Annotated in this window: 58 protein-coding genes and 1 tRNA gene (2 of these 59 only partly in view); 26 read left to right on the top strand and 33 right to left on the bottom strand. The window is 68.6% G+C overall.

The features are described 5' to 3' along the window. From ABD355_RS24850 to ABD355_RS24865, 4 genes are all read left to right on the top strand, one after another. Positions 1-45 carry the final stretch of a glycoside hydrolase gene (locus ABD355_RS24850; protein ID WP_344402815.1) on the top strand. Its footprint begins 1,428 nt before the window's first position, so 45 of the gene's 1,473 nt are visible here — the last part of the coding sequence; its start codon lies beyond the left edge, outside the window; its stop codon occupies positions 43-45. Between the two features lie 32 nt (positions 46-77). Next, positions 78-1,235 (top strand): MFS transporter, encoded by a 1,158-nt coding sequence (locus tag ABD355_RS24855; RefSeq protein ID WP_344402816.1) that lies wholly within the window; start codon positions 78-80, stop codon positions 1,233-1,235. 62 nt (positions 1,236-1,297) lie between these two features. Then, entirely contained in the window at positions 1,298-2,308 is a 1,011-nt protein-coding gene (locus tag ABD355_RS24860) for an SEC-C domain-containing protein (protein ID WP_344402818.1), read from the top strand. Positions 2,309-2,416: 108 nt separating this feature from the next. Further along, a complete protein-coding gene (locus tag ABD355_RS24865) occupies positions 2,417-5,566 on the top strand; it encodes a DEAD/DEAH box helicase (RefSeq protein ID WP_344402819.1) in 3,150 nt (1,049 codons plus the stop codon). Between the two features lie 15 nt (positions 5,567-5,581). Here the strand turns inward: ABD355_RS24865 and ABD355_RS24870 are convergent, their stop codons facing one another. Continuing rightward, positions 5,582-6,253 (bottom strand): ATP-binding protein, encoded by a 672-nt coding sequence (locus ABD355_RS24870; protein WP_344402820.1) that lies wholly within the window; start codon positions 6,251-6,253, stop codon positions 5,582-5,584. Positions 6,254-6,433: 180 nt separating this feature from the next. On the opposite strand from ABD355_RS24870, the gene ABD355_RS24875 reads away from it, so the two are divergent. Beyond that, complete coding sequence (locus ABD355_RS24875; RefSeq protein ID WP_344402821.1) at positions 6,434-7,282, top strand: helix-turn-helix domain-containing protein; 849 nt, start codon at positions 6,434-6,436, stop codon at positions 7,280-7,282. Beyond that, on the top strand, positions 7,279-7,482 hold the full coding sequence (locus tag ABD355_RS24880) for a DUF397 domain-containing protein (protein WP_344402822.1): 204 nt from the start codon (positions 7,279-7,281) through the stop codon (positions 7,480-7,482). Before ABD355_RS24875 ends, ABD355_RS24880 begins: the two co-directional genes overlap by 4 nt. Here ABD355_RS24880 and ABD355_RS24885 read toward each other — a convergent pair. Further along, a complete protein-coding gene (locus ABD355_RS24885; RefSeq protein WP_344402823.1) occupies positions 7,475-8,050 on the bottom strand; it encodes a hypothetical protein in 576 nt (191 codons plus the stop codon). The two genes, ABD355_RS24880 and ABD355_RS24885, sit on opposite strands and share 8 nt — an antisense overlap. A gap of 99 nt (positions 8,051-8,149) precedes the next feature. Between ABD355_RS24885 and ABD355_RS24890 the strand changes: the two genes are divergently transcribed. The 5 genes from ABD355_RS24890 to ABD355_RS24910 all read left to right on the top strand — a co-directional run bounded on the left by ABD355_RS24890 (position 8,150) and on the right by ABD355_RS24910 (position 12,219). Next, complete coding sequence (locus tag ABD355_RS24890; protein WP_344402824.1) at positions 8,150-9,184, top strand: SRA domain-containing endonuclease; 1,035 nt, start codon at positions 8,150-8,152, stop codon at positions 9,182-9,184. Positions 9,185-9,382: 198 nt separating this feature from the next. Continuing rightward, positions 9,383-9,721, top strand: a complete 339-nt coding sequence (locus ABD355_RS24895; protein ID WP_344402827.1) for a hypothetical protein — start codon at positions 9,383-9,385, stop codon at positions 9,719-9,721. Between the two features lie 44 nt (positions 9,722-9,765). Next, positions 9,766-11,013, top strand: coding sequence for a WXG100 family type VII secretion target (locus tag ABD355_RS24900; protein WP_344402828.1), 1,248 nt, complete (start codon positions 9,766-9,768; stop codon positions 11,011-11,013). Continuing rightward, a complete protein-coding gene (locus ABD355_RS24905; protein WP_344402830.1) occupies positions 11,010-11,885 on the top strand; it encodes a hypothetical protein in 876 nt (291 codons plus the stop codon). The genes ABD355_RS24900 and ABD355_RS24905 overlap by 4 nt, the downstream gene beginning before the upstream one ends. Positions 11,886-12,048: 163 nt before the next feature. After that, a complete protein-coding gene (locus ABD355_RS24910; RefSeq protein ID WP_344402831.1) occupies positions 12,049-12,219 on the top strand; it encodes a hypothetical protein in 171 nt (56 codons plus the stop codon). Between the two features lie 39 nt (positions 12,220-12,258). Here ABD355_RS24910 and ABD355_RS24915 read toward each other — a convergent pair whose 3' ends face one another. Continuing rightward, positions 12,259-12,672, bottom strand: coding sequence for a winged helix-turn-helix transcriptional regulator (locus ABD355_RS24915; RefSeq protein ID WP_344402832.1), 414 nt, complete (start codon positions 12,670-12,672; stop codon positions 12,259-12,261). Between the two features lie 100 nt (positions 12,673-12,772). Here ABD355_RS24915 and ABD355_RS24920 point away from each other — a divergent pair, with 100 nt between their 5' ends. Beyond that, positions 12,773-13,714: an NADP-dependent oxidoreductase gene (locus tag ABD355_RS24920; protein WP_344402996.1), complete on the top strand. Its 942-nt coding sequence runs from the start codon at positions 12,773-12,775 to the stop codon at positions 13,712-13,714. A 253-nt stretch (positions 13,715-13,967) separates the two neighbouring features. Here ABD355_RS24920 and ABD355_RS24925 read toward each other — a convergent pair whose 3' ends face one another. The 4 genes from ABD355_RS24925 to ABD355_RS24940 all read right to left on the bottom strand — a co-directional run bounded on the left by ABD355_RS24925 (position 13,968) and on the right by ABD355_RS24940 (position 16,443). Next, the gene (locus ABD355_RS24925; RefSeq protein WP_344402833.1) at positions 13,968-14,669 is read right to left on the bottom strand and encodes a hypothetical protein; all 702 of its coding nucleotides are present in this window, start codon (positions 14,667-14,669) and stop codon (positions 13,968-13,970) included. A gap of 61 nt (positions 14,670-14,730) precedes the next feature. Continuing rightward, entirely contained in the window at positions 14,731-15,240 is a 510-nt protein-coding gene (locus ABD355_RS24930) for a SigE family RNA polymerase sigma factor (RefSeq protein ID WP_344402834.1), read from the bottom strand. Positions 15,241-15,370: 130 nt separating this feature from the next. Then, positions 15,371-16,135 (bottom strand): hypothetical protein, encoded by a 765-nt coding sequence (locus ABD355_RS24935; RefSeq protein ID WP_344402835.1) that lies wholly within the window; start codon positions 16,133-16,135, stop codon positions 15,371-15,373. Continuing rightward, positions 16,132-16,443 carry a helix-turn-helix transcriptional regulator gene (locus ABD355_RS24940; RefSeq protein WP_344402836.1) on the bottom strand — a complete coding sequence of 104 codons (312 nt, stop codon included), beginning with the start codon at positions 16,441-16,443 and terminating at the stop codon, positions 16,132-16,134. The genes ABD355_RS24935 and ABD355_RS24940 overlap by 4 nt, the downstream gene beginning before the upstream one ends. Before the next feature lie 81 nt (positions 16,444-16,524). Here ABD355_RS24940 and ABD355_RS24945 point away from each other — a divergent pair, with 81 nt between their 5' ends. Beyond that, on the top strand, positions 16,525-17,550 hold the full coding sequence (locus ABD355_RS24945; protein WP_344402837.1) for a hypothetical protein: 1,026 nt from the start codon (positions 16,525-16,527) through the stop codon (positions 17,548-17,550). Positions 17,551-17,893: 343 nt separating this feature from the next. Here the strand turns inward: ABD355_RS24945 and ABD355_RS24950 are convergent, their stop codons facing one another. Then, positions 17,894-18,316 carry a MarR family winged helix-turn-helix transcriptional regulator gene (locus ABD355_RS24950; RefSeq protein ID WP_344402838.1) on the bottom strand — a complete coding sequence of 141 codons (423 nt, stop codon included), beginning with the start codon at positions 18,314-18,316 and terminating at the stop codon, positions 17,894-17,896. A 62-nt stretch (positions 18,317-18,378) separates the two neighbouring features. Between ABD355_RS24950 and ABD355_RS24955 the strand changes: the two genes are divergently transcribed. Continuing rightward, the gene (locus ABD355_RS24955) at positions 18,379-19,119 is read left to right on the top strand and encodes an alpha/beta fold hydrolase (RefSeq protein WP_344402839.1); all 741 of its coding nucleotides are present in this window, start codon (positions 18,379-18,381) and stop codon (positions 19,117-19,119) included. Positions 19,120-19,269: 150 nt separating this feature from the next. Continuing rightward, positions 19,270-20,700: an alginate lyase family protein gene (locus tag ABD355_RS24960; protein ID WP_344402840.1), complete on the top strand. Its 1,431-nt coding sequence runs from the start codon at positions 19,270-19,272 to the stop codon at positions 20,698-20,700. Positions 20,701-20,712: 12 nt separating this feature from the next. Here the strand turns inward: ABD355_RS24960 and ABD355_RS24965 are convergent, their stop codons facing one another. Together ABD355_RS24965 and ABD355_RS24970 are read right to left on the bottom strand one after the other, a co-directional pair. After that, on the bottom strand, positions 20,713-22,251 hold the full coding sequence (locus tag ABD355_RS24965; RefSeq protein ID WP_344402841.1) for an MFS transporter: 1,539 nt from the start codon (positions 22,249-22,251) through the stop codon (positions 20,713-20,715). Positions 22,252-22,371: 120 nt separating this feature from the next. Beyond that, positions 22,372-23,679 (bottom strand): DUF445 domain-containing protein, encoded by a 1,308-nt coding sequence (locus ABD355_RS24970; RefSeq protein WP_344402842.1) that lies wholly within the window; start codon positions 23,677-23,679, stop codon positions 22,372-22,374. Positions 23,680-23,864: 185 nt separating this feature from the next. Here ABD355_RS24970 and ABD355_RS24975 point away from each other — a divergent pair, with 185 nt between their 5' ends. Then, positions 23,865-25,199, top strand: a complete 1,335-nt coding sequence (locus ABD355_RS24975) for an SGNH/GDSL hydrolase family protein (protein ID WP_344402843.1) — start codon at positions 23,865-23,867, stop codon at positions 25,197-25,199. A 51-nt stretch (positions 25,200-25,250) separates the two neighbouring features. On the opposite strand, the gene ABD355_RS24980 is transcribed toward ABD355_RS24975, so the two are convergent. From ABD355_RS24980 to ABD355_RS24995, 4 genes are read right to left on the bottom strand one after another with little or no spacing between them, the layout of a single operon-like run. Continuing rightward, positions 25,251-26,066, bottom strand: coding sequence for a DUF1707 SHOCT-like domain-containing protein (locus ABD355_RS24980; protein ID WP_344402845.1), 816 nt, complete (start codon positions 26,064-26,066; stop codon positions 25,251-25,253). A gap of 33 nt (positions 26,067-26,099) precedes the next feature. After that, positions 26,100-27,083 (bottom strand): ABC transporter ATP-binding protein, encoded by a 984-nt coding sequence (locus tag ABD355_RS24985; RefSeq protein ID WP_344402846.1) that lies wholly within the window; start codon positions 27,081-27,083, stop codon positions 26,100-26,102. 22 nt (positions 27,084-27,105) lie between these two features. Then, complete coding sequence (locus tag ABD355_RS24990) at positions 27,106-27,870, bottom strand: ABC transporter permease (protein WP_344402997.1); 765 nt, start codon at positions 27,868-27,870, stop codon at positions 27,106-27,108. A 49-nt stretch (positions 27,871-27,919) separates the two neighbouring features. Beyond that, positions 27,920-28,720, bottom strand: coding sequence for an ABC transporter permease (locus tag ABD355_RS24995; protein ID WP_344402847.1), 801 nt, complete (start codon positions 28,718-28,720; stop codon positions 27,920-27,922). 203 nt (positions 28,721-28,923) lie between these two features. On the opposite strand from ABD355_RS24995, the gene ABD355_RS25000 reads away from it, so the two are divergent. After that, on the top strand, positions 28,924-31,332 hold the full coding sequence (locus ABD355_RS25000; protein ID WP_344402850.1) for a transglycosylase domain-containing protein: 2,409 nt from the start codon (positions 28,924-28,926) through the stop codon (positions 31,330-31,332). Positions 31,333-31,399: 67 nt separating this feature from the next. On the opposite strand, the gene ABD355_RS25005 is transcribed toward ABD355_RS25000, so the two are convergent. Both ABD355_RS25005 and ABD355_RS25010 read right to left on the bottom strand, forming a co-directional pair. Further along, complete coding sequence (locus ABD355_RS25005; RefSeq protein WP_030943670.1) at positions 31,400-31,756, bottom strand: GroES family chaperonin; 357 nt, start codon at positions 31,754-31,756, stop codon at positions 31,400-31,402. Positions 31,757-31,810: 54 nt separating this feature from the next. Beyond that, a complete protein-coding gene (locus tag ABD355_RS25010; protein ID WP_344402852.1) occupies positions 31,811-32,140 on the bottom strand; it encodes a DUF3618 domain-containing protein in 330 nt (109 codons plus the stop codon). A gap of 98 nt (positions 32,141-32,238) precedes the next feature. Here ABD355_RS25010 and bcp point away from each other — a divergent pair, with 98 nt between their 5' ends. The 3 genes from bcp to ABD355_RS25025 all read left to right on the top strand — a co-directional run bounded on the left by bcp (position 32,239) and on the right by ABD355_RS25025 (position 33,994). Beyond that, positions 32,239-32,706 carry a thioredoxin-dependent thiol peroxidase gene (gene bcp, locus ABD355_RS25015; protein WP_115907926.1) on the top strand — a complete coding sequence of 156 codons (468 nt, stop codon included), beginning with the start codon at positions 32,239-32,241 and terminating at the stop codon, positions 32,704-32,706. 143 nt (positions 32,707-32,849) lie between these two features. After that, entirely contained in the window at positions 32,850-33,857 is a 1,008-nt protein-coding gene (locus ABD355_RS25020; protein ID WP_344402853.1) for an HNH endonuclease, read from the top strand. A gap of 53 nt (positions 33,858-33,910) precedes the next feature. Beyond that, a tRNA-Leu gene (locus ABD355_RS25025) sits at positions 33,911-33,994 on the top strand. Positions 33,995-34,047: 53 nt separating this feature from the next. Here ABD355_RS25025 and rdgB read toward each other — a convergent pair. The 4 genes from rdgB to ABD355_RS25045 form a co-directional block, all read right to left on the bottom strand. After that, entirely contained in the window at positions 34,048-34,653 is a 606-nt protein-coding gene (gene rdgB, locus ABD355_RS25030; RefSeq protein WP_344402854.1) for an RdgB/HAM1 family non-canonical purine NTP pyrophosphatase, read from the bottom strand. A gap of 33 nt (positions 34,654-34,686) precedes the next feature. Then, positions 34,687-35,088 carry a hypothetical protein gene (locus ABD355_RS25035; protein WP_344402856.1) on the bottom strand — a complete coding sequence of 134 codons (402 nt, stop codon included), beginning with the start codon at positions 35,086-35,088 and terminating at the stop codon, positions 34,687-34,689. 142 nt (positions 35,089-35,230) lie between these two features. Continuing rightward, complete coding sequence (gene rph, locus ABD355_RS25040; RefSeq protein ID WP_344402857.1) at positions 35,231-35,968, bottom strand: ribonuclease PH; 738 nt, start codon at positions 35,966-35,968, stop codon at positions 35,231-35,233. Positions 35,969-36,073: 105 nt separating this feature from the next. Then, positions 36,074-36,415 carry a PTS sugar transporter subunit IIB gene (locus ABD355_RS25045; protein ID WP_344402858.1) on the bottom strand — a complete coding sequence of 114 codons (342 nt, stop codon included), beginning with the start codon at positions 36,413-36,415 and terminating at the stop codon, positions 36,074-36,076. A gap of 154 nt (positions 36,416-36,569) precedes the next feature. On the opposite strand from ABD355_RS25045, the gene ABD355_RS25050 reads away from it, so the two are divergent. Next, positions 36,570-37,835 carry a PTS transporter subunit EIIC gene (locus tag ABD355_RS25050; protein WP_344402859.1) on the top strand — a complete coding sequence of 422 codons (1,266 nt, stop codon included), beginning with the start codon at positions 36,570-36,572 and terminating at the stop codon, positions 37,833-37,835. Positions 37,836-37,933: 98 nt separating this feature from the next. On the opposite strand, the gene ABD355_RS25055 is transcribed toward ABD355_RS25050, so the two are convergent. After that, entirely contained in the window at positions 37,934-38,686 is a 753-nt protein-coding gene (locus ABD355_RS25055) for an MBL fold metallo-hydrolase (protein WP_344402860.1), read from the bottom strand. Between the two features lie 234 nt (positions 38,687-38,920). On the opposite strand from ABD355_RS25055, the gene ABD355_RS25060 reads away from it, so the two are divergent. Next, a complete protein-coding gene (locus tag ABD355_RS25060) occupies positions 38,921-39,373 on the top strand; it encodes a type II toxin-antitoxin system PemK/MazF family toxin (protein WP_344402861.1) in 453 nt (150 codons plus the stop codon). A 25-nt stretch (positions 39,374-39,398) separates the two neighbouring features. Here ABD355_RS25060 and ABD355_RS25065 read toward each other — a convergent pair whose 3' ends face one another. The 7 genes from ABD355_RS25065 to clpS form a co-directional block, all read right to left on the bottom strand. Continuing rightward, on the bottom strand, positions 39,399-40,349 hold the full coding sequence (locus ABD355_RS25065; protein WP_115907919.1) for a cysteine synthase: 951 nt from the start codon (positions 40,347-40,349) through the stop codon (positions 39,399-39,401). Between the two features lie 5 nt (positions 40,350-40,354). After that, positions 40,355-40,633, bottom strand: coding sequence for a MoaD/ThiS family protein (locus ABD355_RS25070; RefSeq protein WP_115907918.1), 279 nt, complete (start codon positions 40,631-40,633; stop codon positions 40,355-40,357). A gap of 105 nt (positions 40,634-40,738) precedes the next feature. Then, the gene (locus ABD355_RS25075; protein WP_311736770.1) at positions 40,739-40,840 is read right to left on the bottom strand and encodes a putative leader peptide; all 102 of its coding nucleotides are present in this window, start codon (positions 40,838-40,840) and stop codon (positions 40,739-40,741) included. A 79-nt stretch (positions 40,841-40,919) separates the two neighbouring features. After that, positions 40,920-41,342: a M67 family metallopeptidase gene (locus ABD355_RS25080; protein ID WP_344402863.1), complete on the bottom strand. Its 423-nt coding sequence runs from the start codon at positions 41,340-41,342 to the stop codon at positions 40,920-40,922. Positions 41,343-41,420: 78 nt separating this feature from the next. Then, on the bottom strand, positions 41,421-42,854 hold the full coding sequence (locus tag ABD355_RS25085) for an amino acid permease (protein WP_344402865.1): 1,434 nt from the start codon (positions 42,852-42,854) through the stop codon (positions 41,421-41,423). A 343-nt stretch (positions 42,855-43,197) separates the two neighbouring features. After that, on the bottom strand, positions 43,198-43,800 hold the full coding sequence (locus ABD355_RS25090) for a DUF2017 domain-containing protein (protein WP_344402866.1): 603 nt from the start codon (positions 43,798-43,800) through the stop codon (positions 43,198-43,200). A gap of 12 nt (positions 43,801-43,812) precedes the next feature. After that, positions 43,813-44,130 (bottom strand): ATP-dependent Clp protease adapter ClpS, encoded by a 318-nt coding sequence (gene clpS, locus ABD355_RS25095; protein WP_030943626.1) that lies wholly within the window; start codon positions 44,128-44,130, stop codon positions 43,813-43,815. 139 nt (positions 44,131-44,269) lie between these two features. Here clpS and ABD355_RS25100 point away from each other — a divergent pair, with 139 nt between their 5' ends. Both ABD355_RS25100 and ABD355_RS25105 read left to right on the top strand, forming a co-directional pair. Next, positions 44,270-45,616 (top strand): nicotinate phosphoribosyltransferase, encoded by a 1,347-nt coding sequence (locus tag ABD355_RS25100; RefSeq protein ID WP_344402867.1) that lies wholly within the window; start codon positions 44,270-44,272, stop codon positions 45,614-45,616. 127 nt (positions 45,617-45,743) lie between these two features. Further along, entirely contained in the window at positions 45,744-46,334 is a 591-nt protein-coding gene (locus tag ABD355_RS25105) for an isochorismatase family protein (RefSeq protein ID WP_344402868.1), read from the top strand. A 40-nt stretch (positions 46,335-46,374) separates the two neighbouring features. Here ABD355_RS25105 and ABD355_RS25110 read toward each other — a convergent pair whose 3' ends face one another. Both ABD355_RS25110 and ABD355_RS25115 read right to left on the bottom strand, forming a co-directional pair. Further along, positions 46,375-46,743 carry a hypothetical protein gene (locus tag ABD355_RS25110; RefSeq protein WP_344402869.1) on the bottom strand — a complete coding sequence of 123 codons (369 nt, stop codon included), beginning with the start codon at positions 46,741-46,743 and terminating at the stop codon, positions 46,375-46,377. Positions 46,744-46,876: 133 nt separating this feature from the next. Next, positions 46,877-49,231, bottom strand: coding sequence for an immune inhibitor A domain-containing protein (locus ABD355_RS25115; RefSeq protein WP_344402870.1), 2,355 nt, complete (start codon positions 49,229-49,231; stop codon positions 46,877-46,879). Between the two features lie 333 nt (positions 49,232-49,564). Between ABD355_RS25115 and ABD355_RS25120 the strand changes: the two genes are divergently transcribed. Continuing rightward, the gene (locus ABD355_RS25120) at positions 49,565-49,840 is read left to right on the top strand and encodes a hypothetical protein (RefSeq protein ID WP_344402871.1); all 276 of its coding nucleotides are present in this window, start codon (positions 49,565-49,567) and stop codon (positions 49,838-49,840) included. A 135-nt stretch (positions 49,841-49,975) separates the two neighbouring features. Here the strand turns inward: ABD355_RS25120 and ABD355_RS25125 are convergent, their stop codons facing one another. Both ABD355_RS25125 and ABD355_RS25130 read right to left on the bottom strand, forming a co-directional pair. Next, on the bottom strand, positions 49,976-50,578 hold the full coding sequence (locus ABD355_RS25125; protein ID WP_344402872.1) for an RDD family protein: 603 nt from the start codon (positions 50,576-50,578) through the stop codon (positions 49,976-49,978). A gap of 89 nt (positions 50,579-50,667) precedes the next feature. After that, entirely contained in the window at positions 50,668-52,116 is a 1,449-nt protein-coding gene (locus ABD355_RS25130; RefSeq protein ID WP_344402873.1) for an RDD family protein, read from the bottom strand. A 339-nt stretch (positions 52,117-52,455) separates the two neighbouring features. Between ABD355_RS25130 and ABD355_RS25135 the strand changes: the two genes are divergently transcribed. Further along, positions 52,456-52,869: an SsgA family sporulation/cell division regulator gene (locus ABD355_RS25135; protein WP_344402875.1), complete on the top strand. Its 414-nt coding sequence runs from the start codon at positions 52,456-52,458 to the stop codon at positions 52,867-52,869. A gap of 13 nt (positions 52,870-52,882) precedes the next feature. Here the strand turns inward: ABD355_RS25135 and ABD355_RS25140 are convergent, their stop codons facing one another. After that, positions 52,883-53,984: the 3' portion of an FAD-binding oxidoreductase gene (locus tag ABD355_RS25140; RefSeq protein ID WP_344402876.1), read on the bottom strand. Its footprint extends 305 nt past the window's final position; 1,102 of the gene's 1,407 nt are visible here — the last part of the coding sequence; its start codon lies off the right edge, out of view; it ends in the stop codon at positions 52,883-52,885.

Below are 53,984 nucleotides of genomic sequence, written 5' to 3' on the forward strand. Positions count from 1 at the left end.
GGGAAGGCGGTGCAGACCTTGCAGATAGACGGGGTGACGATCTGACGTCCTCACCGCTGTCCGCTCCCTCTGGGAGGATGCCGACCGGGCTGGTCGCGCTCGCGCTCGGCGGTTTCGGGATCGGCCTCACGGAGTTCGTGATCGCGGGGCTCCTGCCACAGGTGGGCCGGAGCCTCGCGGTGTCGGAGGCCGCGGCGGGCTGGCTGATCTCCGGTTACGCCCTGACCGTCGCGGTGGGCGCGATAGCGCTGACGGCCGCGACGGCGAGGCTGTCCCGAAAGCCGGTCCTCACCGGCCTGGTCGCCCTCTTCGTCCTGGGCAACCTCCTCTCCGCCCTCGCACCGAACTACCCCGTGATGCTGCTCGGCCGCATCGTCGCCGCCCTGTGCCACGGCTCGTTCTTCGGCATCGGCTCCCTCGTCGCCCGCCGTCTGGTCCCACCGGAGCGCGCGTCGCGGGCGGTGGCGGTGATGTTCGCGGGCCTGACGGTGGCGAACGTGCTGGGCGTGCCCTTCGGCGCGTTGGTCGGCGAGCGCTGGGGCTGGCGGGCGACGTTCTGGGCGATCACGGGGATCGGGGTGGTCGCGGCGGTGGCGATCGCGGCGCTGGTGCCGGGCTGGGCGGGAAAGGCCGCCGGGCCGACGGGCGCCCTGACAGGGCAGCTACGGGCGATGCGCTCCCGCCAGGTCTGGCTCACCCTCACCGCGACCGCCCTCGGCTACGGCGGCATGTTCGGCGCCTTCAGCTACCTCGCCTACACCTTCACCGAGGTCACCGGCTTCTCGGACACGGACGTGGCCTGGCTCCTTGTCGTCTACGGCAGCGGCCTGGTCCTCGGCAACCTGGCGGGCGGCCGCGCCGCGGACCACAACCGCGACCGCACGCTGATCATCTCCCTGGCGGCGCTGGGGGCCACCCTCGCGCTGTTCGGCCTGCTGGCGGACAGCCCGGCCGCCTCCGTCGTGCTGGTCTTCCTCACGGGCGTGTTCGGCTTCGCCCAGGTCCCCGGCATGATCACCCGCGTCACGGACCACGCCGAGGGCGTCCCCCTGGCGGCGAGCGCGAACGTATCGGCGTCCAATGTGGGCAATGCGCTGGGGGCGTGGCTGGGCGGGGTCGCGATCAGTGCGGGCCTTGGCTATACGGCTCCGCTGTACGTCGGGGCGGGCATCGTGGCGGCGGCGCTGGCGACGATGATGTGGGCGGCAAGCGGGCGTCCCGAGCAGGTCACGTGATCCCCACCCTTTGACCAGCACATACCTCTTCTTCGCCACGGATGGGCAGTACGGTTTCCCTCATGCGCCCCGACACGCCTGCCGAGAACGTCGACCACACCGCCGAAGCGGCCCGCCTGGAGCGGACCGCCGGCCTGTATCCCGAGGACGCCGAGGCCCTGCTCCTCCAGGCCGCGGCCCATCTCGAACTGGCCGGCGACCGCCCCGCCGCGACCACGCTCTACGACCGCCTGCTGTCGTCCCAGTCGGGCCTGGAGAACCCCTACCTGGTACGGGCCCTCAAGGCCTCGAACCTGTGGGAGTACGGCCACGAGGCCGAGGCCCGAGCGATCATCGACGGCGTCCGGGCAGCGTCCCCGCGCGACCCGGCCCCCTGGGTCATCGTGGCGGAGTCCCTGGAGGCCCACGACGAGCTGGAAGCGGCCCAGGAGACGTTCACGGAGGCCGCCCGCCTGCTCCTGACGGACGTGGAGGAACCCCCGTACTCGACGCACCCGCTCCTCTTCGGACGCCACCGCGTACGCCGCATGCTGGGCGTGGCCCACGACGAATGGGACACGGTGGCGGACCTGCTCCACTCGTCCCCGGTCTCACTGGACGAACTGCACGACCCGAAGCGGGTGTGGTCCCTGGGCTCGGACAACCCGGCGGAACTGGCGGCGGAGATCTCACGCCTGCGGGCGGAGCTGGGGACGTACCGGGAGGCTTTGTCCCGCCCGTTCCCGGTGGCGGTGCTGCACTGGCCGGCGGACGAGCTGAGGGAACTGGTGGAGGCGTACCCGACGCTGGCGTCCGAGTACCCGTCCCATGAGGAGCACCTGGCGACGATAGAGGGATCGCTACGGGAGCTGGCGGCTTCCGGCACACCGAACCTGGGGATCGTGACGGGGACGGTGCCTTCTTACGAGGCCTTCGCAGCGTCGGAGATGGCTTCGCCGGGAGAGGCGGAGCTGCTGCCGCAGTACGCGACGACACTGGCGGCGCGTGGGCGGGCTGTGGAGTGGCCGCCGCAGCGGGGGGCTGGGTGTTGGTGTGGGTCGGGGCGGGGGTATGAGGGGTGCCACGGGGTGTGACGAAAACGATCACCTTTTAGCAGAAGAGCATCAATTGTCAGTGACTGCTGTTAGAACAGATCCCGTATCTACGCGAGAGATCAAGCGCGAGGGATCGAAGGAGCAGTCGTGGCGGAATCGGGGGGCTCGGCGCAGCCGGTCGCAGGTGTCTACGAGCAACTCATCACGAGGACTCTGCATGACCGGATGGAGCGGCTTGAAGCCGCGGGCTGGAAGGCGATCGACGAAGAGGTCAGCGAAGAGTCCGCGCCCCACGTGCTGGCACGCCACATCAGCGAGGCCGTGGGGCGCAGGCTCAGTCAATTGCCCCAGAGCAAGCAGGTGACGGTTGCCAACCAGATCCTTCAGTCACTGGCCACTCACGCACCGGACCCGGATGCGGATGAAGTCATAGGCACCATCGCCGATGGCCCCCGGCAGCTGCTGGCGCTCGCCGAGCGGGAGGCCCCCGGTGTCTACGCGGTACGGCCGCTCACACCCCTATCGGAAACTGCGCTCATCACCAACTCCCCCGAGGATCCAAGCCTCGGCAGCGAGCTGCGCGCTGAGCTGGCAACAGCAGACCGTATTGATCTCCTCTGCGCTTTCGTGAAGTGGTACGGCCTGCGCGTGCTCGAAGACTCTCTTCGTGCCGCCGCGGAACGCGGCGTACCCATCCGAGTCATCACAACCACCTACATCGGAGCAACCGACCGCCACGCACTCGACCGGCTCGTCCGCGACTTCGGCGCCGAGGTAAAGGTCAACTACGAGACTCGCTCGACCCGCCTCCACGCAAAGGCCTGGCTGTTCCGACGGAACAGCGGTTTCGACACGGCGTACGTAGGCAGTTCCAACCTCTCCAAAGCCGCACTGCTCGACGGCCTGGAGTGGAACGTACGCCTGTCATCCGTGGCCACTCCAGTCGTGCTCAATAAATTCGAGGCCACTTTCGACGCGTACTGGAACGACATCGCTTTTGAGTCGTACGACCCCGATCGCGATGCCCGCAAGTTGGACGAGGCTCTGATCGTGGCGGGCGGTTCGCCGTCCAGCCAAGACGCCAAGATCAGCCTCTCCGGCCTTGAGGTTCGCCCCCACCCGCACCAGGCCGACATGCTGGAACGACTGCGTGTCGAGCGCGAGGTGCGCGGTCACCACCACAACTTGCTTGTCGCTGCGACCGGTACCGGCAAGACGGTCATGGCCGCACTCGATTACCGCAACCTGCACAAGGAGTGGGGCGCCAAGGAGTACCCACGGCTGCTCTTCGTGGCACACCGCAAGGAGATCCTGCGGCAGTCACTTCGTATGTACCGCGAAGTCCTCGACGACGCGTCCTTCGGCGAAGAGCTCTACAGCGGCGAGCTGCCCCGTGACTGGAAGCACGTCTTCGCCAGCGTCCAGTCCCTCACCGATCAGCGACTCGACCAGTTCGACCCGGAACACTTCGACATCATCGTCATCGACGAGTTCCATCACGCTACGGCTACGACATATCGCCGCGTTCTCAATCACTTCAAGCCGAAACAACTCCTTGGCCTGACCGCCACTCCCGAGCGCGCAGACGGCCTGAATGTGCAGGACGAGTTCTTCGAAGGCCGAATCGCCGCCGAGATGCGGCTGTGGGAGGCCCTCGACAACGACCTCCTCTGCCCGTTCCACTACTTCGGCGTGCCCGATGGCACGGATCTGACCCGCCTCAACTGGCGCTCGGGAACCTACGACCAGAGCCAGCTCGGCAACTTGTTCTCCGGGGACCTCGCGCGCGCCCGTATCGTCATCAAGCAGGTCCGGGACAAAGTGTCCAACCCGATGCACATGCGAGCACTCGGGTTCTGCGTCAGCAGGAAGCATGCTCACTTCATGGCGAAGTGCTTCCAAGATGCAGGCTTCAAGGCTGAATCCTTGGACAGCTCGTCCAAGCCCGAGGTCCGTGACCACGTTCTGTCCCAACTCAAGACCGGGGAGATCCAAGTCATCTTCTCCGTAGACCTCTTCAACGAGGGCTTGGATATCCCCGACGTCGATACGATCCTCCTCCTGCGCCCCACGAACAGCGCCACCGTCTTCCTTCAGCAACTCGGTCGAGGTCTGCGCCGCACCCCGGACAAGCCGGTGCTCACTGTGCTCGACTTCATCGGCCAACATCGTGCCGAGTTCCGGTTTGAGGAGCAGTTCCGGGCGATGACCAACCTGTCGCGCAACCGGCTACTTGAGCACGCCGAGCACGACTTCCCTCTGCTACCGTCCGGCTGCCAGATCATCCTTGAGGGCAAGTCCAAGCAGCTGGTGCTGGACAACATTCGCACCCAGATCAAGGCGACCGTCCAGACCCTCGCGAAGGAAGTGAAAGTCTTCGACACACCGGTCCTCGCTGACTACCTCAAGGAAAGTCGCCGTGAAATCCGAGAGCTGTATAAGTCGAGCAACTCATGGACGACGGTCCTACGCCGCGCTGGCCTGGCCGACCTTCCTGAACAGGCCGGCGAAGAGGACCTCTTGAAGCGTGTGCACGCGTTCTTGCACGTCGACGACGGCGAACGCGCTGAGGCGTATCTGCGCTTGTTGAGCGATGACGCCCCGACGTACGACTCCCTGAGCGAGAAGTACCAGACCTACGCGCGCATGCTGTTCTTCAACCTCTGGGACAAGGCCGGAGGGTTCAACTCCTACGCGGAAGGACTTGAATCGCTCCGCGAGCAGCGAGCCTTCCGTAGCGAACTGCGCCAGGTACTCAACCACGTGATAGGGCAAGCCGACCACTTCCCCCTCCCGCTCCAGGGTCCGCACGCCCACATCCCTCTGAAGGTCCACAGCGCATACAACCGCTCAGAGATCCTGGCCGCGCTGGGTGTCGCCCGCCTGGGCGGCCAGATGCCGGGATCCTTTGCACAGGGTGTCCTGTGGGACGAGCAGAACCAGACGGACGCACTACTGATCACCCTCGAGAAGAACGAGAAGGACTTCTCCCCCACGGTCCGGTACAAGGACTACGCGTTGAGCCCCTCCCTCTTCCACTGGGAGTCACAGAGCACGACCGCAGCTACCTCTCCCACAGGTCTGCGCTACCAGCAGCACAAGCAACGCGGAAGCCACGTCCTGCTGTTCATGCGGCGCTACAAAGACACCGACATCGGCAAGGCCCACCCTTGGATGCTGCTCGGCCCTGCGACGTATGTCCGCCACGAGGGCAGCAAGCCCATGGCCATCACCTGGCAGTTGCATGAGGAACTGCCTGCAGATGCGTGGTCGTACTCGGGTATCACCGCGGGCTAGCAGGCTCGGCCACCTTCATACGGACTCGCCGAGTTCAGCCTCAAAGTGAGTTTGGGCTCGGTCGAGTACGTCATCGGGGTCATAGCCATGCGCACTCAGCCAGTGCAGCACGTCGGCCATGACCCCGATAGCAGCCTCTTCTCCCGCTGCGGTGCTCAGCAGACTGCCACCCTCTACCACCGCCCTACCCTGCGGGAGCGGCCAGGAGCCATACAGATCGAGGATCGCCTCAGCCCGTGTGACCCGGGGGCCATTTGCCCGACCACCGGTGACGGAGGCACCGGCAGCGAGCTCACACCACACCACCTTGGAATTGCTGCGAAGAATCACACCCCACCGGTGGTCGGTTACAGCATCGACGAGTGCCATCCCCCGCCCCGACTCCAGAGCAGTACCGGCGGCAAGCAAGGTGGGCAACGCCCGCGCATCGGGATCTTCGACTTCCAGGCGTAGACATGACTCACTCAGCGTCATACGGAGCGTCGTCGGCGTCCCCTCGCCGACATGCCGGATGACGTTGGTTACCAGCTCCGATACACAGATCTGCGCGGCATCTACGTGATCGGACAGCCCCCACAGGATGAGCCGAATCCTCAACATCCTTCTCAGCTGGGCGACTTCACTCGGTTGGGCGACGAACGCGTGCTGCCAGGGCTCTCGTCCGACGCGACCGCTCACGTAGATCACCTTCGTCCACCTTTCGCACGCGCCGTTGCGCACCGTGCATCACATGATGACTCCGAGTGACAGCGTCGCAGCGACTGTCCCCTCATGCAACATGCACGAAGGGATTCCCCCTTTAGGGTGATTGGCCTTTCTCGCCCCTTCCGATGGGATGGACCTTCCGCTAACCCACAAGGAGTTGACATGGCTGGATCTCCCACCGCTCGCCGTCGCCGACTTGCGATCGAGCTCAAGCGGCTACGCGAGGAGAGCAGCCTTACCTGTAGCCAGGTGGGCAAGGAGTTGGACTGGAGCAGCTCCAAGGTCAGCCGCATGGAGACGGGACAGGGGCGCGTCCAACCTTCAGACGTCGAAGCCCTATGCCGCCTCTACGGGACCGCCGAAGAACTACGCGATCTCCTGAAGTCGTTGGCCAAGGAGTCCAAGACAAAGGGGTGGTGGCACGCTCACGGTGACGCGATTCCCGCCTGGTTCTCCGTGTACGTCGGACTCGAGCAGGCGGCTTCCAACTTGCGTAGCTATCAAGCCGAGTTCATTCCCGGCCTGCTGCAAACGGCTGAGTACGCAGCCGAGCAGTGCCGCGCCTGGGTCGACCACACCGCTGAGGACATCCAGGGCATGGTCGACGTCCGCATGCGACGCCAGGAGCTGCTCACCAGCGAGAGCGCACCCGACCTGTGGGCCGTTGTGCACCAAAGCGCACTGCAGCACGTAGTCGGCAGCCGCCAGGTTATGACCCACCAGCTCGAACGTATGCTGGAAATTGGCAAGTTGAAGAACGTGACCGTCCAGGTCCTGCCGTTCGACGCGGGTGCCTACCCCACCACGGGGTCGTACACGATCCTCGGCTTCCCGGAGCAGGAGGACCCGGACTTGGTCTACCGAGAGGGCCTCACCGATTCGGTCTACCTCGAAGAGCCCAAGGACGTATCCCTCTACACGAAAGCGTTCGACCACCTCAGGGCCTTGGCGCTGAGCCCTCAGCGTTCGACCTTGCTGATCTCGAGACTCCTGGAGGAGCACTCCCGATGATGCCGTCGTCCAACAGCCAGTGGCGTAAGAGCAGCTACAGCAACGGTATGGGGGGTGAATGTTTGGAGATGGCCGCGCTGGCCGAAGGCATCGCAGTACGCGACTCGAAGGTCACCTCGGGGCCGCAACTCACTGTCAGCAGGGTCACATGGAAGAACTTCATAGGCACCATTGCGCAGGCAGCAAGCCGCGTCAACTGACGGTCTGCATAGGGTCGCGAATTATCTCTCCAGCTCTCTGGAGGAAAGCGGCATAGGCATCGGTCATGTCACTCCCCGCCTGTTCATAGCTCGCCCAGTCTGGACTCCGACCTTCGGAAACGGCTCTCTCTACTTGAAGAATGGAACTCACCGCCGCAACTGCCTTTCGTGTCAGGCCGTACGCCAGCACCCTCGCCTCATCCGGCCCCCACAACGCCAACAAGCTTGTCCTGTCTTGCAGCCCCAGTGCAGCCCGTCGTAGTTCGTCTCTCGTCGCTACATCAAGCGGGGCTCCACCCCTGACCCCAGGTGTGATGCGTGCGAGCACCTCATCAAGAGCCGTGTAGGCCGCGAGGAGAGCGGCGAAAGATTGATATCGCTGGCTACGCACCCACTGCCAGTGCTCTGCTGCCGCTTCCCCGTGGACCTGTGCGAGCGCGGCCTCAACGGCCTTGCGCCCACCCACCTTTGCTCCCCTTTCGGCATACCTCCCCGCGATCACAGCCCCGATGACTGCTGCTATGAGTCCGATGCCACCTGCTAAAACCGTCGCCGTCGAGTCACCCATGCCACCATCCTCACCTGGGTGGAGGACCATCACAACGCCATCACGAGCGACGTGTCAGATCTGCCACTCTGTGCCCACTGAGACCACTAGCCTCGGATCATGACGACCCACACATCCGGGTTTCGCCCGGGTCAGATCCTCACACGCGCAGAAATACATCCCGTACTCGGCGGGGCCGGCTACGCCGGAATCTGCCCAGCAGTCGAGAAGAGGAACGTCCTCATCTTCTCCGACAGCAAGGTCGGCGAAGGCTTCGGGTATCGCGACGGGTGGCTTGCCGAAAATGACGACATCGGCCCCATATTCACCTATACCGGCGTCGGGAAGCGTGGCGATCAGGCCCTGGCGGGCGGCAACAGATCGATCCTGGAGCACGCCGAAAAGGGTCGCACCCTGCACCTGTTCGTCGCCGTGGGCAAGGTTGCCGGAAGCGATACCCGGACACATATGTACATAGGTGAATTCAAGGTCGATGAACGCAAGCCATTCGAAATACGGGGAGCTAAGGATGAATTAAACGCAGATCGCAACGTAATCGTCTTCCGCTTACGCCCCACCGGCCTGTACATCCGCCGGGAAGAGGACACCCTCCCGCGCACCACCAATCCCCGCTCCCGATTCAACCGCACCGCTGCCAAGCTCCCCCGTGCTTATCGACGTCAGAAACGCCAGCGGGGACAGTTGTCCGACGCCGACCACGTGGCTGCTACTCGCGATGACCTGGCCGACGACTTCGAAGAGAGCTCTCTGGCTGCAGGAGAAACGATCGGCCAGCTAGAGGTGTCGATGCGCGACGCAACGGCTCAACTCATGCTCGAGCTCTACAACCCAGCCAGTAACACGGTCTATGAACCGACAGGGAGTGCGGCCAGCGAGTCGATGGCGGAAGCCATGGCTCAACTCTTGCTAGCACGCCATCACTTGCGAAGCATTGCCCACAGCCAGCCGCTCCACCTGATGGTTCTCACCCCAGAACTCCCTCGCGAGGACCTCCGCAACCTGCTGGCGGAACACGGGATTGGCGTGGTGTATCGCAACGAGAGCGGCGGCTTCTCCGAGTTCGAGGCAAGCACCACCACGTCGGGCAACACCCTTAGAGCTTTCCGCTGCTTGGATTGTCCCGTGCCCGCCTAGTGGGCGTGAGCATCGTCTCCGCGCCCAGGACGAGGCGTTCCGGGCTGAGCCCGCTCCCCCGGCACCCGCCCAGTGAGCCAACTCACGACCGCCGAAGCGATCTTTGCCTCACCTTTGCGTTACTCACAGTCGGGAATCGGAAACGGCCAACTAGGGTCGAACGCCCGTGCAGTTGACGGAGGGGGAGGACGCGAAGTCATGGGCGGCAAGGACGAGATACTCGACATCAAGGTCGACGACATCAAGACGGCGGCGCCCGCCTTCCACCGCGAAAGCGTTGCCCTCGCACACGCGCTGACCAAGCTGCAGCACGGCCTGGCCGCCGCGGGCGCCCCGTGGGGTAACGACGAGCAGGGCGCGAAGTTCCACACCGCGTACGGCCCGCACGTCAAGCAGATCGAGCACGCCGCGCAGATCCTCGTCGAAGGCCTGGCCAGCGTCCACGCGGGCCTGGCTGACATGGCGGACAAGCACATCGACAACGAAGAGCGCGTCCGGGGGATGTTCGGGCACAGCGGCACGGGTGACGGCAAGTGAGTGTTGCGGACAAGGCCCGCAAGGTCGTCCAGGACCTGACGGGCATGTGGTGGCCGGATGCTGACGAGGACGGGCTGCGGGAAGCCGCCCGGGCGTGGCGGGCCTTCGCCGAGGATGTCGAGGACATCCAGGCCGCCGCGAACAAGACCGCCCGTGCGCTGATCGAGGACAACAAGGGCGAGTCGATCGATGCCTTCGACAGGTTCTGGCGCCGGTACTACGACAACGGGCGTGGCTGGCTGAAGGACGTGCCGGATGCGGCCCGGGACATGGCCAAGGCGCTGGACGCGTACGCGGACGCCGTACACGGGGCGAAGAAGCATCTCGAACACGAGCTGGAGATCGTCGGCGCCACGCTCGTCGCAGGCACCGCCCTGGCCGTCTTCACCGCCGGCCTCTCCGAGGGCGCCGCAGCTGCCGCCGCGGTCACTGTCACCGAGCTCGCGGCCTCCTTGGGGGTGGCGGTGAGCGAGGAGATTGCCGCCATCGCCGGCACCACCTTGGTCACCGCCGCGTTCGGTGGCGTGGAGTCCGTCACGGTGGACCTGGCCGTCGCCCAGCCCACGGCCATCGCCCTGGGCGAGCAGAAGGGCGGCATCAACCTCGACGAGGCCCGGCAGGCCGGGGTATCCGGGGCACTCCTGGGCGGCTTGCTGGGTGGGGCCGGGGCCACTTACGGGGCTGCACGATCCGGGGGTTTGTCCGGCCTGTTCGACGGGATCAACCTTGATCTCGCCGGGCCGCGCATGGCATTGGCTGGCGTTCCCGGCGACCTTTCGGAAGACCTCGCAGCCGGTGACGCCTACGCGATGAGGGTGGGCGGTGCTGGTGCGGGTGCTGGGCCGGGCAAAGGGCCCTGGCCTGCGGGGAGTGGCATCGATGGGCCCGCGGCTGGCAAGGATCTCAAGCCCCCGCATCCCCGGCATACGATCTCCGGGGCAGGCAGCGGCGAGGTCAAGGAGGCGAACAGTGTCGTCCTCCGCGGTTACGAGCAGGACATTAACCAGGACGTCGCCGACATCGCGGCCGGCAGGGCCACCTGGGACGGCAACAGCAGCCGTTACGAGATCAACGGACGCACGTACGGCGTCGAGGACACGGGAAGGGTGTTCCCCGACAGCGGCAAGGGCATTGTCAAGCTCGACCGGAACGAATATGCCGCCCTCCAGCAGATCGTCAAGGCCAAGGGAGATCTCAGCGCCGCACCGCAGCTGACCCGGAACCCACGCTTCACCAACAACCCAGGTGTCGTACAGAAGGCCCTGGCTGTCTACAACGGGACCTATCCATGACGTACAACCTCCTTTCCGTGCAGCCGCTGGACGTCGCAACCGTCGCAGCGGCGCTCGCCCAGTGCCTGCAGGTGCGCGCACAGGAGGTGGACGTCGCCGACGAGACCACCGACCAGGACCTACGCAATTGGGATGCCCTGGTGCTGTGCGAGACGGCGAGGGTCCGCGGCGACGTTGCCACCTCTTTGGACATCTACATCCAGGATTCCGTGCAGCCGCAGCCCGCTGAGCGCGAGCTGGCATCTGCCTTCGCACAGGCAGCAGGCACGGCGGTCCTCTTTCCCGCCGAGGAAACGCCGCCAAGCGCTTACTGGCTGGCCACCGCAGAAGGGCTCGTCACACGAGCACGGCTGTACGGATCCGACGACGAAGAGCCCCGCCTCACGATCGACAGGGTCGAGACTCCCGTCGGCCAGCTTCCGCACGTCACCGTTGCCCGCATCCCCGAAATCGTCCGAGAGCTGAAGATCGCCACCCCACTGGCCGATGCCTTCGCGGCGCACCTGCAGCGCCTACAGCCGGAGGAGACCAGCACCCCGGGTGCACCAGCCTGGACGGCAAGGACTTGTCTGGGCGCCTGGGAGAAACTCGTCCGACAGCTTGAAGCCGCATGGGCGCCCTCCGGCTGGTATCCGCAGGACCTCTACCGCGAACGTCTGGAAGCCCGCGACAAACTGGAGCAGGTATGTACCCAGCTGCCGGAAAACATCACCGTCTTGCTCCACAACTCACTCGATCCGCTGGACGCTCTTTTCGCCGAGCTGACCGTCGAGGACACCGATCTGCTTCGCAAGGAGCTGGGGAGGCTCGAGGACGCCGCCGCGGAACACGGCTGGTGGTGGAACCGCCGCCCGGAGCCTCTGCCCTGGTGACGCTCACCCTGGAACCGGTGGGCCTCACTTACGGAGCATGACGTCCTGATGAGGTCTGAGGTCCGGGCTCATCCCATCCCGCGGCGGAGCACCAACGCGTCGTACAACGGCGCATCGGAGAACGGCAGTACTGGATCTGTCGTGCAGTACGCAACTGGCTCTCATGGATCTCGGCGTAGACGTCGAGAACCTGCTGGCGAATGCCGCCCCGACCTCCTGCGTCCCTGAGTTCGACAAGGACTGCGCGAAGATCGTCCAGAGCCGGCCCACCTCGTCCTCGTCGACGAGCGTCTTCACCCGCAGGAATGCCAGCAAGCGGGCTGGGTCTGGATGACGAATCCGAGGGCAGCGAGGCGCTGCCGAGCGGAGGCTGTCAGGCCGTGACGGGCTGTACCTCCTGGGCGGCCCGCGCGTCGTAGGCGTCGCGGGCGTCCAGCACGGCATTGATGTTTTCCTCGGACCAGGCGCGGATTGCATGCATCAGCGCGGTGACGCTCTCGCCCAGCTCCGTGGCCGCGTATTCAACCTTCGGCGGAATGGTCGGGTAGACCGTGCGGGTGACGAGGCCGTCCCGCTCCAGGGTACGTAGGGTCTGAGTGAGCATCTTCTGAGTGATGCCGTCCAGGCGGCGGCGCAGCTCGCCAAAGCGCATCGGGCCGCCGGACAGTGCGCCCATGACCAGCATGGTCCACTTGTTGGCGAGTACGTCCAGGATCTGGCGGGAGGGGCAGGCAGCCAGATAGGCGTCCGCGCCGCCGTAGAAGCGCAGGTTGTCAGTAGTACCCATGAGGTACCTATATACCTTTGAAGTGCCTTCTGTTCAACGGGTACCGCCCTGCCGAGGATAGGGGCATCCCGAACGACTTTCCGAACAGGAGTGCATGACGATGCGTGCGATCACCCAGAAGTCCTTCGGCGGCCCCGAAGTGCTGGAGCTCGTCGACGACGCGCCCAAGCCGGCACCTGGACCGACGCAGGTGCTGGTCCGCGTCAGGGCGACCAGCGTCAACCCCGTGGAACTGTTCGTCCGCTCCGGCGCCTTCCCGTTGCTGGGCGAGCCACCTTTCGTCCTGGGCTGGGACGTCTCTGGGGTGGTGGAGCAGGTCGATCCGGGTGTGCACCGGTTCAAGGCCGGCGACGAGGTGTACGGGATGCCGTACTTCCCGGCCGCGGCCGGGGCGAACGCCGAGTACCTCGTCGCCCCCGCACGGCAGTTGGCTCGCAAGCCCGCAGGGATCAGCCACGAGGAGGCCGCGGCGCTGCCGCTGGTCGGCCTGACCGCCTGGCATGCGCTGGTGGAAATCGCGCAGCTGCGGCCTGGGCAACGGGTACTGATCCACGGTGCGGGTGGCGGGCTCGGGCACATCGCGGTGCAGCTGGCCAAGCACCTCGGCGCAGAGGTGATCGGCACGGCGAGCGCGGCCAAGCACGACTTCCTGCGCGAGTTGGGTGCGGACCAGCTGGTCGACTACCGGACCCAGGACTACACAGAGGTGCTTCGCAACGCGCCAGTTGACGTGGTGCTGGAGACCCTGGGCGGCGGGAACGCCGAGCGTTCCTTCGGCGTGCTGCGTCAGGGCGGCGTGCTGGTGACGGCGGTGGAGCGGCTCAGCACCACCCTGCCGCAGCTGGCGAAGCAGTCCGGCGTGCGCTTCGCGGCGGTGGGCGTCGAGCCGGACCCGGCCGGTCTGGAGGCACTGGCCCAGCTGGTCGAGGAGGGAAGGCTTCGGGTGCACCTGCAGCAGGTGTTCCCGCTGGAGAGCTTGTCCAAGGCTCACGAGGTGCTGGCGGCCGGTGGCGTGCAGGGCAAGCTTGCGATCACGGTCTGAGAGCCGGATTCGGTGGAGCTCTCGCCGGTGACCACGCTGAGCACGGGCGAGCCTTCCCGGCCCGCGCTGCGAACGCGGGCCTGCTCGGTGACCATCACAGGATCATTCGGGAAGGTATGGCTTCCGCGTTCGTCCCGGAACCGATCCACAGGTCTTGAGCACTGCTCCCCTATGGGTCCTCTCAGCACTTTGCCCTGCGCTCGCTGAAGGTACGGCTACGGGCCGGGTTTGTCCCGCACGCCCGCGGCGGCCGTCACCGCCACCGCGAGCTGGTAGCGATGGCCCGCAGTTGCCCCAGTGTCAGGATCGGCGTGGAGCGGGTCGAGGGGCCGTTCTGGGTCGGGGCCTGCCACTCCATGAGGGTGACGTAGAGGCCGTCCGGGTGCAGTACGTTCACCGTCTGGTGGCCGGGGCTCGTGCCGGGGGGTGACTGCCGGGACTGGATCAGGGTGCCGTCGGGCAAGGGGGTCGTGCCGGCGAAGACGTGGTTGCGGATCTCGGTGGTGGAGGTCTGCCGGGAGACGTGCACTTCGAGCAGCGACTTGCCGTGGCCGTCGTCCACCCACAGCTGCCCGGACCGTCGGCCGCCGGGCGGGGTCGAGTGGGTCAGGCCGGTCGGCAGCAGCGGGGTGAGGGTGGCGAGGGCGCGGTCGGCGGGCAGTGTGCCGGTGAAGGTCGGCTTCGGGGCGGCGGATGCCGTGGCCGAGACCGCCGGATCGGCGAGCGTGCGGTCGGCGTTCGTACGCCCGTGGGACAGCTGTCCGGGAACGACCAGCGCGCCGAGGCCGACGAGCGCGAGTACCGCCGCCCCGCTCACGCCGAGGGCCGTCGCGCGGCGGCGGCGCCTGCGCCGGCCGTTGCGGAGGCCCGCTTGCAGAAGTGACGGGGTGTTGGGCGGCTCGAAGGGCTGGAAGGTGGTGCGGAGGGCTTCGGTGAAGTCTTCTTCGATGGGCATGGTGGGGCACCGCGTTTCGGGAGTCGGTGAAGAGGGTGAGGCAGGCGCCGCGGCACAGGGGTCAGGGGCTGACGAGCTCGGACAGGTCGTGGCCCAGGAGGTCCCGGATGCGGGCCAGTGCGCGCATGCTCTGGTTGCGTACCGCGCCCGGCCGCACCTGGAGGATCGCGGCGGTCTGCTCGACGCTGCGGTCCTCCCAGTAGCGCAGGAGCAGCACGGCCCGGTCCCGCGCCGAGAGCCGACCGAGAGCGTCGAGCAACGTGACCCGCAGCGGGGCGTCGTGCTCGGTGGCGGCACCGGAGTCCGGCAGGGTGTCGGTGGGCTGCTCAGAGCTGCTGCGTCGGCGGCGGTAGGACAGGTAGGTCCGTACGAGGACGGTGTGGGTGTAGGCCGCCGGGTCGTCAACCTGCGCGATCTTGCGCCAGTTGGCATACGTCCGGCCCAGCGTGTCCTGCACCAGGTCCTCCGCGAGGTGCACATCACCGCTGGTGAGCACACACGCAGAGCGGAACAGAGGTGCGGATCGCGCAGCGGCGAACACCATGAATTCCTCTTCGTACCGGCGCTTCATCCGAGATCCTGTTCGTCGTCCACACTCTGTAGACGCTGTGGCCGCCGGGTTACGTCCCACCCGGAGCAGCAGAAATCTGGGCCGCCCTGGATTCCGCACCTTGACCTGCACGTACTCCGACAGCTGGGGCCTACGCCCTCTTCCGCCGTAGGTCGTGGCCGGCGCTGATGGCCGTGGCGGCCAGGAGGCCCAGCGTCAGAGTTTCGACGAGGGAGCCCGGTCGAGGGGCGGTCCGGACGATGGCGAGGAGGCTCTGCCCTGCTGCGAGGGCCAGTCCCGTCCCGATGTGCAGAAGGGCGGTGGACAGTCGGCGCGTGGTCGGCAGGGCGGCGGTCCGGGTGATGCGGGCGACGAAGACGCACAGGCGCAGTGCGACGAATCCGAGCGTGAGCCAGTAGCAGAGGACCACGGCGGCGTCGGCGAAGCCCGTGAGGTGTTCGGCCGCGCCGCTCCAGGCCGTCAGGCACAGGGCCACGACCGCGGCGGCCGGGGCGGTCAGGGTACGGACCGCCGAGGCCGTCAGGGAGCGCAGTGCCGCGCCGCTCGGCCGGGGAAGCGGCGCTGCGAGGACGATGCCGAGCAGGAGCGGGGCGATCCACAGGCTGGTGGCGGGGTGGTGGACGTCGGCCGTGAGGGTGGTGGAGGGTGCGGCCGAGCGCAGCAGCAGTCCGGTGACCGCCGTAAGCGCGAACAGGGCGACGGTCAGGACGCGGCGGGTCTGGCCGGTGGACGTCTCGGGCCAGTCGCCGGGGTGCAGCCACAGTCGCGCCGCCCCCGCGAGGGTGTCGGGCCAGGAGCGGATTCCCGCCGCGGACACCTCGTGACGGATGTCCTCGCCCCATCGCTCGCACACGGCCGGCGGGTAGAGCCGGGTCAGGAGCGTGGCCGCGTTCATGCCGGGGTGATCCCGAGGGCGCGCAGGCCGGCGGCGGAGATGCGGGCCATCTGCTGGAGTTCGGCGCGCAGTTGATCGCGGCCCGCGTCGGTGATCTGCATGGTGCGGTGGCGTTCCTGGGTTTCTGACGCCTGGTCCGCAGGCTGGATCAGCTCGCGCCCCTCCAGCCGGGACAGCGCTCCGTAGAGGCTGCCCGGGCCGAGTTTGCGGCCGGTGAGTTCTTCGATCGCGGTGTTGATGGCGTATCCGTGCAGCGGGCCGTCCGCGAGGACGGTGAGCACGAGCATCTGGGCGTCGTTGCTGTGCATGGGTTTCCTTGCCTCCCGGCCACATGGTACGAGCCGCGATGCTACTTGTCACGTAGTACGAGGTGCGTACTATAGCGGGCCATGGAACACGTGAAGGAGAACCGCCGGGCCTGTCCGGCAGCGGTCTGGACGAGCCTCGGCACGGCCGGTGTGTTCGAGGCGTTGACGGTGCTGGAGACCCAGGACAAGACGGTCAGGGCGGCCAGTCCGTGGCAGGACGACCCGTACGACGTGGTGGTGTCCCTGGCTCAGTTCGCGGTGCCGGTGCTCGCCCTGGTGATCGCGTTACGGCTGCTCGTGTGGCGGGCGCCGGGGGGCGCGGACCGGGCGCGGCAGACGGTGCGTGCGGCGGGCGCGTTGCTCACGCTGGTCGGGCTCACGGTGGTGTCCGAGTGGGCCGCGGTCATCGCCGGGGCGCCTGCCTCGCCCTCGGGGACATGGGCATCGGTGCTGATCGGCGGGCTGGTCGTCAGCTCCGTACTCACCCTGGTGGCGGCAGTGTCGCTTGCGCGATGTCGCCGCCGGCGCCGCTCGGCCGGCGGCCCGGGCAGCGACTGGCTCGGCGACGCCGTCCTCCTCTGCCGACGGATTCCCGTGCTGCGGCGCTGGGCCGGTCCTGACGCGGCGGTCTGGGTGCGCCGGCGCGCGATGACGGTGTTCGTCACGCTGAGCACGCTGACCGCGGCGACCCTCACCGGTGCGCAGGCCATCGGCGAACGCTGGACGGACCCGCTGCTGATCGCCTGGTTTCTGGTCGTCGCAGCGACCTCCCACCTCGCGTTCTGCGTGATCAGCAACGCGGTCGCGGGCTTCATCGCCCGGCCGCCGCGCACCCGGCCCCGCCGTATCGCCGAGGCATCGGCCGTCGCCGGGTGCGTCGCGATCAGTGTCGCGACGGCGTTCCGTGACGCGCTGTGGCCGCTGTTCGGGACGGGCTCGTTGACGTCCGTACCGGCCCTGGCCGCCCTCACGCTCGGCGCCGGTCTGGCCACGTCCCTGGTCACCGCCGCTCTGCTGCTCGCGTGCTCGCCGTATGACCCCGCCGGCTTGCGCCGTCGCTTCGGCGCGGCCGCCACCCACCTTCGACGACCCGGTGCGCACCGGTGAAAGGCGTGACGAGGGGACCGTCCACGGCGCAGGAACAGGCGATACCGACGATCTGCGACCGGCAGCGCGAGCATCGTGGGCGAACCGGTCGGGCCCGTGGCCGTCGACCATCCGGACAGTCACCTGACCGGGGCCGCCGACCACAGCAGCCGCAGGTGGGCCCGGCCGGGCAGGTGCGGCACGCACGCGGGTCCGTCGATGAGCACGCCGACTGCGTGCAGCACGTCCGCGGCCCGCGAGCTGCCCAGACGGTACGGACGCAGGCAGGCCGTCGGTTTCCCCGTTGTGCGGCGGTGGCGCGCCCCGGCGCTTTGTCGACTGAACCGGCAGGGGTACCGCTCGGTCAGGGCTTCGCGACCGTTCCGTTCAGGCGTTGCAGCAGGTCCAGCAGCGTTGCCCGGTCCGGCTCGGGCAGCGGTGCGAAGGTCTCGGCCAGCACCTCGTCGGCCACCTTGTGTCCGGCCTTCAGAAGCCGTTCGCCCGCCGGTGTCAGGTGGTGTTCGATACGGCGGCCGTGTCCCGGGCGGCGCTCGACCAGATCCTGTGCGGTCAGCCGGCCCACCAGGGTGCCGAAGGCCTGCTCGGTCTGGAAGGTGGCGGCGGCCAGTTCGCGGGCCGATGCGCCGGGGGTGCGGGCGATCGCACGGAGCGCGTCCCACTGGGCGAGGGTCGAGCCGACCGTCGCCAAGGCGCTGTCCAGTGCGCGGTGTTGGCGGTACTGGGCTTGTTTGACCGCCCGGCCGAGGAGTTGCAGGTCAGCGTGCATGGACGCAGTTTAGCCGAAAGCTAAGCTAGCTTATATAAACATCTTTAGTTATGCTCTCGGGCATGACTCCTTCAGATCACAGCTCCGGCCGTCCTGTCCTTGTCCTGCACGGCGGCGGAGGTCCCGCCACCGTCGCCGGGATCGTCCGGCATCTGTCCGGTGCCGGTCCTGTGCTGGCTCCCGTACACCCCGGGTGGGACGGGACTCCTCGCCCCGACTGGTGCACGGGGGTCGACGACCTCGCGCTCTCCTACCTCCACCTCCTCCAGGACCGTGACCTGGACGACGTCCTGGTCGTCGGATCCTCCCTCGGGGGGTGGATCGCCGCGGAGATGGCGGTGCGGGACGCCGGGCAGCGGATCAGCGGGCTGGTGCTGATCGATGCGGTCGGTGTGTACGTCGAGTCCGAGCCGATCGCGGACTACTTCGCCCTCGATGCCCGTGCCGCGGCGGAGCTCTCCTGGCACGAACCGGACCGCTATTACGTCGACCCGGCCTTGCTGCCCGCCGAGCAACTTGCCATGCGGCAGGGCAACATGGCCACCATGCGCCTGCTCGCGGGCGAGCCGTACATGCATGATCCGAAGCTGCTGCGACGGCTGAGGCGTGTGCGGACGCCCGCGCTGCTGGTGTGGGGCGAGAGCGACCGGATCGTGACGCCCGGTTATGGCGCCGCGTATGCCGCCGCCTTCGGGGACGGGCGGCTCGAAGTCGTGCCCAAGGCCGGGCACCTGCCGCAGATCGAGCAGCCGGAGGCCACGCTCGGCCTCATTGAGGAGCATCTCCGGCGGACGGGGCGGTAGGCAGCCACAAGACCGGACACAGCCCCGCGTCCGTGAAATGCCGGCGGCGCCCGGTGGTCGGGCCCCGCCGCGCAGCCGCACAACAGAGACCGCCTGGTGCGGCCCCGCCCGGTTTTCGTTATCGGGGACCGCCCCGCCCGTCTCCGTGGCATGCATGTGACACGACAGATCAGCCGGCGCACCATGCTCAAGGCCACGGGCGCCGGAGCCGTCGGCCTCACCACTGTCACCACCCCCGCGGTGGCCGCGGGCGGGACCTTCGCGCATCCCGGACTCCTCCACACCCGCGCCGACCTCGCCCGTATGGCCGCCAAAGTGAAGGCGGGCGCCTCCCCCTACACCGCCGGGTACGCGAAGCTGACCGCCAACCGGCATGCGCAGAGCGACTGGACGCCCAATCCGCAGACCATCGTGTACCGGGGCGTGGAACTGCGCCCCCGCAGCACATGGCCGCAGAACTACGGAATCCTCTACAACGACATCCACGCCGCGTACCAGAACGCCCTGCGCTACCACGTCAGCGGCGACAGCGCCCACGCCGACACCGCCGTCGCGATCCTCAACGCCTGGTCGGCGAAGCTCACGAAAGTCAGCGGCAGCGCCGACCGGTGGCTGGCCGCCGGGATATACGGGTACCAGGCCGCCAACGCGGCCGAGCTCGTCCGCGACCACAAGGACTTCCAACTCGAGAGATTCCAGAAGATGCTGGTCGACGTCTTCTACTCGCTGAGTGAGGACTTCCTCCTCCGCCACAACGGCACTCCCGCCCCCCACTACTGGCCCAACTGGGACCTGTGCAACATGGCCTGCGCGCTGGCCACGGGCATCTTCTGCGACGACCAGGCCAAGGTCGAGCAGGCCGTCGAGTACTTCAAGCACGGCGTCGGCATGGGCTCGATCAAGCACGCCATCCCGGTCGTGCTCGACGACGGGCTCGCCCAGTGGATGGAGGCCGGGCGCGACCAGGGGCACTCGCTGCTGGGCGTCGGCCTGATGGGCACCGTCTGCGAGATGGCCTGGAACCAGGGCATCGACCTGTACGGCTACGACGACAACCGCTTCCTCAAAGGCGCTCAGTACGTGGCCAAGTGGAGCCTGGGCGGGAATGTGCCGTACACGCCCTACGCGCTCGTGGACCGTCGGCCGGGGATCCAGCAGCCCACCAAGGCCGCCCCCGCCGACCCGGCGCAGATACGGCCGGTCTGGGCCATGATCGCCAACCACTACACCAAGCGGCGCGGGCTGTCCGCCACCTACCTCACGCAGATCGCCGCCAAGTCCGCGCCCGAGGGCGGCGGCGGGGACTACGGACCGAACAGCGGCGGGTACGACCAACTCGGCTTCGGCACGCTGGCGTTCACCCGGGACCAGCAGGTGACCACCGCCACGTCCACGCCGTCGGCCTCGCCCTCGCCCTCGCCCTCGCCCTCGCCCTCCGCATCCCCCGCCGGTGGCGACCTCGCCGCCACCGGTTCCGGGGACGTCGTCGGATGGGCGGCCGCCGCGGGGGTCACCGCCGTCGCCGGCGGGCTGCTGTTCCTGCGGCGCCGTGACCGGGTGCGGCAGGGCGACACCCGGTGACGCGTCGTAGTCCTACGCCGTGGCCGGTCGCGACCTCCCCGTCCCCTCCTTCGCCGACCGGGCCTTCCCGGTCACCGTCGATGCCGCCGCCGTGAGCGGCTTCGCGATGTCCTCCAGGGAGCGGCGTTCGGCTCGTACCGCCAGGAACGCCGCGACCAGGCCCGCCGCACACATCAGGGCCGCACCGATCTGGAAGGCGAGGACCGTGTCGCCGACCTTGCCCGTGCCGGTGAGGTCGGCGAACAGCAGCGGGCCGCTGATGCCGCCGGCCGCGGTGCCGAGGGCGTAGAAGAAGGCGATGGACATCGCGCGGGTCTCCATCGGGAAGACCTCGGAGACCGTCAGGTACGCGCTGGACGCTCCCGCGGACGCGAAGAACAGGACCGCGCACCAGCAGGCCGTCAGTGTGCCCGCGCTCAGCGAGCCCCGGTCGAACAGCCAGGCCGTGCCGAACAGCAGCAGGCCCGAGATCAGGTACGTCGACGAGATCATCACCCGGCGGCCGACCGTGTCGAAGAGCTTGCCGAGCAGCAGCGGGCCGCAGAAGTTGCCGATCGCGATCACCGCGAAGTAGTAGCCGGTGTCGTCGGTCGGGACGTTGAAGAACTTCGTCAGGATCGCGCCGAAGCCGAAGGTGATCGCGTTGTAGAGGAAGGCCTGGCCGATGAAGAGCGAGAAGCCGAGGATCGAGCGCCGACGGTAGTCGGAGAACACCGTGCGGGCGATCTCCACGAAGGTCACGCTGCGACGCTGGTGGATGGTGATCTCGCCCTCGGGGCGGTCCAGCGGCCGGCCCTTCTCCGCCTCCACCTGTTCCTCGATCGACGTCACGATCTCTTCCGCCTCACGGTCCCTGCCGTGGATCAGCAGCCACCGTGGACTCTCCGGGACATGCCGTCGTACGAGAAGGATCACGAACGCCAGGAGCGCGCCGAGGGCGAACGTCAGCCGCCAGCCCACGTCCTTCGGCAGGACGGCGGTGTTCAGCGCGACGATCGACAGCAGCGAGCCGCCCACCGCGCCGAGCCAGAAGCTGCCGTTGATGATCAGGTCGACGCGGCCGCGGTAGAAGGCCGGGATGAGCTCGTCGATCGCCGAGTTGATCGCCGCGTACTCGCCGCCGATGCCGAAGCCGGTCAGGAAGCGGAAGGCGAAGAACCACCAGCTCGAGAAGGAGACGGCGGTCAGGGCGGTGGCCGCGAGATACACGGCCAGGGTGATCATGAAGAGCTTCTTCCGGCCCCATTTGTCGGTCAGCCGGCCCCAGAACAGGGCACCGGCACACGCTCCCGCCACATACAGGGCGGCCGCGATGCCGGTGACCTGGCCCGAGGAGATCGCCAGGCCGCTGCCGGACTCGGACAGCCGGCTGGCGATGTTGCCGACGACCGTGACCTCCAGGCCGTCGAGGATCCAGACGGTGCCGAGGCCGATGACGATCGTCCAGTGCCAGCGCGACCATGGGAGACGGTCGAGACGGGCGGGGATGTTGGTGGTCACGGTGTGGCCGGTTGCAGCGGCGGCGCTGCCGCTGGGCTGGGCGCTGGGCATGGGCTCCCTCCTCATCGAGCGAACCGGGCCCGGGTATCCCGGACCGGCGGCACTACGCCCGGTGGTCGGTGAGTCCCCCGGCTTGGATCAGCGGACCCAGGCCGCTGGGTGGCCCCGCCCCTACGCCCCCAGCGCCCGCGACACCGTATAGATCAACAACCCGGCCAGTGAGCCGACCACCGTGCCGTTGATCCGGATGAACTGCAGGTCGCGGCCGATGTGGGCCTCGATCTTGCGGGTGGTGTGCTCGGCGTCCCAGCCGGCCACGGTGTCGGTGATCAGGGAGGTGATCTCCTTGCGGTAGGTGGTGACCACGTAGACCGCCGCGCCCTCCACCCAGCCGTCCACCTTGGCCTGCACCTTCGGCTCGGACGCCATCCGCGCGCCGAGCGACAGCAGTGAGGCCCGCACACGCAGGCGCAGCTCGCTGCGCTCGTCCTCCGCCGCCGAGACGATCATGGATCGTACGGCGGTCCAGGCGGAGGCGATCAGGTCCTGGACCTCGCCACGGCCGAGGACCTCGCCCTTGAGCCGCTCGACACGCGCGCGCGTGTCGGTGTCGGACTGCAGGTCGGAGGCGAAGTCCGACAGGAAGCGGTCCAGCGCTCCCCGCGCGGGATGGGACGGCATGTCGCGCATCTCACCGGCGAAGCGGAGCAGTTCCTTGTAGACGCGCTCGCCGACCCTCTTGTCGACGAAACGGGGCGTCCAGCCGGGGGCACCGCCCTGGACGGCCTCCATGATCTCCGTGTCGTGCCAGACCAGCCAGTCGTGCGCCCGTGTCACGATCAGGTCGACGACCCGTTTGTGGCCGCCGTCCGCGACGATCTTCTCCAGCATCTTTCCGATGCCGGGTGCGATCTCCTGGGCGTCCGCACGCCGCGTGATCGCCTCGCCCACCACCGCCTGCACGTCCGAGTCGCGCAGCACGGTCAGCGCGCCCCGCAGGGCCGCCGACAGCTCGGCCGTCACCCGGTCCGCGTGTTCGGGGTCGGCGAGCCACGCGCCGAGCCGGCTGCCGATGCCGACGGCGCGCAGACGCTGTCGTACGACGTCCTCGGAGAGGAAGTTCTCGCCGACGAACTCGCCCAGGGACACCCCGAGCTGGTCCTTCTTGGTCGGGATGATCGCCGTGTGCGGGATCGGCAGGCCCAGCGGGTGGCGGAAGAGGGCGGTGACCGCGAACCAGTCGGCGAGCGCGCCCACCATGCCCGCCTCGGAGGCCGCCGCGACATAGCCCGCCCAGGGGCCGGCCCCGGAGTTCTCCGCCCACTTGGCGAGGGCGTACACCAGCGCCACGAAGAGCAGCAGCCCGGCCGCGGTGAGCTTCATGCGGCGCACCCCGCGCTGCTTCTCCTCGTCGGCGGCGCTGAACGTCGTCATCGTGCGGGCGGTGACACCCTTCCCCACCGGATTCGTGCGCTCCATACGCTCCACCCGTTCGTGATCGCCTGCACACATTGTCCCTTCCTGACCGACTCCCGGAACGGAACAAGAGTTCCCGGCGTTCGTGGGACAGGGGCCCTGTCCCACGAACCCTCACCCCATGCCGCATCATTGGGGTGATCACTTCGGAGCCTCGGGCTCCACTCGCCCGAGGAGAACCGCACCGCATGACCAAGCGTCACGGTTATGCCTTGCTGGCCGCGATCATCGCCGTGATCGTGGGCCTTTCCACCGCCATATACGTCGGGGTCGCAGCCGACGACGGCAGCGCCGGCACCAGCGCTCTCGGCAGGGCGGGCGCCCCGCGCGACCCCGCCGCCCCCGCCTCGGCCGGCATCTGGGTCGGCTCCTGGTCGGCCTCCCCGGCCGGCGCCGAGCCCGGCACCGAGGCGTTCGGCATGGCGGGCCGCTCCGTCCGCAACCTCGTGCACACGAGCGTGGGCGGTACGAGTGCCCGTATCACCCTCTCCAATCTCTACGGCCGGACGGCGCTGACCGTCACCCACGCCTCGATCGCCGTGGCCCTCGCCTCCGACACCGCGGCGGCCTCCGCGGACACCATGCGGCGGCTGACCTTCGGCGGCAGCACCACGGTCGTCGTCCCGGCCGGACAGCAGGTCCTCAGCGACGCCGTCCGCATCGTGATCCCGCAGGGCGGCGACGTACTGGTCACCACGTACTCGCCCACCCCGTCCGGCCCGGTCACCTACCACCCGCACGCACGCCAGATCTCCTACGTCGCCGAGGGCGACCTCACCGAGGAAGTGACCGGCACCGGCTACACCGAGCAGACGCCGTTCTGGCGCTATCTCACCGCGCTGGACGTGCTGAGCAACGAGTCGGACGGCACCGTCGTCGCCTTCGGCGACTCCCTCACCGACGGCATAACGTCCACGCAGAACGCCAACCACCGCTGGACGGACGTCCTTTCGGAGCGGCTGCGCTCGGCGATCAGGTCCGGCCAGGACCTGCCCCGCTACAGCGTCGTCAACGAGGGCATCAGCGGCAACCAGGTCCTCGCGAGCGGCCCGGGCCGCCCCGCCGACAACCAGAGCGGGCTCAGCCGGTTCTCCCGTGACGCCCTCGCCCGTACGAACGTCAAGGTCGTCGTCATCGACCTCGGCGTCAACGACATCCTGCGCAACCCGCGCCTCGCCGACCCGGACAAGATCCTCGACGGTCTGCGCACCCTGGTCCGCGCGGCCCACTCCCACGGCATCAAGGTCATCGGCGCCACCCTGATGCCGTTCCAGGGCCACCGCGGCTACACCCCGGCCCGCGAGGCGGTCCGGCAACAGATCAACGCCGAAATCCGCTCGGGCCGCATCTACGACGCGGTGGTCGACTTCGACAAGGCGCTCCGGGACCCGTACAACCCGCGCCGCCTCCGCTCCGACTACGACTCGGGCGACCATCTCCACCCGACGGACAGGGGCTTCGAGAAGATGGCCCAGGCCTTCGACCTGAACGAGTTCAAGGGTTCGGCCCCGGCACAGCTGTAACAGGCGGCACCCGGCAAGCGCTCCCGCCGTCACCCCAGCGCAACCGCCGGCTCAGTACTCCCCGCCCCGTCGCCGATCCCGCCGCTCTTCATGCCGGGCCCGGCGCTCGTCACGCATCTCCCGCCGCCACTCCCGATGCTCCTCCAGCATCCGCCGGTGATCCGCGAACCCCTCCCCCAGCTGACGCGCGCCCCCGCGCTCCAGCTTCTCCTGCCGCCGCTCCTCCTTGAGCCGCCGCCGCTCCTCCCGGGTCAGCTTGCGCTCGACCCCCACCCCACCCCAGAAGGCGAACCCGTTCACGATCACCCGAGGCGCCCCGGGCTCCCCCGGCACACCTTCCTCGCTGTGGTCGAACCCGCCCATGATGCCGATGCCCCGCACCACGACCTCGACCCCCGGCGGCACGATGATGTTCATCCCGCCCATGATCGCAATGCAGTTGATCTCGACCTCGTGGTCCGCGAAGTTCGCCTCGCGCAGATCGATCTCCCCGCCGCCCCAGAAGGCGAAGCAGTTGAACACCTTCGGCACGGTCCAGCGCCCCTTGCGCTGGAACCCCGACATCACGGCGACGGCCCATGAGGAGGACCCCTCACCGCCGACGACCCGCCCGGCCCAACTCCCGCTCGGCACAGGCTCCTTGACCAGGGACACGGGAGGCGGCGGGGTCACCCCGGCAGCCGGCAGATCACGGGTGATCGGCGTCAGTTCGCCGTACGTCCGCGCCTTGTAGGTGGCTTCCAGCCGCTCCTCGAACTCCTCCATGTCGAGACGCCCCTCCGCGAGGGCGTCCCGCAGGACCTCGGCGACTCGTTCACGATCGGCGTCGGATGCGCGAAGCTCCGGGACTGCGGCGTCGTCGGTCATACAAGGCAGCCTACGAGTTCGCCCGCCCCGCGGCTACGAGACCGCTTTCTCGGCCTGTCCCGGGGCCGAACCGGCATACATCTTGGCGATCACGTCCTCGATGTCCGGCTCCCGTACCGACAGATCCGCCAGCGGGTACTCCGCCGCGATCCGCGCCACCAGCGCCGCCGCCGACTCCCCCGCCGGGAACGCCAGCCACTGCCGCGGCCCCTCCACCTTCACCACCCGCGCGGGCGCCGCGTCGATCGGCGCCGTCTCCCGCTCCAGATCCACCACCAGGGTGCGTTCACTCTCGCCCACCTCGTGCAGCCCGGCGAGCGCACCGTCGTACATGAGCCGTCCGTGGTCGATGACCATCACCCGCGAGCACAGCTGTTCGATGTCCTGGAGGTCGTGGGTGGTCAGCAGCACGGTGGTGCCCCGCTCCGCGTTCAACTCCCGCAGGAATCCCCGCACCTTGGCCTTGGAGATGACGTCAAGCCCGATCGTCGGCTCGTCCAGGTACAGCACCTCCGGGTCGTGCAGCAGCGCCGCCGCGATGTCCCCGCGCATCCGCTGCCCGAGCGACAGCTGCCGTACCGGAACGTCCAACAGCTCGCCGAGTTCCAGGAGTTCGACGCAGCGGTCGAGGTTCTCGCGGTAACGGGCGTCCGGGATCCGGTACATGCGGTGCATCAGCTTGTAGGAGTCGATCAGCGGCAGGTCCCACCACAGCGTCGTACGCTGCCCGAACACCACGCCGATGCGGTGCGCCAGCCGCGTCCGCTCGCGTGAGGGATCGATGCCGGCGACGCGCAGCCGCCCGCCGGACGGGGTGAGGATCCCCGTCAGCATCTTGATCGTCGTCGACTTCCCGGCGCCGTTGGGGCCGATGTAGCCGACCATCTCGCCGCGCGCCACCGTGAAGGAGATGCCGTCGACGGCCCGCACCTGCCGCCGCTCGCGCTTGAGGAAGCCGGTCTTCTTGCGTACGTCGAAGACCTTCTCGACGCGGTCCAGTTCAATGAAGGCGTCCATCGTCACCCTGCCACCCACCCTGCTAACTCCCCGTACTCCGATACGACCTGAGCCCGGCCCGCCACGCCAGACCGGACAGCGCAAGACATGCCACCGCCACCAGCGGCGGGGCGAAGGCCACCCACTGCGGCAGCCCGAGCGGCATCGACCGCCCCAGCACATAGGCGGCGGGCAGCCAGGTGACGAAGGCCAGCGGCAGCAGGAACGTCACCCCGCGCACCAGCTCCCTGCCGAACACCGTCGGCGGATACTGCAGCAGCGTCGCGCCGCCGTACGTGAACGCGTTCTGCACCTCGGACGCGTCCTGCGCCACGAACTGGAAGGCGGCGCCCGCCACGAACACCGCGCAGAAGATCCCCGCACCGCTCACCACCATCACCGGCATCAACAGCACCTTCAGCGGCGTCCAGTCGATGTGGACGGCGGCCAGCGCATACCCGAGGACCAGCGCGCCCTGCATGATCCGCCCGAGCCGGCGCAGCGCGAAACGGTCGGCCGCGACCTGCGCCAGCACCGGCGCCGGACGTACGAGGAGCGTGTCCAGCGTGCCGTCGCGCACCCGCTGCCCCAGCCGCTCCATCGAGCCGATCGCGAGGTCCGCGAACCCGAAGGCGACGCTCGACAGGCCGTACAGGAAGGCGACTTCGGGCAGCGGCCAGCCGCCCAGCACCTTCACCCGCGAGAACATCAGCAGGATCCCCACGAAGTCCAGTGCGGTCACCGCGAAGTTCGCGAACGTGGTCATCGCGAAGGACGCCCGGTACGCCATCGTGGAGCGGATCCACATCCCGCCGATCAGGCGATAGGCCCGCAGCCCGTCCACCACCCGGCTCACCTCAGCCACCCTGAACGACCACCCTCCGTGTCGCCACCGCCTGCAGCAGCCGCCCGGCCCCCAGCAGCACCACCGCCCACGCGCCCTGGAAGGCGAACGTCGCCCATGGATCGGCCTCCCCGAGCAGCACGTCCGCCGGCTTCTGCAGCAGCGCCGACCACGGCAACTCCCGTACGACATCGCCGAGTGCGCCCGGGAACACGTTGAGCGGCAGCATCATCCCCGAGCAGAAGAACCCGGCGAGCATGGTCATGTGCGTCATGCCGGTGCCGTCCATCAGCCAGAACGTCAACAGGGCGATCAGGTACCGGATACCGAATCCGACCATCATCGCCAGCACCAGGGTCACCAGGAATGCAGCCCAGGTCGCCACGTCCCCCGGCAGCGCCACCGGAAAGACCAGCGCACCGAACGCGAACGGGATCACCCCCCGGCCCAGCAGTTGGAACAGCGCGCGCCCCACGTCGGCCGCCAGCCACCACAGTTGAAGATCGGCGGGCCGGTACAGGTCGATCGCGACGTCCCCCGTCCGGATCCGTTCCATCAACTCGCCCTCGACGCCGCTGCCCCCGATCGCCAGCGCCGCGAAGATCGCCTGGCCCAGCCAGACATAGGTGACGGCCTGCGCCTGGTCGTACCCTCCGAGGTGCGGCTTCTCGTCCCACAGCGCCAGATACGTGTAGACGAGGATCAGCCCGAAGACGGTGTTGGTGAACACCCCTGCCGCAGTGGCCGCCCGATACGTCGCGTAACGTCTGAAACCGCCCGCTACGACGGCCGCGTACAACCGTCCCGAGCCCACGTCAGTCAACCTCCCGGACCGCCCGACACCGAAGCGCAGGAGCCTAGTCCGCTGGTAGTGACGTACGCCACGCATTTTCCCGAGGGGACGCGTGCCGTGATCCGGGAACGGAACGCATGGTGCGAGAGTCTTCAAGAGGGGGCGCAGATGGCGTACGAGGGCGTACGGGAACGTACGACGCGAAACAGGAGTCCGTGCACGAGATGAGCGACGAGCCGCAGCCGCAGCAGCCGAACCAGGGCTGGGCACCAAGAGAGCCGCACGGCGCTGCCGAGCCGGGCGCTCCCGAGCCGGGCGGGGCGAAACCGAAGCGGCCCAGGCGCACCGGCTGGCGCCGGCTCATCCCGACCTGGCGGATGGTGCTGGGCACCTTCGTCGTCGGCGTGCTGCTGCTGATCGGCCTGTTCTTCCTCGGCTACTCGCTGGTGAAGATCCCGCCGGCCAACGCCCTCGCCACCAAGCAGGCCAACGTCTACCTCTACGCGGACGGCTCCCAGATCGCCCGGGACGGCGACATCAACCGGGAGAACGTGACGCTCGCCCAGGTCTCCAAGGACGCCCAGCACGCCGTCCTGGCCGCCGAGGACCGCGACTTCTACTCCGAGTCCGCCATCGACCCCAAGGCGATGCTGCGCGCCGCCTGGAACACCGCCACCGGCAAGGGCAAGCAGTCCGGCTCGACGATCACCCAGCAGTACGTCAAGAACTACTACCTGGCGCAGGAGCAGACCCTCACCCGCAAGGCCAGGGAGTTCTTCATCTCGATCAAGCTGGACCGGGAGCAGCCCAAGGACAAGATCCTCGAGGGCTATCTCAACACCAGCTACTTCGGCCGCAACGCCTACGGCATCCAGGCCGCCGCCCAGGCCTACTACGGCCAGAACGCCACCAACCTCGACCCGGCCCACGCCGCCTACCTCGCCGCGCTCGTCAACGCCCCCAGCGAGTACGACGTGATCGCGCACCCCGAGAACAAGGCGGCGGCCGTGGCCCGCTGGAACTACGTCCTGGACGGCATGGTCAAGAAGGGCTGGCTGAGCGAGGCCAAGCGGACCGGCCTGAAGTTCCCGATGCCGAAGGAACAGACCGTCTCCACCGGCATGTCCGGGCAGCGCGGCTACATCGTCACCGCCATCAGGGACTACCTCACCAAGAACAAGATCGTCACCACGGACGACCTCGAGGCCGGCGGCTACCGCATCACCACGACCCTGCAGAAGAGCAAGCAGAACGCCTTCGTGAAGGCCGTCAACGACAAGTTGATCTCCAAGCTGGACAAGAAGAACAACAAGGTCGACAACTACGTCCGCGCGGGCGGCGCCTCCGTCGACCCGAAGACCGGCAAGGTCGTCGCGATGTACGGCGGCATCGACTACGTCAAGCAGTACACGAACGGTGCGACCCGCGGCGACTTCCAGGTCGGCTCCACCTTCAAGCCCTTCGTCTTCACCTCTGCCGTCCAGAACCACTCCACGACGCAGGACGGCGAGACCATCACCCCGAACACCTACTACGACGGCACCGACAAGCGCCCCGTGCAGGGCTGGTCCGGCGGCAGCTACTCCCCCGCGAACGAGGACGACGTCTCCTACGGCAACATCACCGTGCGCACCGCCACCGACAAGTCCGTCAACTCGGTGTACGCGCAGATGGCCGTGGACGTGGGCCCCGACAAGGTGAAGGACACGGCGGTCGCCCTCGGCATCCCCTCCGACACCCCCGACCTGACCGCGACGCCCTCCATCGCGCTCGGCGTGAACACCGCCAGCGTCCTCGACATGGCGGAGGCCTATGCGACCCTCGCCAACCACGGCCGGCACAGCGCGTTCACGATGATCGACTCGATCACCAAGGACGGCAAGGACGTCGTCGAGCTGCCGAAGGACACCACCACGAAGGCCGTCAGCCGTGAGGCCGCCGACACCACCACCTCCATCCTGCAGAGCGTCGTCGACAACGGCACCGCGACCGCGGCCCAGGGTGCGGGCCGCCCCGCCGCCGCCAAGACCGGCACCGCGGAGGAGGACACGGCAGCCTGGTTCGCCGGCTACACACCCGATCTCGCGACCGTCGTCTCCGTCATGGGCCAGGACCCCGTCACGGCCGCCCACAAGTCGCTGTACGGCGCGCTGGGCCTGGCCCGCGTCAACGGCGGCGGCCCGCCCGGGGACATCTGGGCGCAGTACACGAAGGACGCCCTGAAGGGGAAGCCGGCGACGGACTTCGACCTCCAGCTCCAGGCGGGCGCCGACGAGACCCAGCCGCCCGCCACCAGCGAGCCCCCGCAGCAGCCGGGCACGGGCGGCACCACCGGCCCCACGCCCACCACGAACGGCCAGAGCAACCAGGGCCAGACCCAGGGCCAGAACAACGGCGGCACGACGAACGGCGGGACCAACACCACGGGCAACACCACGACCGGCGGCACCACGGGCGGCAACACCACCGGCGGCACTACGGACGGCGGGAACACCACGACGGGCGGGACGACCGGCGGCACGACGGACGGCGGGACCACGGCGGGCACGGACACCGGGGGCACGACCGACGGCGGCACGACCGCCGGCACGGACGTGGGAACGTCGGCGGGCACGGGCGGCCCGCCGACCTGACACGACGAAGAGGGCTGGTGACGACGGTCACCAGCCCTCTTCGCAGCTGTCCTGCGAGTACGGGGTCCTACAGGTACAGACCCGTCGTGTCCTCGGACCCCTCGAACCGGTCCGCGGCCACGGCATGCAGGTCACGCTCACGCATGAGCACATAGGCGACGCCCCGGACCTCCACCTCGGCACGGTCCTCCGGGTCGTACAGGACCCGGTCACCCGGCTCCACGGTCCGTACGTTCTGGCCCACCGCTACGACCTCGGCCCAGGCCAGCCGACGCCCGACCGCCGCCGTGGCGGGGATCAGGATGCCCCCGCCCGACCGCCGCTCGCCCTCGCCGCTCTCCTGCTTGACCAGAACCCGGTCGTGCAGCATCCGGATGGGCAGCTTGTCGTGCTGGGTGCTGTGCTCGTTTCTCTTGGCGCTCACGCCTTGAACCTACCTGCCTTTGCCCCGTCCGTCCGCCGCCGGGTCCGCGCTTGCTCAGCCCCGGCGCCGCCGCGTCCCGAGCGCGAGCAGCCCGACCAGTCCCACGGCGACGACCGCGACCGGCACGATCCGCTCGAGCCGGGGCGCGCCCTCCTCGTCCACGAACTGCGCCTTCACATCGCTCACGGCCTTGTTGACCCCGACGTAGGCCCGCCCGAGGGTCTGGTCGATGTTCGACACGACCTTGGCCTTGGCGTCGCCGACGATCGTCTTCGGATGCACCCGCACCCCGATCTCGTCGAGCGTCTCGGCCAGCACTTCGCGGCGGCGCCTGATGTCCGCCTCGATCTGCGCCGGGGTTCTGGTGTCCGACGTGTCCGCCACCGTGGGGCCTCCGAAGTCGCCTGGTGCCTGCTTGTTCCGGACAGTCTGTCAGTTCCGGCCGCCGCTGTACTGTCAGGACCCCCGGTTACGCTGGTCCGATGAGCGAGCGACTCCAGCCGGGGGACGTGGCCCCCGACTTCACCCTCCCCGACGCCGACGGCAACGACGTGTCCCTCTCGGCCCACAAGGGCCGCAAGGTCATCGTCTACTTCTACCCCGCGGCCCTGACGCCCGGCTGCACCAAGCAGGCCTGCGACTTCACCGACAACCTGGAACTCCTGGCCGGTGCCGGCTACGACGTCATCGGCATCTCCCCGGACAAGCCGGAGAAGCTGGCGAAGTTCCGCGAGAAGGAGTCCCTGAAGATCACGCTGGCGGCCGACCCGGAGAAGACGGTCACCGAGGCCTACGGCGCGTACGGCGAGAAGAAGAACTACGGCAAGACGTACATGGGTGTCATCCGCTCCACGGTGATCGTGGACGAGGAGGGCAAGGTGGAGCGGGCGCTGTACAACGTCCGCGCGACGGGCCACGTGGCAAAGATCATCAAGGATCTGGGGATCTGAGGGCCCGGTTCCGCTGAGCGAGCGGCTCGCACTGGGGTGCCCCGGTGCGGGCCGCTTTGCGTTTCGGGCGTGACTGTCCGATAAGCGATTCGTTACTCCGTGCGAGGCTGCGAACGTGTGGTCGGAACGGAGGGGTGAAGAGCATGGCGCACACGTCGGATCCGTACGACAAAGAACGGCTCACACAAGCAGTGGCCGAGGCCCGCAATTGGGCTGACCTGATGCGACGACTCGGGCTCAGGAGGAGCGGCGGTCAGCGACGTGTCCTGCAGGAGAAGGTCGCAGAGCACGGGCTGGACACGAGCCACTTCGTCAAGCGCAGCCCGTGGCGCAAGTACCCCGACGCGGCCATCGCCGAGGCCGCGGTCTCGTCGTCCTCGCTGCGCGAATTAGCACTGAAGCTGGGTGCGGCCCCAGCCACGGGAACTCTGTCCCACCTCCGGCGCCGCATCGACGCGGCAGGCATCGACATCAGCCACTTCCCCGGCATCGATCGCCCCGAATTGGATCTCCCCTTCACGCCGGAAGAACTCCGGGCGGCTGCAGTCTCAGCCACGAGCGTGCGGGGTGTAGCCCGAGCTCTGGGTGTGCCCGATGACAGTCGGCCCAGGGCCACGCTGAGCCGCATGCTTGCAGCTCAGCACATCGACACGAGCCACTTCTCGCACCGGAGAGCAACAATCCCCGAGGACAAGCTGCGGAGTTTGGTGCAGACCTCGACCAGTTACGCCGACGTCATGCGCGGGCTCGGCATGGACGTCAACGACACCAATCACCGGCGTGTCCGGCGCGCAGCCGCCCGACTCAGTCTCGACACCAGCCACTTCAAGCGGCGGTCCTGGAGTCGGCCGGAGTGCCCCGCACCCCCTCCAACTGCGCATCGGGTGCTGGTGGTCGTCCCAGATCAAGCCGGGCGGACGAACAGGACCCGACTTCACCAGGCCCTGACCGAAATCGGGGTGCCATATGCCTGTGCGGAGTGCGGCAACACCGGCGAGTGGCGGGGGCACCCCATCACCTTGCAGATCGACCACGTCAACGGAAACTGGCGGGACAACCGCCGGGAAAACCTGCGATATCTATGCCCCAACTGCCATGCGCTGACAGAGACGTGGTGTCGTCAGAAGGGCAGAGTCCCCCTCACCGGGTGAGCCGACGGCCCCGTACACTGAAGGCCGCCGCTCAGGAGATTGATCGGCGGAATGCGGCGGTGGCGCAACGGCGACGCAGCAGGTTTAGGTCCTGTGGCCCCTGACCGGGCTTGAGGGTTCGAATCCCTTCCGCCGCACATAGACGGCCTGCGAATCGAAGGATCGACGCGCAGGCCGTTCTTGTGCAAGCTCAGCCCAACAGCTCCCGCACCACCGGCACAAGTGCCCGAAACGCCTTCCCCCGGTGACTGATCGCGTTCTTCTCCTCCGCGGTCAGCTCGGCGCACGTCCGCGACTCGCCCTCCGGCTGCAAGATCGGGTCGTAGCCGAAGCCGTTCGTGCCCACCGGGGTGTGCCGCAGAACGCCCCGCAGCTGCCCCTCGACCACGCGCTCCCGGCCGTCGGGCAGCGCCAGTGCCGCCGCGCACGCGAAGTGGGCGCCCCGGTGTTCGTCCGCGATGTCGCCGAGCTGGGCCAGCAGCAGCTCAAGGTTGGCCTTGTCGTCGCCATGCCGACCCGCCCAGCGGGCGGAGAAGATGCCCGGGGCGCCGTTCAGGACGTCCACGCAGAGGCCCGAGTCGTCGGCCACGGCGGGCAGGCCCGTCGCCTGCGCCAGCGCGTGGGCCTTGAGCAGGGCGTTCTCGGCGAACGTCACGCCTGTTTCCTTGACGTCGGGGACATCCGGATACTCCTCCGCCCCGACCAGCTCATGAGGGAGTCCTGCTTCGGCGAGGATCGCCCTGAGCTCGGTGATCTTTCCGGCGTTGCGGGTGGCGAGGATCAAGCGCGTCGTCATGGGGCAACAGTACGGCGCGGCCCATACGGGGTCTTACGAGGAGGTGCAGACCTTTGTGAGTTCGCCCGCTGCGTCCGTGACGGGGCTGACGTCCGGGGTCTTGTCGCCGTTCTTGATGGCGGTGCGGACGTTCGAGACGGCCTTGTTCAGGTCGTCGACGGCCTTGTTGACGTCGGCGTTGTCGGTCTTGTCGCCGATCTTGTCGAGGTTCTTGTCGATGGAGGCGAGCGACTCGTCGAGCTGGGTCGGGTCGTTCGAGGCGTTCTCCACGGCCTGCTGGAGGTTGGTGACGCTGTCGGCGATGGTGTCGGCGGTCTGGACGCAGTCCAGGGCCTTGTCGACGGCGTCGCAGCCGGTGGTGAGGCCCGCGGTCAGCACCGTGGCTGCCAGCGCTGCGATGGTGACGGTGATGCGGCGGCCTCGGCTCACGGCCATGACTGTGGTCCCTCCGTTGTCCAGGCCCGTGGGCCCCCCGTACTGGTCGGGCGCACGGTGGTGTGCCGTGCGCCCGCATTCGTAGGGACGCGGGGACGGGCGCCGGGGTTGCCCCCGGCCGCCGTTCCGCTTGGTGCGTCCTTTACTTTTCGAGGACCGTATCAAGCGCCTTGCGCTGCAGGGCAGCGAGTTCCGAGCAGCCGGAAACCGCCAGGTCCAGAAGGGAGTTGAGCTCCTCGCGGGCGAACGGCTCGGCCTCCGCGGTGCCCTGGACCTCGACGAAGCGGCCGTCGCCGGTGCAGACGACGTTCATGTCGGTGTCGGCGCGTACGTCCTCCTCGTAGCAGAGGTCGAGGAGCGGGATGCCGCCGACGATGCCGACCGAGACCGCCGAGACGGTGCCGGTGAGCGGCTGGCGGCCGGCCTTGATCAGCTTCTTGCCCTGGGCCCAGGCGACCGCGTCGGCCAGGGCCACGTACGCGCCGGTGATCGCGGCCGTGCGCGTGCCGCCGTCGGCCTGGAGGACGTCGCAGTCGAGGACGATGGTGTTCTCGCCGAGTGCCTTGTAGTCGATGACCGCGCGCAGGGAGCGGCCGATGAGGCGGCTGATCTCGTGGGTGCGGCCGCCGATCTTGCCGCGTACGGACTCGCGGTCGCCGCGGGTGTTGGTGGCGCGGGGCAGCATGGAGTACTCGGCGGTGACCCAGCCCTCGCCGCTGCCCTTGCGCCAGCGGGGGACGCCTTCGGTGACGGAGGCGGTGCAGAAGACCTTGGTGTCGCCGAAGGCGATGAGGACGGAGCCCTCGGCGTGCTTGCTCCAGCCGCGTTCGATGGTGATCGGGCGGAGTTGTTCGGGGGTGCGGCCGTCGATTCGAGACATGGCGATGAGCCTAGCCGTACAAGCGGAAAGGGCCCCTCCCGCGGCGGGAAGGGGCCCCGACGAGTGAGTGCCGGCCGGGGCGGCCGTGGCTCATCTCACGTGCGTTCACATCATGTCTTCGATCTCCGCGGCGATGGGGTCGGCGTCGGTGCCGATGACGACCTGGATCGCGGTGCCCATCTTGACGACGCCATGGGCGCCGGCGGCCTTCAGGGCGGTCTCGTCGACCAGCGAGGCGTCGCTGACCTCGGTGCGCAGCCGAGTGATGCAGCCCTCGATCTCCTCGATGTTGTCGATGCCGCCGAGCCCGGCAACGATCTTCTCAGCCTTGCTGGCCATGTCAGTCTCCTCACGCGCAGTTGCTGTCGCCCGTAGCTGGTCTACACCACCGGGGAGGCGGTCGCCAACCTGGGGCCGCACTTGGACCGCCGGGGCCTGACAGGCCACCAGAAAACAGCGGGTTCCTTATCCGGCCTTCACCGTGCTACAACAGGTCTACACCACAGGTCTAAACCACTGAGTGCTCCACAATGGTTCGGACCAGCGACGCCGCCGTCCCCATTCCTGTCCCCGGGCGGCGCTCTGCCCCCTGGAGGAAGTTGTGACCACGGCCAGCGCCGCTCCCGCGGCCGAGAAGAAGAAGGGCCCCGGCGCGATGGCTGTGCTGCAGCGTATCGGCCGCAGCCTGATGCTGCCGGTGGCCGTCCTGCCCGCCGCCGCTCTTCTGGTGCGGCTGGGCAACACGGACATGCTGGGACGCCCGTCCTTCCCCACGTTCCTCACGAAGATCGCGGGGTTCATGGCGGCGGGCGGCAACGCGATCCTCGACAACATGGCGCTGCTGTTCGCCGTGGGCATCGCGATCGGCTTCGCCAAGAAGTCGGACGGCTCGACGGCGCTCGCCGCGGTCGTCGGCTACCTGGTCTTCAAGAACGTGCTGGGCACGTTCACGGACAAGAACCTGCCGAAGGTGGCGACGGCCGTCGACGGCAAGGTCGTCATGGTGAACGCGCCGGTCGACGCCAAGGTGCTCGGCGGTGTGGTGATGGGCCTCGTGGTCGCGCTGCTCTACCAGCGCTTCTACCGCACCAAGCTGCCCGACTGGGCGGGCTTCTTCGGCGGCCGGCGCCTGGTGCCGATCCTGTCGGCCTTCGCGGGCCTGGTCATCGGCATCGTCTTCGGCTACATCTGGCCGGTCCTCGGCACGGGTCTGCACAACTTCGGCGAGTGGCTGGTCAAGTCGGGCGCGGTCGGCGCGGGCATCTTCGGTGTGGCCAACCGTGCGCTGATCCCGATCGGCATGCATCACCTGCTGAACTCCTTCCCGTGGTTCCAGGCGGGCGACTACCACGGAAAGAGCGGTGACATCGCGCGCTTCCTGGCGGGCGACCCGACCGCGGGCCAGTTCATGACCGGCTTCTTCCCGATCATGATGTTCGGTCTGCCGGCGGCCTGTCTCGCGATCGTGCACTGCGCCCGTCCCGAACGCCGCGCGGTCGTCGGCGGCATGATGTTCTCGATCGCCCTGACGTCGTTCGTGACGGGTGTGACCGAGCCCATCGAGTTCACGTTCATGTTCATCGCGCCGGTCCTGTACGCCATCCATGCGGTCCTCACCGGTGTCTCCCTGGCGCTGACCTGGGCGCTCGGCATGAAGGACGGCTTCGGCTTCTCGGCGGGCGTGGTGGACTTCGGTCTGAACTGGGGCATCGCGACCAACCCGCTGGGTCTGATCCTGGTGGGTCTGTGCTTCGGTGTCCTCTACTACGTGATCTTCCGCTTCGCGATCATCAGGTTCAACCTGCCGACGCCGGGCCGCGAGTCCGACGAGGAACTGGCGGAACTGCAGAAGGCGGAGGCCAAGTAGCCTCACGCCACCGCGCACGAAGGCTCCCGGAACCCCTGGTTCCGGGAGCCTTCCGCATGTTCGCTGCGCTGGATCTCGTAGCTCTGGATCTCGTAGCTCTAGATCTCGTACGTCTGCCTCGGCGCCGCCAGGGCCACGGGGCCGTCGAACACCGCCTGGGCGTCCGCCAGGTTGACCTGCGGGTCGGTCCACGGCGGGATGTGCGTCAGGACCAGGCGCCGGGCGCCGGCCCGGGCCGCCGTCTCGCCCGCCTCGCGGCCGTTGAGGTGCAGGTCGGGGATGCTCTCCTTGCCGTGCGTGAAGGCGGCCTCGCACAGGAACAGGTCGGTGTCTCGGGCGAGTTCGTCCAGGACGGAGGTCGTGCCCGTGTCGCCGGAGTACGTCAGGGACTTCCCGCCGTGCTCGATGCGGATGCCGTACGCCTCCACGGGATGGGCCACGCGTTCCGTGTGCACCGTGAACGGGCCGATCTCGAACGTGGACGGCTTGACCGTGTGGAAGTCGAAGACCTCGCTCATGGAGGAGGCGGTGGGGGTGTCGGCGTAGGCGGTGGTCAGCCGGTGTTCCGTTCCCTCGGGTCCGTAGACCGGAATCGGGTCGCAGCGGCCGCCGTCGTGCCGGTAGTAGCGCGCCACGAAGTAGGCGCACATGTCGATGCAGTGGTCGGCGTGCAGATGGCTGAGGAAGATCGCGTCGAGGTCGTAGAGACCGCAGTGGCGCTGCAGCTCGCCAAGGGCACCGTTGCCCATGTCGAGAAGCAGCCGGAAGCCGTCGGCCTCTACGAGGTAGCTCGAGCAGGCCGATTCCGCGGACGGGAACGACCCCGAGCAACCGACGACGGTGAGCTTCATGAAGCAGAAACCTCCGCTGGCGGGAACTTTTCCGGGAAGGAGAACGGGGGTCGTGCGGTCCGTCGAGCGTAAGGCGCAAAACGTCCGGTCGCTCCTCAAGCAAGGGCTGTTGTGGGCGAACTCACCTGTGGTGTCACCGGTTCGGCTGGAAGCGGGGCGGGTGAGGCGCGAGAGAGCGAGCACGGGTTGCACAGAGGGCGCGCGGCGCTGATCGTGCGCCGGTAACGTCTTCGTATGGACACGTCATGGTGGCTCGCGCTCGCGGCGGTGATACTGCTCGCGCTGGTCGCCACGCTCGTCGACGGCTGGGGGCGGGGGCGACGGCCCTCGGGGCGCCGGACGCGGCCGCCGGGCCGGCCGGGTGTGCGGGGTGGCGGGCGGCCCAGGCCCGCGGAGATCTGGTGGGCGAACGTTCCGTACGAGGACCGGCCGGGCAACAAGGACCGGCCCTGTCTGGTGCTGGTGGTGCACGGGGAGCGGGCGGTCGTCGCGAAGATCACCAGCAAGTACCACGACGAGCGGGCCGGGGTGATCCCGTTGCCGCCGGGGGCCGTCGGCGATGCGCAGGGGCGCGCGAGCTTCCTGGAGACGGACGAACTGCGCGAGGTGCCGGTGTGGGAGTTCCGCCGGCGGGTGGGTGTGGTGGACCCGGTCCTGTGGGACCAGGTCCGTCACCTTGCGACATGAGCCCGCCGGGCAGGCCCACGAAGGACTAGGCCCAGAGCTGACCCTGAAGCGTCTCGATGGCCTCCTCCGTCGTGGCCGCCGTGTAGACGCCCGTCGACAGGTACTTCCAGCCGCCGTCGGCCACGACGAACACGATGTCCGCGCTCTCGCCGGCCTTGAGGGCCTTGTTGCCGACGCCGATCGCCGCGTGCAGAGCCGCGCCGGTGGAGACGCCCGCGAAGATGCCCTCCTGCTGCAGGAGTTCACGGGTGCGGGTGACCGCGTCCGCCGAGCCGACGGAGAAGCGGGTCGTCAGCACGGAGGCGTCGTACAGCTCCGGTACGAAGCCCTCGTCGAGGTTGCGCAGGCCGTACACCAGGTCGTCGTAGCGCGGTTCCGCGGCGACGATCTTGACGTCCGGCTTGTTCTCGCGCAGGAAGCGGCCGACGCCCATCAGCGTCCCCGTCGTCCCGAGGCCCGCCACGAAGTGGGTGACCGAGGGGAGGTCGGCGAGGATCTCGGGGCCGGTCGTCGCATAGTGCGCGCCCGCGTTGTCCGGGTTGCCGTACTGGTAGAGCATCACCCAGTCCGGGTGCTCGGCCGATAGTTCCTTGGCCACCCGGACCGCGGTGTTGGAGCCGCCCGCCGCCGGGGAGGAGATGATCTCCGCGCCCCACATGCCGAGCAGGTCGCGACGTTCCTGCGAGGTGTTCTCGGGCATCACGCACACCATGCGGTAGCCCTTGAGCTTCGCGGCCATGGCGAGCGAGATGCCGGTGTTGCCGCTGGTCGGCTCCAGGATGGTGCAGCCCGGGGTGAGACGGCCGTCCTTCTCCGCCTGTTCGATCATGTGCAGGGCCGGGCGGTCCTTGACCGAGCCCGTGGGGTTGCGGTCCTCCAGCTTGGCCCAGATGCGGACGTCCTCGGACGGCGACAACCGCGGCAGGCGCACCAGAGGGGTGTTGCCCACCGCGGCCAGCGGGGAGTCGTAGCGCATGCGGATCAGGCCATGCCGCCGGCCACGGCCGGCAGGATCGTGACGTTGTCGCCGTCGGCGACCTTGGTGTTGATGCCCTCGAGGAAGCGGACGTCCTCGTCGTTCAGATAGACGTTGACGAAGCGGCGCAGCTCGCCGTTGTCCACGATGCGGGCCTGGATGCCCGCATGCCGGGTCTCGAGGTCGGCGAAGAGCTCGGCGAGGGTGTCCCCGTTGCCCTCCACCGCCTTCTCGCCGGCGGTGTAGGTGCGAAGGATGGTGGGGATGCGGACCTCGATGGCCATGGCTCAGGGCTCCTGTCGGGAGTAGTCAGTCGGTGGGCGCGCGGCAGCGCAGTGGAGCTTGTGGTGCACAAGGCGCCGCGGCTCACGGCCGTACGGCGGCAGGGATCAGCGCGTACAGATGGCGCTCTGCAGCCTGCACAGGTCGACGTGCAGCCGCGCCACGAGCAGCATGCCCGGCGTCTTGTCGCTCACGTCGTGGAAAACCATGGGGTCATCGTATCGATTCCCGGACCCGGTCCCGGAGTGTGATCTCGCATACTGGACGAATTCCGACCGAAGCGCGAGATCAGTAGGCCTCGACGACCGTGACCTCCTCCTCCGTGACCTCGCCCTCCACGATCCGGTACGAGCGGAACTGGAACTCGCCGAGGCCGTCGGTGTCCGCGGTGGAGACCAGGACGTAGTGCGCGCCGGGCTCGTTGGCGTAGGAGATGTCGGTGCGGGACGGGTAGGCCTCGGTCGCGGTGTGGGAGTGGTAGATGACCACCGGCTCCTCGTCGCGGTCGTCCATCTCGCGGTAGAGCTTGAGCAGGTCGCCGGAGTCGAACTCGTAGAACGTGGGCGACATGGCCGCGTTCAGCATCGGGATGAACCGCTCGGGGCGGTCCGAACCGGCCGGGCCCGCGACGACGCCGCACGCCTCGTCGGGGTGGTCCTTGCGCGCGTGCGCGACGATCTGGTCGACGAGGGCCTGGGTGATGGTCAGCATGCTCGCCAGGATAAGCAGAGGGCCGTCCCGTACCGAGGGGTGGTACGGGACGGCCCGGATGCCGAACAGGGGGCGGGGTCAGCCGACCTTCTCCAGCTCCGGCTCGCGCCGCCGGGTGACCTCGGGGTTGCTCGCCTTGAGGATCGCCCAGCCTATGCCGAGCACGACCGCCCAGCCGGCCATCACATAGAGGCAGACGCGGGAGTCGGCGTCGTAGGCGATCAGACCGGTGACGAAGAGCAGGAACACGATCGCGATGTACGAACACACCGCGCCGCCCGGCGCCGGGAAGGACGAGGCGGGCAGCCGGCCCGCGACGACCGCGCGGCGGTAGAGGACATGGCTGATCAGGATCATCAGCCAGGTCCAGATGCCGGCCGCGGTGGCCACCGAGGTGACGTAGCCGAACGCCTTCTCCGGGACGATGTAGTTGAGGACCACGCCGATGCCCATGAAGGCGACGGAGACCGTGATGCCGAGGGCCGGCGTCTTGGAGGCCGACAGCCTGGCGAAGGCGCGCGGGGCCTCGCCGTTGTCCGCCAGCGTGCGCAGCATGCGGCCCGTGGAGTACATGCCCGAGTTGCAGGAGGACAGGGCCGCGGTCAGGACGACGAAGTTGACGATGCCGGCGCCGGCCGGGATGCCGATCAGCGCGAACGCCTTCACGAAGGGGCTGACGCCGGGCGCGAACTCCGTCCACTTGACGACACAGAGGATGACGGTGAGCGCGCCGACGTAGAACAGCGCGATGCGCCAGGGCAGGGTGTTGATCGCCTTGGGGAGGGTCTTCTCCGGGTTCTCGGACTCGCCGGCCGTGACGCCGACCAGCTCGACGGCGAGGTAGGCGAACATGACGCCCTGCAGGGTCATCAGGGACGAGCCGACGCCCTTGGGGAAGAAGCCGTCGAACTGCCACAGGTTGGCGACCGAGGCGGTGTCACCGGCGGCGCTGAAGCCGAAGGTGAGGACGCCGAGGCCGATCACGATCATGCCGATCAGCGCGGTCACCTTGACCATCGAGAACCAGAACTCCAGCTCGCCGAAGAGCTTCACGGAGATCAGGTTGACCCCGAAGAGGACCACCAGGAAGACCAGGGCGGTCGTCCATTGCGGGATGTGCGGGAACCAGTAGTGGACGTAGATCGCGGCGGCCGTCAGCTCGGCCATGCCGGTCACGACCCACATCAGCCAGTAGGTCCAGGCGGTGAAGTAGCCGAAGAACGGGCCGAGGAACTCGCGGGAGTACTCCGCGAAGGAGCCCGAGACCGGGCGGTAGAGGAGCAGCTCGCCGAGCGCCCGCATGATGAAGAAGATGATCACGCCCGCGAGGGCGTACATGAGGATGAGGCTGGGGCCGGCCTTGGCGATGTTCGCCCCGGCACCCAGGAAGAGGCCGACGCCGATGGCGCCGCCGATCGCGATCATCTGGACCTGACGGCTGCCGAGCCCGCGCTCGTACCCCTCTTCGGCCCCCTCGGGGGCGTTGTCCGTACCGACCTGAGCGGAGGTCATGTGGTGGTGCGCCTTTCTCCATTCCGACCCCGGGCCTCTCGTCGGCCCCGGATCGGCTCTCGATCCCCCCGGATGGATGGAGCTGGGCGGGTTTTGCGGACCCGCCCGTGCCTGGCCGGCGATCCGCCGGCTCGGTGGCGCACCCGGCCGAACATGGGTGGTGTTCGCCGGGCGGTCGTGAAGATTTATCACGGCCGCAATCTTGATCGGCCGAGCGAAATGTGGCGCACACCACAGGGAGAACCGGACAAAGGCCACCCCACGGGCGCATAGAAGGCGGCCCTGGTGACCTCATCGTTATCCGGATTTGAGCGTCCTCTGAGCGAACGCCCCACGCCTCGGATCAGGGCATAAGGGTCGAGACGAGCGTCTCCTGGAGGCCGCCGAGCCACAGGTACGCCATCACCATCGGCTTGCGCGGGTCCTCGTCCGGGAGGCGGTAGAGCAGGTCGGTGTCGTCCTCGTCGGTGATCTCGAGGCGGGAGCCGATCGCCAGGCGCAGGTCGTTGAGGGCGCCGAGCCACTGCCGGGACTCCTCGGCGGACAGCTTGAGGATCGCCCCGCCGTCGCCCGCCGGCGTGAGCGCGTCCAGGGAGCGGATCACGGCGAGAGCGCTCTCGCGCTTGCCGGCGCGCAGGTCGTTCTCCGTATAGCGGCGGAACTCCGCCGAGTACGCCCGCTGCTCCTCGGCCTCCTTGGGCCCGGGGGTGCCCTCCGGGTCGCTGTAGGCGTCCGGGAAGAGCCGCCGGAGCACGGGGTCCTTCGGGGGCTCGCTGGGGCCCTCGGCGAAGAGCTCGGCCAGCGGGTCGTCGGGGGCGTCCTCGCCGGGGCCGGGTCCGACGAGCTCAAGGAGCTGGACGGCCAGCGACCGGATGATGGAGATCTCGACGTCGTCGAGCGCGACGGCCGCGCCGCCGCCGGGGAGCGGTTCGAAGGTTCCTGGCATCAGGTTGAGTCGCTACTTCCGGTCCTGCTGGAGGGTGGCCCACAGTCCGTAGCCGTGCATCGCCTGCACGTCGCGTTCCATCTCCTCGCGAGTGCCGCTGGAGACGACCGCCCGGCCCTTGTGGTGGACATCGAGCATGAGCTTGGTGGCCTTGTCCTTGGTGTAGCCGAAGTACGTCTGGAAGACGTACGTCACATAGCTCATGAGGTTGACCGGGTCGTTGTGGACGATCGTGACCCAGGGGACGTCCGGCTCGGGTACGGCGAAGACCTCTTCCGCAGATTCGGTCCGTTCGATCTCAAGGGGAGCGGGTGACGTCACACAGCCCATGCTGCCACGGGCCCCACAAATCGTCACACTGACGCAAAGGGGTGTAGCATCTGTCGTCATGCTGCACACATCGGGGGACAACCCCCGAACCCCCGGCCGACCTGGGGGCACCCGAAGAGTCATAGCTAGGAGAGCTGTGGTGGACGTAGCGGACCTTGGGCTGCCGGTGGACGTTCCCTCGACGGCGCTCTTCACGGACCAGTACGAGCTCACGATGCTGCAGGCCGCGCTGAAGGCCGGTACGGCCGAACGGCGAAGCGTCTTCGAGGTCTTCACCCGGCGGCTGCCGGAGGGGCGGCGCTACGGCGTGGTGGCCGGCACCGGGCGGGTCCTGGACGCCGTGGAGAACTTCCGTTTCGACACGGGTGTCCTGGGCTTCCTGCGCGAGCGCAACATCGTCGACGAGGCGACCCTCGAGTGGCTCGCCTCCTACCGCTTCTCAGGTGACGTGTGGGGCTATCCGGAGGGCGAGGTGTACTTCCCGGGCTCGCCGATCATGCGGGTCGAGGGGTCGTTCGCGGAGTGCGTGCTGCTGGAGACGGTGATCCTCTCCATCCTCAACCACGACTCCGCGATCGCCGCGGCCGCCTCCCGGATGTCCTCGGCCGCCGGGCACCGCCCGCTGATCGAGATGGGCGCCCGGCGTACCCACGAACTCGCCGCCGTCGCCGCCTCCCGCGCCGCGTACGTGGGCGGCTTCGCCTCCACCTCGGACCTCGCGGCCGGCTTCCGGTACAACATCCCGACCGTCGGCACCTCCGCGCACGCCTTCACCCTCCTGCACGACCGCGAGCGGGACGCCTTCCAGGCCCAGGTGAACTCGCTGGGCCGGAACACCACCCTGTTGGTGGACACCTACGACGTCGCCGAAGCCGTCCGGACGGCCGTCGAGATCGCCGGGCCCGAGCTGGGCGCCGTGCGCATCGACTCCGGCGACCTGCTGCTGGTCGCACACCGGGTACGGCAGCAGCTGGACGAGCTGGGCGCGACGGCCACGAAGATCATCGTGACCTCGGACCTCGACGAGTACGCCATCGCCTCGCTGGCCGCGGCGCCCGTGGACGCGTACGGCGTCGGTACGCAGCTGGTGACCGGGTCCGGGCACCCGACGGCCTCGATGGTCTACAAGCTGGTGGCCCGCGCCGAGTCCGACGACCCGAAGGCGCCGCTGGTGCCGGTGGCGAAGAAGTCCAGCGGCGGCAAGACGTCCATCGGCGGCCGCAAGTGGGCCGCACGAAGGCTGGACGCGGACGGCGTCGCGGAGGCCGAGGTCGTCGGCACCGGCATCGTCCCGGCCGAGCTGGCGGACCGGCAGCTGCTGGTCGAGCTGGTCAAGGGCGGTGACGTGGTGGCGCGCGAGCCACTGGACGTCGTACGCGACCGGCACACGGCCGCGCGCGCCGGTCTGCCGCTGTCCGCGACCCAGCTCTCGCGCGGGGAACCGGTCATTCCGACGGAGTACGTACACGGGCGCTCGGGTAGCTAAAGCAGGTGCCGCCGGATACGCCCCGTAACAACCCCTCCCCTACCGGACGGGAACTCAATACGCTCGGAAGTTCAATGGCCGGGCCCGCACCCCTCCCCCGACCCCATCGTCGAGAAGGACACCCACCATGCGCCGCGCCTTGATCGTCGTTGACGTGCAGAACGACTTCTGCGAGGGGGGCAGCCTCGCCGTGGCCGGGGGTGCCGATGTGGCCGCCGCCATCACCGAGCTGATCGGGCAGGCGGGCGGCTCCGGCTACCGGCACGTGGTGGCCACCCGTGACCACCACATCGCACCCGGCGGCCACTTCGCCGACAACCCCGACTTCCAGCACTCCTGGCCCGCGCACTGCGTCGCGGGCACCGAGGGGGTCGGCTTCCACCCGAACTTCGCGCCCGCCGTCGCCTCCGGGGCGATCGACGCCGTCTTCGACAAGGGGGCGTACGCGGCGGCGTACAGCGGGTTCGAGGGCGCCGACGAGCACGGCGTGAAGCTTGGCGACTGGCTGCGCGCCCGGGAGGTCGACGAGGTCGACGTCGTCGGAATCGCCACCGACCACTGCGTGCGTGCTACCGCTTTGGACGCAGTACGGGAGGGTTTCCGTACGCAGGTGCTCCTCGACCTGACCGCCGGGGTCGCCGAGGCGACCACCGAGCGGGCGCTCGATGAGCTGCGCTCGGCGGGCGTGGAGTTGTCCGGGAAACCTGTGGTTGCCTGAACCTGCGCGGTCCGGGGTGCCTCGATGGGTTGTCGGGCGTCTACGGGCTTGCCGTGGCTGGTCGCGCCGTTCCCCGCGCCCCTTCGGGGCGCTGCCTCAGCAATGCCCTGACGGGGTGCCACAGCTCCTGCGGGCCGACCAGGACACCGTTGTCAGGTGCCGTGCGCCATATGAGGCCGTCGGGGTGGTGCAGGACCGCGGTGATCTCGTCGGGCGTCGGCGGCGCGGCGTTGCCGCGCAGGTAGACCGCCCGCATGCCCAGGTTGCGCAGCCTGGTCAGGGCGCGCGCCCGGTTCTGGGCGTGCACGAGGAAGCGTATGCAGCCCGTGCCGTCGGTGGTGGGGCTGGGCAGGTTCAGCGCCACCACCACGCTGCCTGTCGGCAGCTTGCAGAAACCTCCTGCGGCCATGCAGTCACACCCCCGTGCGAGTCGATGTCGTTACCGGTGTCAATAAGGGAAGCACAGGACGCACCTAAACACGATCGGCGGCGACCCGCCAGGGGGTCACCGCCGATACGCTTCTGACCTGCGGAAATGCCGACTACTTCACCGCGGGGCCGACCTCGACCTTGATCGTCGAGCCGTCCTTGGCCTCCTTGACGATCCTGATCTTGGTGTTGGTGTCAGTGATCTTGACACCGGCCAAGGGGGTCGCGTCGTCGTAGTACGTGCTCGCGTGATCGTCGAAGACCGGCACACCCTTCGACGACGGGAGCTTCGTTGCGACGTCCGCGTTGTGCAGCGTGATGCCGTCCGTGCGGTACAGGCTGAACGGCGAGTCGTAGGACTGGATACGGCTGCGCATCAGCGTGCCGTCGGACCACTTCAGCGCCGTCGGATGCGAGTCGACGGGCAGGACCAGGCCGACACCGGGGTGCTGGCTGGTGTTGTTGTCCTGCTGCGAGGTGTCCCACTTCCAGATCAACAGGCCGTTCTGGTACGGGTAGTGCTCCACCCAGTCCGGACGGCTCGCCGAGAAGCCGAAGTTGTACGGGCCGACCTTCAGGGTCCTGTCGTACGACACGTACTGGCGGTTCTCCGCGATGTAGTACTGCTTGTAGTCCTTGGTGAAGGACGCGCCGATGCGGGAGAAGCCGGTGGCGGTCCAACCCGGGTCCGCGCTCTCGGCGTTGTCGCTGAACAGCGCCGTGCCGTCCGCCGTCACCGTGATCTCGTCGGCCGCGAAGCCCTTCTGCGCCACACCGCCGTCGGTCTGGTAGCGGAAGCGCAGTCCGATCTTCTTGCCCGCGTAGGCGTCCAGCGAGTACGACAGCTTCTTGTAGCCGTCGACCGTGCCCGTCAGCGCCGGCTTGCCGCTGCCGTCGCGCGGGACGGCCTGGCCGTCCACCGTGCCGTCGAGCGGTGTCCAGTTGGCGCCGTCGTCGGTCGACACCTCGGTGTAGAGGTAGTCGTAGTTCGCCTCGATGTCGTAGTAGCCGTCCAGGGTGAGGATGGCCTTGGACCTGCCGGTGAGGTCGACCGACCGGGTCAGCGTGTTCTTGAGGTCGTTGCCGCTGCCGCTCCACCACTGGGACGCGCCCTGAGCCGGGGTGACCACGTCCGTGGTGACCGCCTTGTCGGGCAGCGAGACCACCAGCGCCTGCTTGTTCTTGGTGTTGTACTCGGCGACACCCAGCTTGTGCTTCGACTTCGTCGCGGCCTTCGCCGTGTCGTAGTTCAGCCAGCCCAGCTGCAGCTTGTCCCAGGCGTTGAAGTTGCCCGGCAGGTCACCGATGGTGTCCTCGCCGCGGCCGAGCCAGGACCCGTTGGACATCAGCGTCCAGAAACCGGTCGAGTTCTCCCCGGCGTTGGTGGTGTCGTAGTGGTCGGGCAGGCCCAGGTCGTGGCCGTACTCGTGGGCGAAGACACCGAGTCCGCCGTTCTCCGGCTGGATGGTGTAGTCGCCGACCCAGATACCGGTGTCGCCGATCTGCGCGCCGCCCAGCTTGTTGCCCGTGGGGCCGGTGCTGCCCGTGTCGCTGCCGAACGCGTACCAGCGGTGCGCCCAGATGGCGTCCTTGCCCTGGGCGCCGCCGCCCGCGGACTCGTCCTCGCCGGCGTGCACGATCTGGAAGTGGTCGATGTAGCCGTCGGGCTCGTTGAAGTTGCCGTCGCCGTCGTAGTCGTAGCGGTCCCACTGGTCGAACTTCGCCAGGTCCGACTTGATGTCGGCGTCGGACTTGCCGGCCGCCTTCTGCTGGGCGACCCACGCCGTGACGCCGTCGCTGACGACGTTCCATACGCTGGGGCAGTTGGTGGAACCGCAGGCGTTGTTGCCGTAACGGGCCTCGTTGTAGGGGATCTTGACCCAGTCGGCGACCTCGCCGTCCACCGAGTAGCGGCCCGAGGACTGCTTCTCGTAGAAGGACTTCATGGAGTCGGTGCCGGTGCCGAAGTAGAGGTCCTGGAAGTGCTGCCGGTTGTAGTCCGCCTGCCAGGCGGTCGAGTTGTCCTTCGCCCGGTCGGGCCGGGCTATCTGGTTGTGCGCGGGGCCCGCCGTGCCGCCGTAGGTGCTGTCGATCTTGTCGCCGAACTCGACCAGGATCGTGAAGATCTTGTCGGTCTTCTCCCGGCCCAGCTCCACGTACTTGCTGTCGCCCTTCTTGCTCTTCAGCTGGACGACCTGGGAACCGCCCCGGTCCTTGACCTGGGCCCGGCCGGATATGACCTGGTTCAGGGCCTCCTGGCGCTGGGCGTCCCGGGTCTTGGAGAGCGGGCCGTCGAGGTCGTCCTGCTCCATGCTCCTGACCGCCGCCGGGTCATGGCGGTCACGGGTGGCCGTCGCGGCGGCCGGGTCGGCGGCCTGGGCCACGGCGAACGTCGAGAACGTGGCGGTGGCCGCCGCGAGCGCGACACCGACCGCGGTTGCTCTGAACGTCCAGGGTTTTGGGGTCACTTGAGTTCCTCTTGGTCAAGGTGGCAAGTCAAGTGACGCAATTTGACTAGAGGTCGGTAAGAAAAGACAGACCTTGACTTGGACACAACAATTGCACTATGCGGAGTTGGGGTCCGCTTTACGGACACCCTGACCGGCGCGTTCGAACGTCCACTTGATGGACGCCATGACTCCGTGCGCCCCCTGTGCACCGGCCCTGTCGGTTAGGTCACGCTTACCGTTCGTTCCACTCGGGCATGCACGCGATTAGAGTCGGTTGGCGGACTGCCCGGAAATCGGCAGAAACCCAGGCCGACTCCCCCGTGGACCCCCACTTCCGAGGACACGATTGCCATGCCTCGTCCGACGCCCGCCCAGCTCGTCTACGGTTCGTGCACCGTGATCTTCTCGACGCTCGCCATGCTGCTGCTGTCGCAGACGAGTTCGGGTGTGGGGATCGCGGTCATCGCCTTCGCGGCCCTCGCCCTCGGGCTGCTGGTCGCCATGACGGTTCCGCTGCCGAAGCCGAGGGTCGTTGCGGTGCAGCAGCCTCCGGCGGTTGTGGAGGAGGCGCCCGTGCCGGTCGCGGCGGCGGCTTCCGAGCCGGTGCGTCAGCGCGCCGCTTCCTGAGCGAGGCGCGGTCGTCGGTCGTCTGCGGCGCCATCGTGGCTTGTCGCGCCCCGCGGCGGAGCCGCATATCGATACAGCCCCGCGCCCCTAGAGGGCGCTCCCGCACCGCAGGCCGCTTCAACAGGGCCGGCCTGCTCAACTGGTGCTGACCACGACCGTCTTCGCGGCCTTGTCGTGCAGGCCCTGTTTGTAGGGGCGGTCGAAGTAGCTCCAGCCGCCTGAGATGGCGGTCCAGATGCAGGCGCAGCAGAACGCGAAGGGGATCCACAGGACCGCCGAGCGGGTCAGGCAGGTCTGCACCGACGGTGTGGAGCCGTTGTCGAGGTTGGCGACGCGCATGCTCAGCCACTTCTTGCCGAGCGTCTGTCCCGTCCTGCTGATCAGATACGTGTCGTAGCCGATGTAGAGCACGGCGGCGATCAGCGACTGCGCGAAGGACTTGGTGTAGGAGAGGTTGTTGCCGTTCACGTCGTACTCGTGGACGTTGAAGGCCCAGGTGAGCAGCCAGACGACGATGCCCACGAAGATCAGGTCGATGATCCGGGCGAGCGTGCGCCTGCCGCTGTCGGCGAGCGGGGGCATACCGGCGAGCGGGTCGGTGGGGTACTGCCCGCCACCGTAGGGGTCACCGCCGTACGGCGGGGGTTGCCCGCCGCCGCCGGAGGCGTCGTACGGTGACTTCCTGAACGGGTCGTCCTCCGGCGGTCCGCCGGATCCGGGGGGCGGTTCGCTGCTCATGGCCCGAGTGGACCGCGAACCTCCCGGCTCCGCATCCGGCGAACGGCCGTCCGGAGTACCGGATCGCCTGGTGCAGACGTCGTATGCGGTCAGCCCGCGACGAACGTACCCGCGGCCTTGTCGTGCCAGCACTGGTGCCACGGACGGTCGAACAGGCACCACAGGACGCCCACCACCCCGACGCCGAGCAGCCCGGGCACGCTGTACACGAGCCAGCGGCGCAGCGCCCCGCCGAAGGTCGGCGGCTCGTGCGCCTCGATGTCCCGCACCTCCAGGCCCAGCAGCTTCTTGCCGAGGGTGCGGCCCCACTTGGCGGTGGGCAGCACCTCGTAGAGGACGCCGAAGCCGAGCAGGACGGCCAGGACGATGCCCAGGTACACCGAGGTCGTGCCGTCCAGCAGCCAGACGGTCACGGTCTGGCCGGAGAGCCTGGCCTCGTCGATCTTCTGGTTGACGTGGTCGACCGCCTTGGCGCCGAGCGGTACGGCAGCCACCGCCGTGACGCCCGCGAGGACGACGGTGTCCAGCAGCCGGGCGGCCAGCCGCTTGCCGAGGCCTGCGGGGCGGGCCGCCGCCTGGCGCATGGCGGCCGCCTGGAAGATGTCCTCGACCGGCGGCTTCCAGGGGGCCACGGGCTGGTCCTCGTCGGCGCCCGCGAGTCGGTGGACCTGCTGCGCCCAGGAGTGCTGGCCGCCGCCGGGGCCGCTGGTCATGGGGGTGGCGACGGGGGCGGGCGGCTGCGCGGCGGGGGGCTGGGCGACCGCTGCGGGCCGGGCGCCGCCGCCCTGCGGCGGGATCACCGGGGCGGCCTGCTGGGGGCCAGAGGGGGCGGGCTGCGCCTGCGCCGCTGCGGCGCGGTCGGCGGCCGCCTTGCCCGCGCCGAAGCCGGGCGCCCCCGTGCTGCCGTTCTGCGCCCCGCCCTGCCTGCCCGTGCGCTGGGACAGCGCACGGAACGTCATGGTGCCCTCGTCGGCCGCGGGGCCGCCGGGGCCGGGGATGCCGTGGCCGGCCGCTGCCGGGGGCTCCTTCTCCCCGGTCGGCGCCGTCGGCCTGCGGAAGACGAAGGTGCCGCCGGAGGCCGGGTCGTCCACTTCCGAGTCCGCGGGCGGGATCGTCGCCGTGCCGTCGGTGCGGGACGCCTGGCCGTCCGGCTGGGCGGGCGCGCCGTCGGCGAGGCGCGGATCCGCGGACTGCGGGTTGCCCCAGGACACCCGGCGGTCCTGGTCGCCGCCGAAGCCCGACTGCTGGGAGCTGTCGGCGCCCCAGGCCGCCGCGGGTTCGGGGCGGCCGCCGTGCTGGGCCGGGGCCGACTGCGGCACGGGGTCCTCGTCGAAGAAGTGCGGTCCCGTCTCCTCGACCGGAGCCGGGTCGCTGCCGGGCGGCGGGGCGAGCGACTCGCCGTCCGTCGGGGCCGGACGGCTGGTGCCCGGAACCCAGGACGCACCATTCCAGTACCGGACATATCCGGGAATGGACGGGTCCGGGTAATACCCTTCGCGGGGCCTGTTGTCACCGGGTGCCGGGGTTGGGGCGCTCATGTCCGTCGTCCCGTATCTGCTCGGGGGTGAATAGAGGGGCCTCCACATCTATCAGACGGGCGCAACCCCCACCGACCGTCCCGCCAGTCCCACCCCTTTCCGGGCAACCTCGTACATGTACTTCACACGAGCGGAACCCGATGCGCCGGGGGACGCCACGAATCTTTCGGCCGGGGGTCCGGGGGTCGGCCCCCGGGAAGGCACAGCCGTGCACCGTCCTCACGCGTCCGGAAAAAAATTCTCCGAACCCGCGTAATGCTCGCGCCCCGCTCCTGTCTCCACGTGTACGGGCCCATCCGCAGGGCCCCGTACACCTGCCCGAGAGAGGAACCGCACGCCATGCACTACACCGTGGTGGAACGCGAGCTGGAGCTGAGACTGATCCTGTCGCCGGAGCGGAGCATTCCGGTGCCGGCCCGGCTGGGCTATCGCACCGACGACCCGTACGCCGTCCACATCACCTTCCACATCAACTCGGAGAACCCCGTGTACTGGACGTTCTCCCGCGACCTCCTGGTGGAGGGCGTGTTCCGGGCCTGCGGGCACGGGGACGTGCGGGTGTGGCCGACCAAGTCGGAGGGCCGCAGCGTCGTTCTGATGGCGCTGAGTTCACCCGACGGTGACGCCCTGCTCGAGGCGCCGGCCGCCCAGGTGTCGGCCTGGCTGGAGCGGACGCTGCGGGTGGTGCCCCCGGGGACTGAGGGCGAGCAACTGGGGATCGACGCCGCGCTCGACCAGCTGCTCGCCCAGTGACGCAGTCCGGCTGTCAGAAGAGTTTGCCCGGGTTCAGGATGCCCAGCGGGTCGAAGACCTGCTTGACCGCCCGCTGCATCTCCACCCCCACCGGGCCGATCTCGCGCGCCAGCCACTCCTTCTTCAGGACGCCCACGCCGTGCTCTCCGGTGATCGTGCCGCCGAGTTCCAGGCCGAGCGCCATGATCTCGTCGAAGGACTCACGGGCGCGCCGGGACTCGTCGGGGTCGGCGGCGTCGAAGCAGACCGTCGGATGGGTGTTGCCGTCACCGGCGTGCGCGACGACCCCGATGGTGAGCTGGTACTTCTCGGCGATCCGCTCGGTGCCTTCGAGCATCTCGCCGAGCCGGGACCGGGGCACGCACACGTCGTCGATCATCGTCGTACCGCTGACGGCTTCGAGCGCGGTGAGCGACAACCGCCGCGCCTGGAGCAGCAGTTCGGACTCGGCGAAGTCGTCGGCCGGGACGACCTGGGTGGCGCCCGCCGCCTCGCACAGCGCGCCGACGGCGGCGAGGTCGGCGGCGGGGTCCGGGGTGTCGAAGGCCGCGAGGAGCAGGGCCTCGGTGGTCTCCGGGAGGCCCATGTGCGCGAGGTCGTTGACCGCCTTGACCGTCGTACGGTCCATCAGCTCCAGCAGTGACGGCACGTGGCCGCCCTCCATGATCCGGCACACCGCGTCGCAGGCGGCGGCACCGGACGCGAACTCGGCGGCCAGCACCAGCTGCTGCGGCGGCTGCGGCCTGAGGGCCAGGATCGCCTTGACGACGATGCCGAGCGAGCCCTCGGAGCCGACGAAGAGCCGGGTCAGGTCGTAGCCGGCGACGCCCTTGGCCGTACGGCGGCCGGTGGACATGAGCCGCCCGTCGGCCAGCACCACCTCAAGGCCGAGCACGTACTCGGCCGTGACCCCGTACTTCACACAGCACAGACCGCCCGAGGCCGTGCCGATGTTGCCGCCGATCGTGCACATCTCCCAGCTGGACGGGTCCGGCGGGTAGTACAGGCCGTGTGCGCCGACCGCGCGGGAGAGGGTCGCGTTGACGACGCCCGGTTCGACCACGGCGATGCGGTCGACGGGGCTGATCTCCAGGATGCGGTCCATCTTGGTCAGG

Source organism: Streptomyces longisporus (genome assembly GCF_039532765.1).
Lineage (GTDB): Bacteria > Actinomycetota > Actinomycetes > Streptomycetales > Streptomycetaceae > Streptomyces > Streptomyces longisporus.

Excerpts from the sequence above, each read along its gene's own strand:
- ABD355_RS25070 (WP_115907918.1), bottom strand. The coding sequence starts at position 40,633 with ATGGCCATCGAGGTCCGCATCCCCACCATCCTTCGCACCTACACCGCC.
- ABD355_RS24985 (WP_344402846.1), bottom strand. The coding sequence starts at position 27,083 with ATGGACGCCTTCATTGAACTGGACCGCGTCGAGAAGGTCTTCGACGTA.
- ABD355_RS24965 (WP_344402841.1), bottom strand. The coding sequence starts at position 22,251 with ATGCCCAGCGCCCAGCCCAGCGGCAGCGCCGCCGCTGCAACCGGCCAC.
- ABD355_RS24935 (WP_344402835.1), bottom strand. The coding sequence starts at position 16,135 with ATGAACGCGGCCACGCTCCTGACCCGGCTCTACCCGCCGGCCGTGTGC.
- ABD355_RS25090 (WP_344402866.1), bottom strand. The coding sequence starts at position 43,800 with ATGCCAGGAACCTTCGAACCGCTCCCCGGCGGCGGCGCGGCCGTCGCG.
- ABD355_RS24910 (WP_344402831.1), top strand. The coding sequence starts at position 12,049 with ATGGATCTCGGCGTAGACGTCGAGAACCTGCTGGCGAATGCCGCCCCG.
- ABD355_RS25000 (WP_344402850.1), top strand. The coding sequence starts at position 28,924 with ATGAGCGACGAGCCGCAGCCGCAGCAGCCGAACCAGGGCTGGGCACCA.
- ABD355_RS24920 (WP_344402996.1), top strand. The coding sequence starts at position 12,773 with ATGCGTGCGATCACCCAGAAGTCCTTCGGCGGCCCCGAAGTGCTGGAG.
- ABD355_RS24885 (WP_344402823.1), bottom strand. The coding sequence starts at position 8,050 with ATGGGTGACTCGACGGCGACGGTTTTAGCAGGTGGCATCGGACTCATA.
- ABD355_RS24905 (WP_344402830.1), top strand. The coding sequence starts at position 11,010 with ATGACGTACAACCTCCTTTCCGTGCAGCCGCTGGACGTCGCAACCGTC.
- ABD355_RS24970 (WP_344402842.1), bottom strand. The coding sequence starts at position 23,679 with ATGGAGCGCACGAATCCGGTGGGGAAGGGTGTCACCGCCCGCACGATG.
- ABD355_RS25120 (WP_344402871.1), top strand. The coding sequence starts at position 49,565 with ATGCCTCGTCCGACGCCCGCCCAGCTCGTCTACGGTTCGTGCACCGTG.
- ABD355_RS24975 (WP_344402843.1), top strand. The coding sequence starts at position 23,865 with ATGACCAAGCGTCACGGTTATGCCTTGCTGGCCGCGATCATCGCCGTG.
- ABD355_RS25110 (WP_344402869.1), bottom strand. The coding sequence starts at position 46,743 with ATGGCCGCAGGAGGTTTCTGCAAGCTGCCGACAGGCAGCGTGGTGGTG.
- ABD355_RS25130 (WP_344402873.1), bottom strand. The coding sequence starts at position 52,116 with ATGAGCGCCCCAACCCCGGCACCCGGTGACAACAGGCCCCGCGAAGGG.
- ABD355_RS25035 (WP_344402856.1), bottom strand. The coding sequence starts at position 35,088 with ATGGCCGTGAGCCGAGGCCGCCGCATCACCGTCACCATCGCAGCGCTG.
- ABD355_RS24960 (WP_344402840.1), top strand. The coding sequence starts at position 19,270 with ATGCATGTGACACGACAGATCAGCCGGCGCACCATGCTCAAGGCCACG.
- ABD355_RS24925 (WP_344402833.1), bottom strand. The coding sequence starts at position 14,669 with ATGCCCATCGAAGAAGACTTCACCGAAGCCCTCCGCACCACCTTCCAG.
- ABD355_RS24915 (WP_344402832.1), bottom strand. The coding sequence starts at position 12,672 with ATGGGTACTACTGACAACCTGCGCTTCTACGGCGGCGCGGACGCCTAT.
- ABD355_RS25075 (WP_311736770.1), bottom strand. The coding sequence starts at position 40,840 with ATGGTTTTCCACGACGTGAGCGACAAGACGCCGGGCATGCTGCTCGTG.
- ABD355_RS25065 (WP_115907919.1), bottom strand. The coding sequence starts at position 40,349 with ATGCGCTACGACTCCCCGCTGGCCGCGGTGGGCAACACCCCTCTGGTG.
- rdgB (WP_344402854.1), bottom strand. The coding sequence starts at position 34,653 with ATGACGACGCGCTTGATCCTCGCCACCCGCAACGCCGGAAAGATCACC.
- ABD355_RS24940 (WP_344402836.1), bottom strand. The coding sequence starts at position 16,443 with ATGCACAGCAACGACGCCCAGATGCTCGTGCTCACCGTCCTCGCGGAC.
- ABD355_RS25060 (WP_344402861.1), top strand. The coding sequence starts at position 38,921 with ATGGACACGTCATGGTGGCTCGCGCTCGCGGCGGTGATACTGCTCGCG.
- ABD355_RS25125 (WP_344402872.1), bottom strand. The coding sequence starts at position 50,578 with ATGAGCAGCGAACCGCCCCCCGGATCCGGCGGACCGCCGGAGGACGAC.
- ABD355_RS24900 (WP_344402828.1), top strand. The coding sequence starts at position 9,766 with ATGTGGTGGCCGGATGCTGACGAGGACGGGCTGCGGGAAGCCGCCCGG.
- ABD355_RS24950 (WP_344402838.1), bottom strand. The coding sequence starts at position 18,316 with ATGCACGCTGACCTGCAACTCCTCGGCCGGGCGGTCAAACAAGCCCAG.
- ABD355_RS25135 (WP_344402875.1), top strand. The coding sequence starts at position 52,456 with ATGCACTACACCGTGGTGGAACGCGAGCTGGAGCTGAGACTGATCCTG.
- ABD355_RS24990 (WP_344402997.1), bottom strand. The coding sequence starts at position 27,870 with ATGTGGATCCGCTCCACGATGGCGTACCGGGCGTCCTTCGCGATGACC.
- ABD355_RS24930 (WP_344402834.1), bottom strand. The coding sequence starts at position 15,240 with ATGAAGCGCCGGTACGAAGAGGAATTCATGGTGTTCGCCGCTGCGCGA.
- ABD355_RS24890 (WP_344402824.1), top strand. The coding sequence starts at position 8,150 with ATGACGACCCACACATCCGGGTTTCGCCCGGGTCAGATCCTCACACGC.
- ABD355_RS25080 (WP_344402863.1), bottom strand. The coding sequence starts at position 41,342 with ATGCTGACCATCACCCAGGCCCTCGTCGACCAGATCGTCGCGCACGCG.
- ABD355_RS24955 (WP_344402839.1), top strand. The coding sequence starts at position 18,379 with ATGACTCCTTCAGATCACAGCTCCGGCCGTCCTGTCCTTGTCCTGCAC.
- ABD355_RS25105 (WP_344402868.1), top strand. The coding sequence starts at position 45,744 with ATGCGCCGCGCCTTGATCGTCGTTGACGTGCAGAACGACTTCTGCGAG.
- ABD355_RS24945 (WP_344402837.1), top strand. The coding sequence starts at position 16,525 with ATGGAACACGTGAAGGAGAACCGCCGGGCCTGTCCGGCAGCGGTCTGG.
- bcp (WP_115907926.1), top strand. The coding sequence starts at position 32,239 with ATGAGCGAGCGACTCCAGCCGGGGGACGTGGCCCCCGACTTCACCCTC.
- ABD355_RS24980 (WP_344402845.1), bottom strand. The coding sequence starts at position 26,066 with ATGACCGACGACGCCGCAGTCCCGGAGCTTCGCGCATCCGACGCCGAT.
- ABD355_RS24855 (WP_344402816.1), top strand. The coding sequence starts at position 78 with ATGCCGACCGGGCTGGTCGCGCTCGCGCTCGGCGGTTTCGGGATCGGC.
- ABD355_RS24875 (WP_344402821.1), top strand. The coding sequence starts at position 6,434 with ATGGCTGGATCTCCCACCGCTCGCCGTCGCCGACTTGCGATCGAGCTC.
- ABD355_RS24860 (WP_344402818.1), top strand. The coding sequence starts at position 1,298 with ATGCGCCCCGACACGCCTGCCGAGAACGTCGACCACACCGCCGAAGCG.
- ABD355_RS25085 (WP_344402865.1), bottom strand. The coding sequence starts at position 42,854 with ATGACCTCCGCTCAGGTCGGTACGGACAACGCCCCCGAGGGGGCCGAA.
- rph (WP_344402857.1), bottom strand. The coding sequence starts at position 35,968 with ATGTCTCGAATCGACGGCCGCACCCCCGAACAACTCCGCCCGATCACC.
- clpS (WP_030943626.1), bottom strand. The coding sequence starts at position 44,130 with ATGGGCTGTGTGACGTCACCCGCTCCCCTTGAGATCGAACGGACCGAA.
- ABD355_RS25020 (WP_344402853.1), top strand. The coding sequence starts at position 32,850 with ATGGCGCACACGTCGGATCCGTACGACAAAGAACGGCTCACACAAGCA.
- ABD355_RS24895 (WP_344402827.1), top strand. The coding sequence starts at position 9,383 with ATGGGCGGCAAGGACGAGATACTCGACATCAAGGTCGACGACATCAAG.
- ABD355_RS24880 (WP_344402822.1), top strand. The coding sequence starts at position 7,279 with ATGATGCCGTCGTCCAACAGCCAGTGGCGTAAGAGCAGCTACAGCAAC.
- ABD355_RS25055 (WP_344402860.1), bottom strand. The coding sequence starts at position 38,686 with ATGAAGCTCACCGTCGTCGGTTGCTCGGGGTCGTTCCCGTCCGCGGAA.